Source organism: Methanorbis furvi (assembly GCF_032714615.1).
Taxonomy (GTDB): Archaea; Halobacteriota; Methanomicrobia; order Methanomicrobiales; family Methanocorpusculaceae; genus Methanocorpusculum; species Methanocorpusculum furvi.
In genome coordinates, this window is sequence record NZ_JAWDKA010000011.1 from 1 (window position 1) to 43152 (window position 43152).

Annotated in this window: 36 protein-coding genes, 1 tRNA gene and 1 rRNA gene; 11 read left to right on the top strand and 27 right to left on the bottom strand. The window is 49.7% G+C overall.

All coding sequences use genetic code 11. The features are described 5' to 3' along the window. Window positions 1-330 precede the first annotated feature (330 nt). Both McpAg1_RS08835 and uvrC read right to left on the bottom strand, forming a co-directional pair. Complete coding sequence (locus McpAg1_RS08835; RefSeq protein WP_338094949.1) at window positions 331-507, bottom strand: hypothetical protein; 177 nt, start codon at window positions 505-507, stop codon at window positions 331-333. 186 nt (window positions 508-693) lie between these two features. Continuing rightward, a complete protein-coding gene (gene uvrC / locus McpAg1_RS08840) occupies window positions 694-2268 on the bottom strand; it encodes an excinuclease ABC subunit UvrC (RefSeq protein ID WP_338094950.1) in 1575 nt (524 codons plus the stop codon). A gap of 381 nt (window positions 2269-2649) precedes the next feature. Here uvrC and McpAg1_RS08845 point away from each other — a divergent pair, with 381 nt between their 5' ends. Next, complete coding sequence (locus McpAg1_RS08845; RefSeq protein WP_338094951.1) at window positions 2650-4917, top strand: Orn/Lys/Arg family decarboxylase; 2268 nt, start codon at window positions 2650-2652, stop codon at window positions 4915-4917. A gap of 7 nt (window positions 4918-4924) precedes the next feature. Next, on the top strand, window positions 4925-6427 hold the full coding sequence (locus McpAg1_RS08850; RefSeq protein WP_338094952.1) for an amino acid permease: 1503 nt from the start codon (window positions 4925-4927) through the stop codon (window positions 6425-6427). 234 nt (window positions 6428-6661) lie between these two features. Here the strand turns inward: McpAg1_RS08850 and McpAg1_RS08855 are convergent, their stop codons facing one another. From McpAg1_RS08855 to McpAg1_RS08885, 7 genes are all read right to left on the bottom strand, one after another. Next, on the bottom strand, window positions 6662-7369 hold the full coding sequence (locus McpAg1_RS08855) for a hypothetical protein (protein ID WP_338094953.1): 708 nt from the start codon (window positions 7367-7369) through the stop codon (window positions 6662-6664). Between the two features lie 198 nt (window positions 7370-7567). After that, window positions 7568-8272 carry a UMP kinase gene (gene pyrH, locus McpAg1_RS08860; protein ID WP_338094954.1) on the bottom strand — a complete coding sequence of 235 codons (705 nt, stop codon included), beginning with the start codon at window positions 8270-8272 and terminating at the stop codon, window positions 7568-7570. Window positions 8273-8470: 198 nt separating this feature from the next. Further along, complete coding sequence (locus McpAg1_RS08865; protein WP_338094955.1) at window positions 8471-10012, bottom strand: sodium:solute symporter family protein; 1542 nt, start codon at window positions 10010-10012, stop codon at window positions 8471-8473. Window positions 10013-10703: 691 nt separating this feature from the next. After that, window positions 10704-11819, bottom strand: coding sequence for a hypothetical protein (locus McpAg1_RS08870; RefSeq protein WP_338094956.1), 1116 nt, complete (start codon window positions 11817-11819; stop codon window positions 10704-10706). A 120-nt stretch (window positions 11820-11939) separates the two neighbouring features. Beyond that, on the bottom strand, window positions 11940-12323 hold the full coding sequence (locus McpAg1_RS08875; protein WP_338094957.1) for a hypothetical protein: 384 nt from the start codon (window positions 12321-12323) through the stop codon (window positions 11940-11942). A 71-nt stretch (window positions 12324-12394) separates the two neighbouring features. Further along, entirely contained in the window at window positions 12395-13216 is an 822-nt protein-coding gene (locus McpAg1_RS08880) for a hypothetical protein (RefSeq protein ID WP_338094958.1), read from the bottom strand. 112 nt (window positions 13217-13328) lie between these two features. Further along, entirely contained in the window at window positions 13329-13964 is a 636-nt protein-coding gene (locus McpAg1_RS08885) for a hypothetical protein (RefSeq protein WP_338094959.1), read from the bottom strand. A 657-nt stretch (window positions 13965-14621) separates the two neighbouring features. Here McpAg1_RS08885 and McpAg1_RS08890 point away from each other — a divergent pair. The 4 genes from McpAg1_RS08890 to McpAg1_RS08905 all read left to right on the top strand — a co-directional run bounded on the left by McpAg1_RS08890 (window position 14622) and on the right by McpAg1_RS08905 (window position 18017). Then, a complete protein-coding gene (locus McpAg1_RS08890) occupies window positions 14622-15263 on the top strand; it encodes a winged helix-turn-helix transcriptional regulator (protein ID WP_338094960.1) in 642 nt (213 codons plus the stop codon). A gap of 443 nt (window positions 15264-15706) precedes the next feature. Then, window positions 15707-16246 carry a winged helix-turn-helix transcriptional regulator gene (locus McpAg1_RS08895; protein WP_338094961.1) on the top strand — a complete coding sequence of 180 codons (540 nt, stop codon included), beginning with the start codon at window positions 15707-15709 and terminating at the stop codon, window positions 16244-16246. A gap of 957 nt (window positions 16247-17203) precedes the next feature. Beyond that, window positions 17204-17611: a YybH family protein gene (locus McpAg1_RS08900; RefSeq protein WP_338094962.1), complete on the top strand. Its 408-nt coding sequence runs from the start codon at window positions 17204-17206 to the stop codon at window positions 17609-17611. A 76-nt stretch (window positions 17612-17687) separates the two neighbouring features. Continuing rightward, the gene (locus tag McpAg1_RS08905) at window positions 17688-18017 is read left to right on the top strand and encodes a nucleotidyltransferase family protein (protein ID WP_338094963.1); all 330 of its coding nucleotides are present in this window, start codon (window positions 17688-17690) and stop codon (window positions 18015-18017) included. A 200-nt stretch (window positions 18018-18217) separates the two neighbouring features. On the opposite strand, the gene brxD is transcribed toward McpAg1_RS08905, so the two are convergent. The 12 genes from brxD to McpAg1_RS08965 form a co-directional block, all read right to left on the bottom strand. Next, window positions 18218-19522, bottom strand: coding sequence for a BREX system ATP-binding protein BrxD (brxD, locus tag McpAg1_RS08910; protein ID WP_338094964.1), 1305 nt, complete (start codon window positions 19520-19522; stop codon window positions 18218-18220). Beyond that, window positions 19503-21347, bottom strand: coding sequence for a tetratricopeptide repeat protein (locus McpAg1_RS08915; RefSeq protein ID WP_338094965.1), 1845 nt, complete (start codon window positions 21345-21347; stop codon window positions 19503-19505). Before McpAg1_RS08915 ends, brxD begins: the two co-directional genes overlap by 20 nt. A gap of 6 nt (window positions 21348-21353) precedes the next feature. Continuing rightward, a complete protein-coding gene (locus McpAg1_RS08920) occupies window positions 21354-21863 on the bottom strand; it encodes a DJ-1/PfpI family protein (protein WP_338094966.1) in 510 nt (169 codons plus the stop codon). A 389-nt stretch (window positions 21864-22252) separates the two neighbouring features. Then, complete coding sequence (locus tag McpAg1_RS08925) at window positions 22253-22891, bottom strand: CDP-alcohol phosphatidyltransferase family protein (RefSeq protein WP_338094967.1); 639 nt, start codon at window positions 22889-22891, stop codon at window positions 22253-22255. Then, window positions 22888-23391: an adenylate kinase family protein gene (locus tag McpAg1_RS08930; RefSeq protein WP_338094968.1), complete on the bottom strand. Its 504-nt coding sequence runs from the start codon at window positions 23389-23391 to the stop codon at window positions 22888-22890. Before McpAg1_RS08930 ends, McpAg1_RS08925 begins: the two co-directional genes overlap by 4 nt. Further along, entirely contained in the window at window positions 23391-24470 is a 1080-nt protein-coding gene (locus McpAg1_RS08935; RefSeq protein WP_338094969.1) for a pyridoxal phosphate-dependent aminotransferase, read from the bottom strand. Before McpAg1_RS08935 ends, McpAg1_RS08930 begins: the two co-directional genes overlap by 1 nt. Further along, the gene (locus McpAg1_RS08940) at window positions 24448-25575 is read right to left on the bottom strand and encodes an aspartate aminotransferase family protein (protein ID WP_338094970.1); all 1128 of its coding nucleotides are present in this window, start codon (window positions 25573-25575) and stop codon (window positions 24448-24450) included. Before McpAg1_RS08940 ends, McpAg1_RS08935 begins: the two co-directional genes overlap by 23 nt. 12 nt (window positions 25576-25587) lie before the next feature. Further along, the gene (guaA, locus tag McpAg1_RS08945; RefSeq protein WP_338094971.1) at window positions 25588-27123 is read right to left on the bottom strand and encodes a glutamine-hydrolyzing GMP synthase; all 1536 of its coding nucleotides are present in this window, start codon (window positions 27121-27123) and stop codon (window positions 25588-25590) included. A 3-nt stretch (window positions 27124-27126) separates the two neighbouring features. After that, window positions 27127-28713, bottom strand: coding sequence for a glutamine hydrolyzing CTP synthase (gene pyrG, locus McpAg1_RS08950; RefSeq protein WP_338094972.1), 1587 nt, complete (start codon window positions 28711-28713; stop codon window positions 27127-27129). A gap of 130 nt (window positions 28714-28843) precedes the next feature. Beyond that, on the bottom strand, window positions 28844-29554 hold the full coding sequence (locus McpAg1_RS08955) for a hypothetical protein (protein WP_338094973.1): 711 nt from the start codon (window positions 29552-29554) through the stop codon (window positions 28844-28846). After that, complete coding sequence (locus McpAg1_RS08960; protein WP_338094974.1) at window positions 29551-32325, bottom strand: aminotransferase class V-fold PLP-dependent enzyme; 2775 nt, start codon at window positions 32323-32325, stop codon at window positions 29551-29553. The genes McpAg1_RS08955 and McpAg1_RS08960 overlap by 4 nt, the downstream gene beginning before the upstream one ends. A 344-nt stretch (window positions 32326-32669) precedes the next feature. Continuing rightward, window positions 32670-33575, bottom strand: coding sequence for a DUF4013 domain-containing protein (locus tag McpAg1_RS08965; RefSeq protein ID WP_338094975.1), 906 nt, complete (start codon window positions 33573-33575; stop codon window positions 32670-32672). Between the two features lie 82 nt (window positions 33576-33657). Between McpAg1_RS08965 and McpAg1_RS08970 the strand changes: the two genes are divergently transcribed. Both McpAg1_RS08970 and McpAg1_RS08975 read left to right on the top strand, forming a co-directional pair. Then, complete coding sequence (locus McpAg1_RS08970) at window positions 33658-34158, top strand: hypothetical protein (protein ID WP_338094976.1); 501 nt, start codon at window positions 33658-33660, stop codon at window positions 34156-34158. Then, entirely contained in the window at window positions 34159-35244 is a 1086-nt protein-coding gene (locus McpAg1_RS08975; protein ID WP_338094977.1) for an MFS transporter, read from the top strand. A gap of 176 nt (window positions 35245-35420) precedes the next feature. On the opposite strand, the gene McpAg1_RS08980 is transcribed toward McpAg1_RS08975, so the two are convergent. Further along, on the bottom strand, window positions 35421-36413 hold the full coding sequence (locus McpAg1_RS08980) for a hypothetical protein (protein WP_338094978.1): 993 nt from the start codon (window positions 36411-36413) through the stop codon (window positions 35421-35423). A 39-nt stretch (window positions 36414-36452) separates the two neighbouring features. Between McpAg1_RS08980 and McpAg1_RS08985 the strand changes: the two genes are divergently transcribed. Next, complete coding sequence (locus McpAg1_RS08985; RefSeq protein WP_338094979.1) at window positions 36453-37307, top strand: DNA adenine methylase; 855 nt, start codon at window positions 36453-36455, stop codon at window positions 37305-37307. Window positions 37308-37637: 330 nt separating this feature from the next. Here the strand turns inward: McpAg1_RS08985 and McpAg1_RS08990 are convergent, their stop codons facing one another. Continuing rightward, window positions 37638-39305: a formate--tetrahydrofolate ligase gene (locus McpAg1_RS08990; protein WP_338094980.1), complete on the bottom strand. Its 1668-nt coding sequence runs from the start codon at window positions 39303-39305 to the stop codon at window positions 37638-37640. Window positions 39306-39434: 129 nt separating this feature from the next. Beyond that, a complete protein-coding gene (locus McpAg1_RS08995; RefSeq protein WP_338094981.1) occupies window positions 39435-40649 on the bottom strand; it encodes a hypothetical protein in 1215 nt (404 codons plus the stop codon). A gap of 366 nt (window positions 40650-41015) precedes the next feature. Here McpAg1_RS08995 and McpAg1_RS09000 point away from each other — a divergent pair. Beyond that, window positions 41016-41089, top strand: a tRNA-Thr gene (locus McpAg1_RS09000). Between the two features lie 12 nt (window positions 41090-41101). Here McpAg1_RS09000 and McpAg1_RS09005 read toward each other — a convergent pair. After that, window positions 41102-41647 carry a hypothetical protein gene (locus McpAg1_RS09005; RefSeq protein ID WP_338094982.1) on the bottom strand — a complete coding sequence of 182 codons (546 nt, stop codon included), beginning with the start codon at window positions 41645-41647 and terminating at the stop codon, window positions 41102-41104. 226 nt (window positions 41648-41873) lie between these two features. On the opposite strand from McpAg1_RS09005, the gene McpAg1_RS09010 reads away from it, so the two are divergent. Continuing rightward, complete coding sequence (locus tag McpAg1_RS09010; protein ID WP_338094983.1) at window positions 41874-42107, top strand: hypothetical protein; 234 nt, start codon at window positions 41874-41876, stop codon at window positions 42105-42107. Window positions 42108-42114: 7 nt separating this feature from the next. On the opposite strand, the gene McpAg1_RS09015 is transcribed toward McpAg1_RS09010, so the two are convergent. Both McpAg1_RS09015 and rrf read right to left on the bottom strand, forming a co-directional pair. Continuing rightward, complete coding sequence (locus McpAg1_RS09015; protein ID WP_338094984.1) at window positions 42115-42426, bottom strand: ferritin family protein; 312 nt, start codon at window positions 42424-42426, stop codon at window positions 42115-42117. 614 nt (window positions 42427-43040) lie between these two features. After that, a 5S ribosomal RNA gene (gene rrf, locus McpAg1_RS09020) occupies window positions 43041-43152 on the bottom strand; the annotation flags it as partial.

Sequence of the window (43152 nt, forward strand, 5' to 3'; positions counted from 1 at the left end):
GTGATGGGGATTATGGAACTTGAAATATATTTAAATTAAATTTCCCTTCCGCAATCACTACATTTGAACTTTGAAACTTCGTAGTTGCCACCGCAAAATGGACATACAGCTTCAGGATTCTTCGAAGCATTATTACGTTTTGACACCGCAAACAAAGCACTACTAAAAAATATATATAATAAACAATACGGAGTCATATTGAGTGGAAGTAAATGTACAAACTCAGCGGTGATAATCCCGGATCCAACACAAATACCGCTCGCGTTCCATTTTTGCATTTTACTAGAGTGATTTTGAAAAAAACTCACAAATTGTATAAAATCCACAATATCACCACTTTAATTGAACACCGCAATGCGGACACGTCGGCGTTCCAGAATTAATTGTTTGTTTGCACACTGGACAAAGGGCTGTTTTTGATGACAAAAGGGCAGCAACTAAAAAACCAACGAATATTCCAGCTACAGCAACTAAAATTCCTTCTGCAATATCGTCAGATTCAGACATAATATAGTAATATTATTTAAATCTAGAAATAGATTCCCAATAAATCTAATTGAACTATCTCAACGCATCACATGATACCAACAAAATATCATTGATTAATTTTCAAAAAAAGAGAGAAAAAGGCATCATAACAATTATCTGACAGAAAATAAGACGTAATATATTTAATTCACACTACTTTACCCCTTACCCACACACCCGCTTTTTCCTCAACAACCGATTATACGTCACCGCAAACCGATGCGCCTCATCACGGATCTCCTGCAGATACATATTCGCCCGTGTCTTTTTTCCAAAGGGCAGCGGGAAAGGAACACCTGACACAAACACCTCCTCCTCACTCTTCGCCAGAGAAATTACCGGCACATCAACCTCCAGCTCATCTAAGACCCGCTTCGCAGACGACAACTGCCCCTTCCCTCCGTCGATTAAAATCAGATCAGGCAGCTCCTTCTCCTCTGAAACCAGCCGCGAGTACCGCCTTCGCACAACCTCAGCCATCGACGAAAAATCATCGATCCCGTCAACCGTCTTAATCCGAAACCTCCGGTAGTTCTTCTTATCAGGCCGACCGTTTCGAAACTGCACCATCGACGCAACCGTATCAGTCCCTGACAGATGCGAAATATCAAAACACTCAATCACCCGCGGAGCATCCGCAAGATGCAGAGCCTTTCGCAGCTCCTCCACCCGAATCTCATCACCGAAATGCACCGTCTCGATATTTTTCTTCGCAAGCTCCAGCAGCTTCGCCTTCTCCCCAATCTTTGGCACCGTCACAACCACCTTTCTTTTTGCAACCGATCCAAGATACAAAGCAAGCCCCTCATCCACAGCTTCTGGCACAATCACCTCCCTTGGAGCAGGATGGTCCGAGTAAAACTGTACCAGAAACTCCTCGAAAAATCCATCCGACTCCTCGAAAATAAACTCCTCGCGCCCCCCGAGCGTCCCCTTATACACATGGAACACCATCAGAAACACCGCCCCCTCAGAAACAATAAAGTGAATCACATCCTCATCATAATCCTTCTGCCTTGATACATACTGCCGGGACGCAAGATGCGTCACCGCAGTAATCACATCCCGGCACCGCATAGCAGCCTCAAACTCCATCGACTCGGCATACCGGTTCATTTCCGCAGTCAGCGAGCTGACCAGCTCCGCAGTCTTTCCCTTCAGCACCGCCTCGGCCTGTGAACACTGGAGAGCGTAGCCCTCGGCAGTCACATGTCCGGCGCAGGGGCCGGTACAGTTTCCGATATGAAACCGCAGACACGCACGATGATTCCTCGGCATACTCTTGCATGACCTGAGACGAAACGTCTTTTTGACCACGGTCAGCACATAATCCCGTTCCTTTCCCGAAACAAACGGTCCGAAAAACTGCCCCGCACCCTTCGCCTTTCTGGCAATCGTAATCCGCGGAAACGCCTCCTTCGTCAGCTCAATGTACGCGTAGCTCTTCGCATCCCGCAGATCGATATTGTACTTCGGATGATGGCGCTTGATCAGACTGTCCTCCAGAAGGTACGCCTCCTCATCAGTGCCGGTAACAATATACTCCATATCCGCAATCGTTTGTACCAGCTTCTGCGTCTTTGGATCATGATCCCGCTTCTGGAAGTATGACGATACCCGTTTTCGCAGATCCTTCGCCTTGCCCACGTAAATGATTCTCCCCGTACTGTCCTTGTAAAGATAACAGCCAGGGCTGTGCGGGACATCAGCAAGAGAGAACGGCGGAGGTACCAGAGTCATTCGCTGAATAATCATTCGGTTGATGAAATTAAATAGTAACTCCTTTCTGCATACAGGGGTGGCAATGCATCAAAGACCCTCGCAGACGAAAACCATTTTTCCTGCAAAAAAATCCTGAATCTGCGCGGAGGAGAATATCATCTCATAAAAAAACGAACTCCTCCATTCCCAAAAAAAATAATCCGCACAAACACCACTGACCCCTATATATGTCAATGCATCATGACAAAAAATAAAACACGAAAAACAAAATTTTCATATAAATATATCGAATGTAACAAAAAAATCATCATAATTTGTCACGATTGATATTGTTTTATTAACTCAAAGAGAATAGTTCAGCATACAACCAGAAACGTTGTAAAATCACAGGTGAAAACTATGGAACCAACAGATACTCTGTCTGTCCTGATAATCGGGGCAGACACCAAATCCGGCAGTGCCTTCGCACGTAACATGCAGGCGCTCATTGATCATCTGAAAAATGATGAAATGAACGTGATCTGTGTCGAAACCTTTGAAGGACTCAAAGACGGATTTATTGCAAATGGTGCAATGGCTGACTGCGTCATGATCGACTGGCAGGCACAGAATGCCAAAGACCTCATCAAAATCATTCGGGAACACAATAAATACGTCAGCATATTCCTGCTCACCGAACCCGGCGACCTCGCCTCGCTCCCGCTTGACGTCTTCTCCACCATCGACGAGTACGCATGGATTCTCGGAGACACTCCCGAGTTCATCGCAGGAAGAGTCAAATCCGCATCCCGCAAATACCGCAAAGCAATTCTTCCCCCGATGTTTGGCGCACTCATAGACTTCTCCGAAGACTACGAGTACTCCTGGCACACTCCGGGCCACACCGCAGGAACGGCGTTTCTCAAATCCCCGATCGGCAAACTTTTCTACGAATTCTACGGAGAACAGACCTTCCGTTCTGACCTCTCAATCTCGGTCGGGGAACTCGGCAGTCTGCTTGACCACTCAGGCCCGATCGGCGAAGCTGAACAGTACGCCGCAAAAGTATTTGGTTCCGACATGACCTTCTTTGTCACCAACGGTACCTCAACCTCAAACCGTGTCGTACAGGGAGCACTCGTAGCGCCAAAAGAAGTCGTGTTCGTCGACAGAAACTGTCACAAATCCCTCGAACAGGCATTTACCCTCGACCACGGCATTCCGGTCTACATGATTCCAACAAGAAACCGGTATGGAATCTTAGGTCCCATTCCACAACATGAAATGGAACCGGAAAATCTTGCAAAGAAACTCTCCGGCCACCCGCTCGGATCCAAAGCAGAAAACAAAACTCCGGTCGTCGCAGTTGTCACCAACTCCACCTATGACGGTGTCTGTTACGATGCAGTACATGCCGAAGAGCTGCTTGGCAAAACGGTCAACACCATCCACTTCGATGAAGCATGGTACGGCTACGCAAAGTTCAACAAAATGTACGCCGGAAGATTCGGCATGCATGACGACAGCCGTCCGGCAGCAGAACGCCCGACCGTCATCACCACGCAGTCCACCCACAAACTGCTTGCCGCACTCTCGCAGGCATCGATGATCCATATCAAAAACGGAAAACAGCCGCTCGAACACGCACTCTTCAACGAGTCGTTCATGATGCATGCATCCACCTCTCCGCAGTACAGCATCATCGCATCCCTTGACGTCTCCTCCAAGATGATGGACATGGGCGGCGACGCACTCATGCAGGAAGCAATCGACGAGGCAGTCAGGTTCCGCCAGATGATGGCACGTGCCTGCGGCGAACTCGATGTCAGCAAACCAGACAACTGGTGGTTCAAAGCATGGCAGCCTGACACGGTCACCATGCCGGACGGCAAGAAAGTCCCGTTCGAGTCGGCAGACCCGAAAGTTCTCGCCCGAACTCCGAGCTGCTGGACCCTCTCACCCGGAGATGTCTGGCACGGTTTCCCGGACATGTCCGAGAACTGGGCAATGCTTGACCCGATCAAGGTCACCATCCTGACACCGGGAATGAACGATGACGGAACCCATGCAGAGTTTGGTATTCCGGCAGCAGTTGTACTTGCCTACCTTGACACAAGGGGAATCATCAACGAAAAGTCCGGAGACTACAACATTCTGTTCCTGTTTTCGATGGGAGTCACCAAAGGAAAGTGGGGAACCCTTATGTCGGCACTGTTCGACTTCAAGCGCCTGTTCGACGCGGACACGCCGCTTGATGTTGTCCTGCCGGACCTGGTCAAATCCCATCCGGAACGCTACGGCGGTATGACGCTGAAGAGTCTGGCAAAAGAGATGCACGAACAGATCAAGTCCACCCGCCAGACCCAGCTTGCCAACGAAGCATGTGCGGTTATGCCGACTCCGGTCATGACGCCGGCAGATGCCCACCGCTACATTGTGAAGGGACAGGTCGAACAGCTGCCTGTCGATAAAATGGCAAACCGTGTTGTTGCAACCGGAGTTGTTCCGTACCCGCCGGGAATTCCCATGCTGATGCCCGGAGAAAATGCAGGAAAAGCTGACGGTCCGATTCTGATGTACCTGAAGACCCTGCAGGACTTCGATCGTAAGTTCCCCGGATTTGCCCATGACACTCATGGAGTAGAGGCAATTGATGGAACGTATTACATCTACTGTTTAAAGGAGTAAATGAATTATGGCTGATTCACCTTCCGCCGCAGGCACCCAATCCGGTGCCCCGGCGAAAAAAATAAGCACCAACAAGAAGCTTGGCGTCATCTCCCTTGCAATGATCAACGTCGCGGCAGTTCTGAGTCTGAGGAACTTCCCGACCATGGCAATGGAAGGATGGAGCATGATCTTCTGGTATGTGTTGTTTACCGTATGTTTCCTGATTCCAACAGCTCTCGTTGCTGCTGAACTTGCCTCTACCTGGCCGAAAGCCGGTGGTATTTACGCCTGGGTAAAGGAGGCATACCCGGGAGATGGTAGTTTTATTACTATCTGGTGTTCCTGGGTGAACAATCTGGTATGGTTCCCAACGGTCGTGTCCTTCTTTGCGGCGACACTCGCGTACGCAATTCTCGCACCTTACCTTGGCGACAACCATCTCTACATGGCAATTGTGATGCTCGCCTGTTTCTGGGGAGTTACTCTGTTTAACTTCGTCAGCACAGCGAGAAGCTCAACCACGCTTTCAACGGTTGGTACCTTCTTTGGTTCGCTGATTCCTATCGGCATCATTGTGGTGCTGATGATCGTCTGGCTTGCACTCGGCAATCCAAACGCTCTTGGTATGCCGACGGTAGAGAATATGCTGCCGTCGATGAATATGAGTACGGTGACCTTTGCGGCAAGTCTTGTTCTGATGTTTGCCGGTATGGAAATGGCCGGATATCATGCACGCGAAACTGAGAATCCGAAGCGTGATTATCCGATTGCAATGTTTATTGCAGCGGCAATCATCTGTATCATGTCGATTCTTGGTACACTCGCTGTCGGTGTTGTTATTCCGATGACCGATGTGAGCCTGAATGCAGGTATTGTACAGACATTCCTCGCGATGTTCACTGCCTTCAATATTGAGTGGCTGATTGTCCCTGTCTCGATTATGATTGCGGTTGGTGTTATCGCTCAGCTGTCTACCTGGGTTGTCGGTCCTGCAAAAGGTCTTCAACCAGCGGCAATGACGGGTGACCTTCCGCCAATTTTCCGCAAGGTGAACAAGCATGGTATGCCAACCGGTGTACTGGTTGTCCAGGCAATTATTTCCTCAATCTTTGCGATCGCAATGATTGCAATCCCGTCCATTAATCAGGGATACTGGGTCTTAACTGCTATGACTTCACTGATTAACGGAGTGATGTACATGTTCCTGTTCGCAGCGTTCATTAAGCTGCGGAGGACAAAGCCTGATGTTGAGCGTCCGTACAAACTGCCGGGAGGAAAGTTCGGTATGTGGCTTGTTGGCGGTGTTGCTCTTGTGACACTGGTCTTTGCCTTCGTGGTCGGACTTCTGCCGGAGACAAACGGTGCGGCATTCGGTCTGAGTGATACGATCATGTATGTGGTCGGTATGCTGGTTGCGGTGCTGGCAATTATTCTTCTGCCGCCAATGATTCTGCGGAAGCTGAAAAAGCCTTCGTGGAAGCCGAGCGACGAGGAGTACAAGGCCTGGCTCGCAGAAGATGGGGAGTGATTGACTCCTCTTCCACCTCTTTTTTTTCGTTTAGATCTGTTTGGAGTAATTTTTTCAATTGAATACGGTTTTGAGATTTTTTGAAACACGAAAATCACGAAATAGAAATTTAATTCGGATGTCTTTTAGAAGAGTAGTAATTATCGCCAACGGTGATGATCTTTTTTGCGATTCGGTAATTTTTTTCATACCTGAGTTCGGCTCTTGAAAAAAATTTTCCATCCCTCTCATTCTCTAAATCGAAGAGTCTTCCAAAGAAGGCAGATGCCTTGGAAAATCGGCTACAAATAGCGGATTATAAACCAGATACGGACGGACATCCCAGGGAATTGCCCGGCTGACGGGAGTCAGGGGAATGGGTTCTGCGACTGATGCTCCGGATACTTCTGTCTGGCATTGAGTGATATAGGTCATACCATAGGGAATCAGGAGATGGGCGGTGGTCTTTTTCACACTGGCAATGAGGAGAAGGTTGAGTGAAGCATTCTGATTCTCAGGGGTTATGGTAACTCCGGTAATCGTTACCGACTCAGGCGGCATTGAGAGCGGAGGAGTATAACCACGCAGATCAGGCAGGGACTCTGAAATGAGATATGATTGTCTGAACGTTGCATCAAGATTTTTCACCGGCAGTGATGTTGATCGGAATGCCAACACAGTACCATTCTCGGTAGTCCTGACTTCAGATATCCAGCCGTCAAACTGCTGAGAGTATATGCTGGCCGGAAACATTGACTCGTTGCACATCTGCGGAAGCGGGACAATAATTTCTACCGGTTCAGTGATATTGGCATCTTCAAGTCCGGTGATTGAAACCGTGTAGAGCTTTTCTCCATTGAAGTAACTGAGGACGGCATATGAACCAAAATACATCCATGCCGGAGCGGTGAGGATGAGAATCACGATAAAAATAATGAGAAGGAGTCGTTTGGGATTCTTCATTCATACTTCCTCTTGCATCGGAAACAGATTTTATTTGTCAGACCGATTTTTCGTACTGCTACTTATGCACGGTAACGAAGATAAATGTATTGAGCATGGAATCATAATGCGAGAGAAAAACGAAACATCATGCAAAGCAAAATACAAAAAATATTTTTCACATGATATTTTTCTACGGAAAAATATTTACAAAAAAAGTTAGAGCGGGAAGGTGACAACTTTGTCGCCGACGACTGTCCCGGAAAAACATCCGTCAAGCAGCGCCTGACAGATGAGTGACGGGTCGCGGCCGTCGATGACGACGAGCGGGATGCCGGAGCGTTCGGTTATTTTTGCGGCAACCAGATCGATCACCATATTGCTGCCGGCACAAAGTTTCTCCTTCATGATCAGATCGATCAGTCCCTGCGGGCTGAGCGTATCGTACTTGGCGGCGCACGGATCCTTCTTCGGGTCGGCAGAGTAGATGCCGTCAATGGCGGTCATATTGATCATCATCGACGATCCGGTTTCCTCCGCAAGACATGCGGCGACCGCGTCAGTAGTCTGGCCCGGTGTAACGCCGCCCATGACAACAATCTTGCCGGTCAGGGCAAACTCCTTTGCTTCCATATACGACTCAGCAACTCTCGGATATGCGTACTCGCCGAGAGCCGAGATGAGAAGCCTTGCATTAATGCGGGTGATTAAAATGCCGAACTCGTCAGCAGATGCCTCGTCAAGTCCGATGTCACGACACACGCTGATATATCTGCGGGCTTCCCCTCCCCCGCCCACAACAGCAAATACCTGATGACCGGCTATTACAAGTTTTTTGAGTGCGTCTGCCCACTCCATCAGCCGATGGGTGTCAAGTGTCGGTACCAGGACCGATCCTCCAACTGAGATTACAACCCGCGTCATGAAAATTCCTTATATATTTGTTCAGTCCTTGCATATATGTTCTATTGGAATGATGCCCGCCGGACAGGCGATGCCTATTAACTTTCGTTGCTCCGCCCACGACTCGCATGCCTTTGGCCTGCGAGTCGTGGGCGGAGCGGCAAAGCGATGGGCGGAGCCGCGAAAACACCCAAAACAAAAAAAAGAAAATATTGAAAATTATTTATTCAGTTTTCTCGGATGCAGGAACGGGCCGGTATAGGTATCGTTGAGAGCCGCATCCGAATTTTTCTTGGTCATAAGACTCACAACAACCATGGTAATAATCGAGAGCGCCAGTGCATAAATTGAGAAGTGCATCGGCAGCTTCTCGACAAACTGGTAGTAGTAGCCAAGACCGATTGCAGAGATAAGACCAACAGCCATACTCGCGATCGCTCCGGCAGCGGTTGCACGTCTCCAGTAAAGTCCTGCAAGGAGCGGAACTGCAAACGAGCAGAGCATCAGACCAATTCCAACCCAGATAAGGAAGGCAAGCATCTCCGGAGGATTGATTGCAAGAATAAGAGAGACAACTGCTGCGATCAGCACACATATCTGGCTGACGAGAACAACCTGCTTTTCACTTGCCTTTGGTTTGAGCATGGTCTTGAAGATGTTCCAGGAGAACTCAGTTCCAACCGTGAGCATCAGCCGGTCGGTTGTTGACATGACTGCGGAAAGAACGATGACCGCAAACAGTCCGGTGATGAAGATGCTCGGGGCTGCTGCCTGAATGCCGTACATGAGGGCGAAGTCCTGGGCATTGGATGATGTGATCATGTCAAGTTTTCCGTCCTCTGCCATGACACGAACGCCCATGCCGGAGAGTTTGACCAGGAACATGATGACAAGATAGATGCCGAACGCAACGAGCGGCGACCACTTGAAGTAGGAGATCTTTTTCGCGGCAAAGACGTTGGACATGATGTGGGGAGCACAGGCAAGTCCGACTATCAATAAAATTCCAAACGAGAACAAGAACTCAGGCGTGCAGTAGGCGTACGAGGCGTAAGCGCTCGGGAATGCGGGCATGACAAGGTTCGGGTCGATTGATGCGAGCACAGTATTAATGTGTTCGAGACCGCCTGCGTAGCTGAGGATGAACGGGGAGACGAGCAGAACGCCGAAGATGAGGATGAGTCCCTGCACGAGTCCGGTCCATGATACTGCGTAAAGTCCGCCGATCACGGTGTAGACGGTGATGATTATTCCTGAGATGAGGAGTGCCTGCCAGTGTTCGATGCCGAACACCCAGATAAGTACGATGCTGATTGCGGTGTACTGGCCAACGAGGTAGACGAGACTGACGGCGATGCTTGCAAGCGCAGAGAGTGCGCGAAGTTCTCGGTTGTTTTCATACCTGACGGCGAAGTAGTCTTCGAGGGTCATGCACCCTTTTTCTCTGCCGATTTTATTGAGTTTGGATCCAAAGAAGATGATACAGAAGACTGCTGCGAGGGGAACGAAGATCTGTTCCCAGATGCCGGGCCAGCCTGAGGTGTAGCCAAATCCGCTGCTGCCGACGAGTGTCATTCCGCTGCATATGGAGCAGACGATTAAGAGGGTGAAGAGCCAGAAGCCGAGGCTTCGTCCGGCAAGCATGTAGTCTTCAGAGTTTTTGATCTTTTTGGAGGCCCAGATGCCGATACCAAGCAGTACGACAAAGTAGACGACGATTAAGGCGAGGGTGATGAATGTGCTTTCCTGAGCAAGGGCCATGGGTTATTCCTCCTCTCCTTTGGGGAAGGTGAGGCCCCAGATGATGAGGAGGATGAAGACGACAACTATTGTACCGCCAACGGCGATGACGGTGATGTCAGGTAATCCAAGAATCATACTATAAGAGTGACACGTGTTGTCATATAACATATTCGGTTTGTGGTGAGGTGGGACGTATGGGGTGCACGCAGCTCCGCCCACGATTCGCATGCCTTTGGCCTGCTCACTGCTTCGCAGGAAAACACAGAAAACACGGAGCTTTCACGGAAAAAATCACGGAGCAGACGTGAACAACACGGAAGTGAATTATTTTAGGATGTTTGTGATGTTTTGTGTTTGAAAATATTCACCAACGAAATAATTTTGTGAAAGTGTTGTTTGTGATGAGGTGAAGTTTTTTTAGTTTTTTTCTTACTACTACTACTATGTACTGTACTTCAAAGTACAGTACAGTGTACTGAAAAGAGGAGTTTATTTTTTTAGAGGAGGGGGTGCCTATTAATTCTTGCCTCCTACGGAAATAAAAACATCACTGAGAGGCGTGAACAACACAGAACCCGAAAACAATTCATTTCCGTGCTGTTCACGTCTGCTCCGTGATGTTTTTCTGTGATATTTCCGTGTGTTCCGCTTTTCCGTGGGCGGAGCTACGAAAACGAATTTATGGGCAAAGCCATGAGGAGAGGAAAACTCAACGATGTTTTCTGCCTGCCAGCACTGCGACGACCCCAAGCCCTCCGAGGATTCCAAGAATCGGGACAGAGGATTTGGTCGGGATTGGAGTCGGGTCCTGCATGCTGCTGGTAAACTGTATGACGACGAATCTGAAGGGAATGGTTTTTTCAAATCCGTTTTGTTTTGCGGTCTGCTGAATGAAGTTCCAGAGATTTATCAGATCTGATCTCTGTGCCGGATCTTCGATGGCGATTTCGATGTACTCGTGCGTGTCAACGCTGGTGAGCCAGCCGTATACACTGAAGGTGGTGTTCATGCTGCCGAAGAGTTCGGCGGCGGTGATGTCACGGACGATGACGCTGCCGTCTGGCGTGGTGTAAGGGAAGTCTTTGAGGGTGAGGGGAGTCTGGTTTTTCCGATGGGAGATTGCGTCGAACACGATGTCTGCGGCAGGTGATCCAAAGAAGGCTTCGGCGGTTTTTCTGTCAGGAGATACGGAGTCGATTTCGTCGCTCACGGAGATGACGCCCGACGCGGGAAGGGTGAGGGTCGCATTCGGGATATCAGAATATTTTTCTTCAGGCACGTAGGGATTGGCGATGAACTGAGTGTTGGCAAATATGGCGGGAATGGTTTTGGTAAATCCGTTCAGTTTTGCGGTCTCCTGAATGAAGTTCCAGGCGTTTTTCAGATCTGCTCGTGATGCAGGATCACCGACTGAGATTTCGATGTACTCATGGGTCTCATAGGATCCACCCCAGCCATATCCGGTAAACGTGGTGTTCATTCTGCTGAACAGATCAGATACCGTAATGTCTCGGACGATAACTCTGTCGTCCGCGGTATGATAGGAGAAATTTTTCAGAGTGAGGGAGAGGATTTCGTTTGGTACTGCCTCAGGAGTGTTTTTCTGAATCAGGGCGTTGAGGATGGCAGTGCCTTCTTCAGAACTCATGAAAGCCTCAGCAGTTTTTTTGTCAGGTGTGGTTGCGTCGATTTCGTCGCTTGCGAAGATGAAGCCATATGCCGGAGGAGTGAACTGATCATTTTCTGCGGCAGAGTCGCTGAGGGCTGTGCAGGGTGAGATGAGAAGAAGGAGGATGAGAGGCAGGAGAAGATATTTTGTTATCATGATACTTCCTTAACCGAAGTGTTCGTGAGAGAACATTTCGTTTGATGGCATGATAGTTTCACGTGAGCCATATATAATAAGTGTGGCCAAACTCTCTTCTTGAAAAAATGATGAGTGAATTTACGTTATCCAGCCGGTGTATGCATAGATGGTGCCGTTCAACTCCAGATATTTTCCTGAGTATGCGGCATGAATCCGGGATGCTTCAGGCTCGGGAACAAACGGTTGCGGATTTCGGAAGTCATTTTTGTTTTCGACCATGTATGCGGCAAGGGCCGGGTTTTCTCCGCGAAGCAGCATGTCAAGTGACGGATATGCGACGAAATCATCTTCAGTGAGATGGATTATTCTTGAATCGTTCGCAGGAATACTGTCTATTTTGGCGAACCGGATGTATCCGAATGTATCCGCAGGGGTCGTGCAGTAGACTGCAATAACTGCGGCTGCGAGAATTACCACTACGATGAGGGCCGCGATGAGATGCTTTTTTTCTAATTTTTTCATAGTATATCACGTGTCGAATTTTTTTGGAGGTCTCTTGAATTTTCAGGGAGGAGAAAACATCGAAGATTTTTTCATGATGCAGAGAAAGTATCCAGTCGGATAATAGACGGCAATGACTGCGGCAGCACAGGAATCCAGCCGGAAACATTTCCGGGAATCTGTTCGATGATTTCTGTGGAATAATGTCCAATCATATTGTTTGGCTGAGTGAAGAGATATCCGTATTTTGAACTGGTCTGATATTCTATCAGGATACTTATGTTCGCAGTCTCATCAGAGAGGGCTTCTGGAATATAAACAAGAGTCGGGCCGATATCTTCCCTGCCAACGTATGTTGGCCTACTGTCATAAGCAGGCAATGATGGATCCAGGGTGGCCACGACTACGCCGGGAGGAAATTTTTCGACCTTGGTATCAGATGGCGATGGGGTGGCGGGACTTTTCATATGCAGGGAGTACGGAGTTGCTGTATCATTCGTCTCCGGAGAAAATTTTAGTCCGGAGAGTCTGGTAACTGGGACTTCACCAACAAACATGCCGGATCTGCCATAGCTTGCATGGATATTTTTGAGCTGGGAGGTTGTTGCGGTGAGAGAAAGCAGAGGACCATACTCGGTACTGACGACGGAACTGTTCCAGCCGTCAAGTTCACGAGTATAGAACGAGTCCGGGAGTGCGGACTGATTATTCATCAACGGTAACGGCAGGAGAATTGTTACGGGAAGACTGCCGGTGCTGATGTTGGCCAGACCGTCCACGTTGATGTGATAGATAATGCTGGCGCTGTTGAGATTAAAGCAGAAACTAAACAGTGTCGGAAGTAAAAAGATGAGCAGGATAATCCCGCACAGCACGCAACAGAAGAGAATTTGTTTTTTGGTGAATTTTATCATGATATTTCCTTTGCCAGAATGTTTGAAAACATCAGGTTTGATGATCTGATAATTTTCTGTGAGGGATTATAATAAATGTGGCCAAACACTCGTTTTGAAAAATAAATTCTGGTTAAATTACAGATCTGTCAACACGGTAGAGTGTACCGTTCCAGGAGACATAGGCTTTGCGGGAGTTGCCGGCATACCAGTAGGGGTCAAGCTGCCACTCTTCGGACGGGAGGACTTTGACGCTGTAGCCGGGAGTGTCGAGGAGGTATGCCCGAAGCACTGTGGATTTTTCCGCGTCTTCACGGGTAATGTTGATTACAGGCAAATTTGGGTCAGGATCAGACACCTGATCAAGGCTGAAGGAGATGTACTGATAATCATGGTTTAATGAATGCTGGTATCCGGCAATGTCATAACGTTCCAGAAATTCAATGAAGCTCATGTTGAGAGTGAGGTTGCGGTATTTGCTGTATCCGTAAGGATAGGCATAGACGAGATAGTCAAAGTAGGTGACGTTGTCTGTTTGGTTCATGAATTGTTTATAATCCATGTATTCTGGATCCTGTATTATTTCCAGAATTTCGATCTCAGTGAAATGGGCTGCCTGTGCCCCAGCTTCACGAACGGGATCGCGTTCAACTGCGGAGAGGTTGAATGCAGTTTCGTTTTCGGTGATGGTTTCGGCAGGCGGCAGGATGCAGCCGGCGGTGAACGCGGCGAGGACTGCGAGGAGGAGAAGCGGGAGCAGGAATTTCATTTGTGTATACCCTATGATTGGTTGAAAATTTGTTGCGGGAATATATAATGAGTGTGGCCAAACACTCACTACACAATATTTTTGAAGAGTGGTAGATTCACAGGCGAACATATTCTCAGTGCTCCTATAAGAAAAGATTGGCCAAGAACTCTCTTTTTGAATTTTTATGATCAGTGTAATTATTCATGAGTCACGATAAGATTGAAGAATAGAGGTCTTGGCCAATCTTTTCATATACTATCATGAAAAAATATAGCCTATTAGGTCTTGTATTGTTCCTGCATCAGCCCACACTGCCGCAGAACTAAACATGAACATTGAGGTGTTCGGACAAAAAGGATCATCGATGGCCAAAACATTTTCGATTGGATGGATAAAAACACAGCATGAAACCCGTATAATGAATGATTACGCATGACAAAACAAGAGAGATACACAGACATTGGCATCATCGTAATCTTACTCTTGATAGTTTTCGTTCCAACCACCATCCTCTTTTTTGCAGATGGTGGACAGATTCGTGGATTCAATGAAGATCAAAATAATCCGGGAAATCCACTGAATACAGATATTGGAGGATATATTTTTGTACCAGTTGAAGAGGATATTGTCCCGATATATGACGATCATGAGATAGTTCAAATTGAACTCTGGCAGATGCCAGTTCGTGACGCACTCCTGATGATAGTCGTTTCTTCGTTCGCCTATATCCCTCCCTCTGTATCAAAAATCATCTCCTTCATCTATCTCACATCCGGCCTCGCCTTCATCATTCTTTACTACAAAATCTCCGGAAAAAAACGCAGCCCCGACTCACGCCGCGAAAAGATCTATCAGTACATCTGTGAGAATCCAGGCAAATCACAACAGCAGATTGCTGACGCAATGCAGATTTCACGCGGCAGTCTCAAATATCATCTCAACAGACTTCAGGACAGTGACGAGATTCATCAAAAAATACATGGCGAGTATCCACGATACTTTCCAAGCCACAAAGGAATCTCTGACAAGGAAAAAGTTCTCCTCTCTCTCATATCCGAAGAAAAAGATCATCTGTTCTATCAGACACTTCTCAATCATCCAGGCATCACCAGAAAAGAACTCGCAACAACTCTCGAAATCTCCGAGGCAACGGTGTCATGGCACCTGAGCAGACTTGATAATTACGAACTTTTCACCACAGAAAAATCCGGCAGAGAGCTGCATTACACGCTCACGCCGGAAACAGTTGCAGCATATCACAAGATTGTGTTAGAGAAACTGCCGGATCAGGACGCAACGCAAAAAAATAAAGAGTAGAGATCTTGGCCAATCTTTTCATATACTATCATGAAAAAATATAGCCGTGAGGCTTTGCAGGCAGTTTTGTTTTTTTGACATTCAGCCGGTATTCAGTAACGATGAAAATGGATGAACGGGCATTAGATGCGGTCATAGTGATAATCCTCATTCTGGCTCTTTTCATTCCGGCAACAACACTTTTTTTCTTGGATGGAGGTGAGATAAAGGGATTTGAAACACCCAATAAATCATCAGAACTCAAGCTAAATCAACCGGTTACGATCGACGGACTGACAATAGAAATTATTTCAGAGAAAATAGAATCGATCGATGACGGAACAGAAATAATCCAGATTGAATTCTGGCAATTGACGCCGCGTCAAATGATAATTCAGATAATCACATATCCAATGGCCTATATTCCGTTGTCGACAGGGAAACTATTATCTTACATTTATCTCGTGTCCGGCCTCGCCTTCGTCATTCTTTACTACAAAATCTCCGGGAAAAAACGCAGCCCTGACTCACGCCGCGAACAAATTTATCAGTATATTTGTAAAAATCCCGGCAAATCACTACAACAGATTGCTGACGCAATGCAGCTTTCACGCAGCAGTCTCAAATATCATCTGAACAGACTTCAGGACAGTGACGAGATTCACCAGAAAATGCATGGCGAGTATCCGCGTTACTTCCCAAGCCACAAAGGAATCTCTGACAAAGAAAAAGTTCTCCTCTCTCTCATATCCGAAGAAAAAGATCATCTGTTCTTTCAGGCACTCCTCAACAATTCCGGCATCACCAGAAAAAAACTTGCAGCAACTCTCGAAATTTCTGAAGCAACGGTGTCATGGCACCTGAGCAGACTTGAAAATTACGAACTTTTCACCACAGAAAAAATCGGCAGAGAGTTGCATTACACGCTCACGCCGGAAACTGTTGCGGCATATCAAAAAATTATGTCGGAGGAGCTGACGGAACAGGATGCGGCGCAAACATGAGGGAGGGGCGGATGAAAAAAAATTCTGAAAAAAATTCTGATAGGATTTATGCGATGCGGTGTCAAAAAAATTTAGTCTGTTTTTTTTCTGAAAAATGTTGATCGGATTAGTGGTGAGTGGGTTTTACTTGAAAAAATCAACCACAGATTCACACAGATTCCAAATTTGCCAATCGCTGTTATCTTGCGTTCGGCCGGGACTCCGGCTAATCGCCTGCGTCCTTTTCGACCTCACTGGATAACAGCTGGCAAATTTTTTTCGGTTTTTTGTTGGAGTGGTGAGTGTAACTTTATCTCACCCAAGCTCTCACATTTTTTCCGAAAATGCAATCTGTGCGAATTTGTAATTGACTTTTCTCCAAACAAAGCCACATGTATCACTCAACAAAAAACCGAAAAAATTTGCCAGTCATTATCCAGTGAGGTCGAAAAGGACGCAGGCGATTGTCCACGTGCTACGCACGTGAGACGTCTCACGAGGTCATAGACCTCGTGGACATTAGCCGGAGTCCCGACCGAACGCAAGATAATGACGATTGGCAAATTTAGAATCTGTGTGAATCCGTGGCGGTTTTTTTCACGAGGCCACACTCACCACTTACCCGATCAACATTTTTCATAATACAAAATATTCGTCGCCGCGTAACTCCTATCTAAAAATATTTTCCTGAGAATTATTTTTCCTGAGAATTATTTTTCCTGAGAATTATTTTCCTGAGAATTATTTTTCCTGAGAATTATTTTTCCTGAGAATTATTTTTTCTGAGAATTATTTTTCTGAGAATTATTTTTCTGAGAATTATTTTTCTGAGAATTATTTTTCTGAGAATTATTTTTCTGAGAATTATTTTTCTGAGAATTATTTTTCTGAGAATTATTTTTCTGAGAATTATTTTTCACTCAGACCACCTGCCCGGCAAAAAAACCATCACCCATCCAGACCAACAGTATCTACATAATGCCACTCTCCACACAAACCAAAGATCAGATCATCTCCCTCCTCGAAAATTATCAGACCGCCTACAACCACCACGACCCAAAAGCCCTCGCAGAAACCCTCGCACAGGACATCATCATGTACGGCTGCCGGACTGAAGAGATAGTCGCAGGCAAAAACGCATTTCTTGCAATGATGGAGAAAAACTTCGCCAGATACAAAACCGGCGGCATCCGTTTTGAAAATCCCGAAGTCAAAGGCGAAGGCGTCATCGCCTGGGTCTCTGCTGGCTGCATCCTTCAGAGCATCACCGGCAGCGGGGCAGTCCACGAAACACCCTCGCGGTTCACCGCAGTACTTCGGGGAACCGGCCATGCATGGGAGATCGTGCAGATTCACATGTCGATAGGATTCCCTTACTGGGAATAACCATCCATTTTTAGAACCAAAACCAGCACCGCCAAAACACTCATTACCCACTCACACTAATTATAGCATAGAAGCAATGCCGGACTATGCAAGCATCAAAGAGAGCGTCCTCAAAAAACTGGAGGAACATCTGCCACAGCTTCGCGAACGTTTCGGCATTGAAACAATCGGAGTCTTCGGCTCGGTAGCACGGGGAGAAGACACGCCTGAGTCTGATATCGATATTCTCTACAAATTCTCCACCCAGACAGTACGCCTCGGGCAGCTCATGGGATTAAAAGACTACCTCGAAGAACTTCTTGGACGAAACGTCGACCTCATCGGCATCAACTGGATAGAACCAACCATCCGTCAAGGTATCGAAAACGAGATGATCCTCTATCAGGCAGAATCAACCGTGGTATGAAATACAAATACCTCTGAGAAATTTTATCTAAAAATACGTAACTTAGTAAATTCTTAAAAATCGCCATTGGCGATTTTTTATTCGCGCTATTCCGAGAAGCTGCGAAGCAGTGAGCACGACGGAACGGCGTGCGAAGCGGTGAGCAGGCCGCAGGCATGGGATTCGCGCTATTCGCGTTTCGAAACGTACCGAAGATCAGCCTACCAGCTGACCTCCATCACCGCTTTTTCCTCCTCCTTCAACGAAGTATCATTCTCCTTTGCCGCAAACGCATACTTCTCCATAGGATTATACGAATCATACAAAGCGCACTTATCCAGCACATCCACAAACTCCCGCAGATACAAACGCGGCACCACATCAACCCGTCCGCCGAACCGTCCCGTCACCCGTTCGATCATCGCACGAATAAACCTGATCGAAACACGGCTCTTATCAACCTCAGAGTACGCCTCGGAATAGATCTCAATAACCCGCGTCGAAACCTCCTCAAGCTTCTTCACATCAAACTTCGGCAGAACAATCTGCGTCTGCATCGGATTTGAGTACCCGTCATCTGCAATCATACCGATACGATCATACAACGGCGGAAGAGATCTGATCCCTTTCGCACTATCAAACAAAGCCGGAGTTCCCGCAAACAGGAAAAAACAGTTCGGCAGCTCATTCCGGTCGATCATATCAACAATCTGCCGGAGATTAATGTAGCCCTTCTCCCGCTGCGGACGGGCAAACGCCTGAGCAGTCTCCACCTCATCAAACGTCACGAGGAGCCCGGAGTATCCTGCCTGCACAATAACATGCACCAGCCCATTCAGAAACGCCAGAGCATCACCCTCCGTAACCGTTCCCTTCAGACCAGCCTGCGACTTAAACGTGCGGCCAACAGTCTGCTCTCCCGCAATCCAGCCGACCGCAGACTGAGCCGTTGCAAAATCTCCCGTATTGTTCGCCTGATAATACGTCCGAAGAGCAGCCGCAAGACCGGAATTAATTCCGCTCACCCGCAGAAGCACCGACTCAATCTCTTTTGCCGTCTGAGCCGCAAGAGCAGGATCATCCTCGCGAATGCCCGTGCTAATAAGCCGGTCCTCGATTCCGTAAATCCAGGTATCGATGATACTCTTCAGCGCATGATCCTCGGTCTGCGTTGTGAGACCTGAACAGATCTTCGCATACACTGCCTGCAGTTTGTGAAGAGGCGTGTCAGGAGAAATCACCACATGACTCGTCACAAACTTTGACGCAAGACCAATCTCCTGCGCCCGCGAGATCAAAAATGTCTTGCCTGACCCGTACTCGCCGCGGACAAACTTACAGTCAGCATGACCCGTCCCGACAAACGCCAGCTGCGAAGAGATAACCTTCTCCTCGGTCGAAAGCCCGACCGCGAGCCTGCCAAGACCAGACTCAGGCACTGTTCCGCGACGGAGAGCATTAATAATTCCAACACTTTCGAGCCTGTGTTCATCACGCCCGAACCCGTTACTCTCCGGTATAGCCATAAATCTCCCCGCGGTCACCGACGCCGCGTTTCTCAAGAATCTTCACACCCTTCTCTGACGCCTTCGTCAAAATTCCGTTCACAATACCGGTAACCCGTCGCGTCCCAAGCACTGAGCGGAGGTCCATCTCGGTCGCCTCGCGGTGCTCACGCAGGAATGCAATCACCTGTTGTTCACGCTCGTCAAGATCCAGAAGATTTGCCGCAGGTTCAGGTTCGGAAACATCAGCCGCATCAACAAGCCAGGAGTTCTTCTCCAAAAGAGCAGGCCGCTCGGCAAGCGCCCGGCCTTTCGCCTGAGAGAGCAGCTGCATAAAATCCTCGACCTTAATCACCGCAGGATAACAGGGCATCACATCAAGACCCAGGAGGCAGTGCCACTTGCACTCCTCGTAGTCCTGCCGCTCAAGAGCGTCGCCTGCTGCATAAAGAAGACCGACCGCCAGCATCTCGCGACCGTTCGAGGAAAGTTTCTCCAGAACCGAAGTCAGGCGGGTAAGTACCTGCTCCATGACTTTGGGGATCCGGTACATCGCCTCTTTGCCGTTCAGAACTTCACCTGCGACCAGTTCCACATCAGACGCACGGGTAACGTTCGTCAGAATGTAACGGATGACCGTCTCGCACTCGCGGTCCTCACCGAGACGTTTGAGAAAACCTGCGTAGGAAATACCGCCGTGAATATAATCCGCACGATACGCCCGGTAGTACCAGTCGCGGGCCTGCGTGCAGGCACGGGCATCCTCATACGCTGCGCCAATCTGCGTCAAGCAGACGGCGGTCGGGTATGAGGAGAGAAGCACGCTGATAATTCCTGCGACCTCTTCTTTGGTCCGCACCGCATCAAGGAACACCTTGAACCGGTTGATGACCAGCTCCTGCATCGCAGGATCCGCAACCTCGGAATCTTTTCCGCACTGTTCTGCAATCAGCTGCCGGTAAATCGTGTTCGCTTCATCAGCGTGATTGGTTCGTGCGGCAAGTTCTGCTTCAAGCAGCCGGTAGACAGGATCTGATCTGCTCTTGACCAGAATGCCCAGTTCATAGCGTGCTGCATCATAATGCCCGAGCAGTTTTTCAAGCAGCACAAATGAGAATCGAATCTGGGCAACGTCGTCGTCCTCCAGTTGTTCCTCTTCAAAGCTGTCAAGAGCAGACCGATAGGCACTCTCCGCAGCTTCGGGGTCAAGGGCCGACAATGCTTCAAGATCAAGACGGAGGTAGACGACTTCACGCACGGTGTTCCAGCCGCGAAGGGCAACACTCATCGCTTTCTGATACTCTTTTGCGGCAAGCAGCGCCTCGACATACTCAGGCGAAAACTCGTCTTCGCCAAAGTTCTGCACATGAAGGGCCGCCGCTTCTTCAGGCTCGCCGACTTCGGTGAGGGTTTTCATCAGCAGTCTGATGTCGGCAGGATCAGAGCCGAACCGGACCAGAGAGCGGAGCGACGGAATGGCACCGCGAAGATCGTTTCTTGCAAGAAGCAGGCGGGCATAGCTTCGGAGAGCCGGACGATTCTCAGGGTCAAGGATCAGTGCGGTCGCATACTCGGAGACCGCATGTTCATCACCGGTTTTTTCCATGACGTCAGCGAGATAGCTGTGCAGGTAGGAGGAGGCCGGCATTCCCTGTATGAGGTCGCGGAGCAGATACCCTGCGGTGTCGTACTGGCCGGTTTCCGTGTAACTGCGTGCGGCAAGAAGCAGAAGAGCGGGGTCGCTCGTGCCGGAGACCAGGGTGATGACGTCGGCAAATTTTCCGGCGTTGAAGAGTTTCATCGCATCGTCGAGTGCGGGTGTCGGGCTGGAGGGGTCAGGGGTCATGAGGGGTTATAGATTTGCAACTACTGCTTCTGCAAATGCTTTGGAGTCCTGCGGCATTCGTGCAGTGATTACTTTGCCGGAGATGACAACTGGTTCGTTGACGATGACTGCTTTGTCAAGTTCCATTACGCGGCGGGATGCAGGCGTGTCAAGGATGGTTGCGTTCTTTCCGGCAAGAAGTCCGGCTTCGGCGATGATGGCGGGTGCAAGGCAGATTCCTGCGGTGACTTTTCCGGCATTGCCGAGTTTATTGACGATATCGATCAGCTTTTCGCATCTCCAGAGATAGTCCTGACACCCGATGCCGCCGACGATGACGATTCCATCATAGTCAGCGATATTTACGTCGTCAAAGGACAGGTCGGTCTCGACGATTTCGCCGTGCATGCCGTAACAGGTTCCTTTTATGGTTGATGCGGTAACGCAGGCAATTCCTTTCTCCTCGAAGAGGGATTTCGGAACGGTGTATTCCTGATCCAGAAACCGGTCCGGAGCTATTGCGAAAAGAATTTTCATGTGTATTTAATATGGTTTTCCCGAGAGATTAAGGGTTTGGTACTTGCTCAGTTCAGAAACAAAATTCAGTCAGTAATCTGATAGAACGGGATGGTTTTCATCACCAGAATATGGCACTATGATTTTTTGAAACACGAACCACACGAAAAAAACGCGAAAAATTTAACTCACCAAATAGTACGAAAAACACGAAATACAAATTACAACACGGAAGTTACTGCTGATATGAAAACACTCGGGCACTCATTTTTCACAATGCATCCATAGATTTCGTGTTTTTCGTACTATTTGGTGAGTTAAATTTTTCGCGTTTTTTCGTGTGGTTCGTGTTCCAAAATACTCGCGTCGCGTAACTCCACTCTAAAAAATTCTCAATATTCAAAAAAAAATTATTCTTTACGGGCCGGAGCGTTCAGCTCCTTCCAGCCGGTTGCAAACCGCTGAATTGCCGTGATGTGGCCAAGCACACCAAAGATCAGCAGCAGCCAGCCGAGCGCCGGAAGCCCGAAGAGCAGCGGGGCAGGATACAAAACCTCAACCACGCCAAACACCAAGATCAGCACCAGCCGGTCAGCCCGTCCGAGAATGCCGCCGTAGTTACGTTTGAGGCCGACAGCCTGCGCCTGAGTTCCAAGATACGAAGACATCAGAACGCCGGTAAGCGCAAAGACTCCGATCGCCCAGGCGGGTACCGGGCTCGTCCAGGTAACCGTCCCCCAGGCAAAAATTCCGGTAATGATGAAAATATCTGCATACCGGTCGAACACATGATCCAGATAATCGCCCGCGGGACTCGCAATGCCGGTAAGCCGTGCAACAGCCCCGTCAATTGCGTCAAAGAACGCACTCACAAACACGAGAACTACGCCAAGAAGGGTCTCACCGATACCAAACGCAATGCCTGCGGCAGCTGCTGCGATAAGAGCAAGCACAGTACAGGCGTTTGGCGTCAGATGCAGAAACACCATTGCTTTTGCAAACGGCGTAATAATAAATGCAACCTTGGGGCGGAATGAATCAAGTGTCATGGCGTCAGATACTCCGACCAGTCGATCGTTCCAAATGATGACGGGATTTTCCCGTCCGCAAACGAAACAATCAGATCAGTCACGGACTTTACCTCTTTATATGTTGTATCTATCTCATAAACTTGTTCTGATGCAAACATATCCACAGTCTCTGAGAGGATAACATCAAGTGCCTCTGCCTCGCAGTTTTCGGCAATTTTTTCGGCGGTGTAACCGCGGGGAACAAGGCGGTCACGCAGCAGATCAGGCCTGCACCGCAGAACAATAATTTTGTCGCAGGAGAGAAAATGAGCAAGAGATCCTTCCAGATACCCTTCATGATAGGGAAACTCATCCGCCCATGCCTCAACATCCACCTCGTCCGCATCGCGGGAGGCGTCGCGCCCGACAACGTAAGGAGCGACGGTCGTCTTCAGATCCAGAACCGCGATGCCGCGGGACCGGAGTTCATCAGCAACCGCTGACTTTCCGGTGCCCGGCGTTCCGGTAATGCCAATCATCACAGCTGCTTCACCGCCGCAAGGAACCGCTCGTTCTCCCAGACGTCCCCGACACTCACGCGGACAAACGTATCCCCAAGACCCGGGAAGCTGGCACAGGACCTGACCAGAACGCCCTGTTTTGCGAACAATTCCATCGCATCGTTGCTGAGAAGAGGTGCAGTGTCGAAGAGAACAAAGTTTGCGCCGCTCGGAATAACAGGATACGGAATTTCTTTGACAAAGACCGACCGCCATTTCCTTACATGGGCAATGAAGTTGTCGCGGTAGGACTCGTCCGCAAGCGCTGCAACAGCCGCGGCTTCTGAGACACGGTTCAGTGTGAAAGGAGTTGCCGCAGCATGATACGGGCCTTCAAGCCACTGCGGAACAAATCCGTAGCCGACACGGAGACCCGCAAGCCCGTATACTTTGGACAGCGTTCTGCCGATGATCAGATTATCGTACTTCTTCAGCAGAGACAGATAATCTGCATCGCAGAACTCAACATAGGCATTGTCAAGGAACAGAACGCCTGTGATGCTGTCAAGAATTTTTTCAATATCACAAACCGGCGTGACCGTTCCGGTCGGATTATTTGGAGTGCAGAGAAACGACAGCTTCGCATCCTTTGCTTCACGAATGAACGCATCAACATCCACCGAAAAATCAGGCAGACGGGAAACGTTCACCACAACTGCAGACGCTGCCGCTGCTGCGATTCCGTACATCGAAAACGTCGGTGTTGAGACAACGACTTTGTCATTTGGTGCAATGAGTGCACGAATAACCGTCTCAATCACGCCGTCCATCCCAAGACCTGACGTCACCACAGGGCTGTCATAGATGTGGCGGCGGATGGCCCCCGTAAACGACTCGGCTTTTGGGTCCGGGTAGCGGTTTGCCGAAGCAAGTGCATCAGCTGCCGCTTTCAGTACCGCAGGTGACGGCGGGTAAGGATTTTCATTGCTGCCGAGCCGTGCAATTTCCGTGAAACCTGACATCTTTGCAATCTCATCAGGAGATTTTGCAAACACGTAGCCGGTCTTGGTGTACAGATCGCGGCAGAGGCTGGTTTCACACTGAGTCTGCTGCTTCATTGATGATTCCAACAGCCTGATCGATCTCGCGATTCTCAATGATGAGCGGAGGGACAAGCCTCACGTTGACGCCGCCGGCAACATTGATCAAAAGACCATGTTCGCGACAGTAGTCGGCAATCGCCGGAGCTTTTTCGCCTGCGGTAAACCCGACCATTAATCCTCGAGCTCGCGGATTCAGACCGGCAAGACCTTCTCTGAACCGCTCGCCTTTTGCTGCAACGCGGGGAAGGGCTGACTTGATCACATCAAACGTGGCAAGACCTGCTGCGCAGGCGATAGGACCTCCCGCAAAGGTGCTGCCGTGTTCGCCTGCCGTGAACTCAAGGCCGTCTCTTGCGATGATACCACCCATCGGAATACCGGACGCAACACCTTTTGCAAAGCTGATGATATCAGGTTTTACCGAAGAGTGCTGGAACGCGAACCATTTTCCGGTTCTGCCCATACCGGTCTGCACCTCATCGCAGACCATCAGAGCGCCGGCATCATCGCAGATGTCACGGATGCCGGGGATGAAATCCTCGGGCGGAATGATGACGCCGGTCTCTCCCTGAATCGGTTCAAAGATGACCGCAGCGGTTTTCTTGGTGACGACACTCTTCAGTGCTTCAAGGTCGCCGTACGGACTGAACTTACAGGGGACACCGAGAGGCTCGAACGGTTCACGGATTGCCGGCTTGTGCGTGCAGGCGAGTGAGCCGACCGTTCGCCCGTGGAAGTCGTGCTCAAAGGAGACGAACTCATGGCGGCCGGTGTGGCGGATTGCGAGTTTGATTGCTGCATCGTTTGCCTCAGCTCCGGAGTTGGAGAAGAAAACTTTGCCAAGTTCAGATACCTTGGAAAGTTTTGCGGCAAGCTCGGCCTGACCCGGGACATAGTACAGGTTTGAGCAGTGGATGAGCATCTGCGCCTGTTTGCAGATGGCAGCAGTCACTGCCGGATGGCAGTGGCCGGTACTGCATACCGCAATACCTGCGACGAGATCGAGATATTTGTTTCCGGTGCTGTCCCAGACATGACTGCCTTTGCCCCGGACGATTTCCATGTTCCGGCCGAATGCAGGCATGTAGTATTTTTGATCGAGATCTTTGGTTGATGGCATAATTTACCTCATTTATTCATATTCGATAGTTGCTGGAGGTTTGCTGGTGATATCATAGAGGACGCGGTTCACATGCCGGACCTCGTTGATGATGCGGCTGGAAATTTTTTCCAGAACAGGATACGGGATCTGTGCCCAGTCAGCTGTCATGAAGTCGGTGGTGGTGACCGCACGAAGGGCAATGGCGTAATCATACGTACGCTCGTCTCCCATAACGCCGACACTTCGCATGTTCGTGAGTGCGGCAAAGTACTGGTTGATCGATCTGCCAAGGCCTGCTGCTGCCACTTCCTCGCGGAAGATTGCATCAGCATCCCGAAGCAGGTCGAGCTTTTCCTTGGTGATCTCACCGATCACACGAATCGCGAGTCCCGGACCCGGGAACGGCTGACGCCACACAAGATTTTCCGGGATGCCGAGTTCGGTTCCTGCCGCACGAACCTCGTCCTTGAAGAGGATACGAAGCGGCTCGACAATCTGTTTGAAGTCCACGTTGTCAGGCAGACCGCCGACATTGTGATGACTTTTGATCACCGCAGCGTTCCCGGGCCCGGACTCGATCACGTCAGGGTAAATGGTGCCCTGCACAAGATAATCGACCGAACCGATCTTTTTTGCCTCTTCTTCAAAGACGCGGATGAACTCTTCGCCGATGATCTTTCGTTTCTGCTCAGGATCAGACACGCCGGCAAGTTTTGTGAGGAACCGTTCCTCTGCGTTCACACGGATGAGGTTGATGTCGAACTGTTTTTTGAAGATTGCTTCAACCTCATCGCCTTCGTTTTTGCGCAGAAGTCCGTGGTCAACAAAGATACAGGTCAGCTGTTTGCCGACCGCCTTGTGGACAAGAACTGCGGCAACCGATGAATCAACGCCGCCGGAAAGTGCGCAGAGAACACGTTTGTCACCGATGTTATCCCGCAGATGGGCAACCATGTTGTCAACGAACGATGACATTTTCCATGTTCCGCTGCAGTCGCAGACGCGGTAGAGGAAATTTCTGATCATGTCCATGCCCTGCGGCGTGTGAAGAACTTCGGGATGGAACTGGACCGCATAGATCTTTTTCCTGCTGTTTTCCATCGCAGCAAACGGACAGCCGTTCGTTGTTGCGGTCGCAACAAATCCTTTCGGCAGTTCGCTGATGTAGTCGCCGTGACTCATCCAGCAGGAGGTCTCGTTGATCATGCCGTCAAAGAGCACACTGTCGTGCAGCTTTAACGGAGTTTTTCCGTACTCGCGGGTAAGAGCGGTTGCGCCCGGAGAGACTTTGCCGCCGAGGGTGAAGGCGATGATCTGTGCTCCGTAGCAGATGCCAAGAATTGGAATACCGAGAGAAAAGATCTCAGGATCCACGCGGGGAGCGTTCTCTGCATACACACTTGCAGGCCCTCCGGTGAAGATGATTCCTTTGTAGCCGCCTGCTTTTATCTCGTCAAGAGAAACAGTACAGGGCTTTACTTCGCAGTAGACGTTTGCTTCACGGACGCGGCGGGCGATCAGCTGGTTGTACTGGCCGCCAAAGTCGAGAACGAGGATGGATTCCATGGATTATACTTTCCTGTTATGGTTGTCAAGGCAGCCCTGCACGAATCCGACAAACGGAGCTGACGGGCGGGTGGGGCGTGATCGAAATTCTGGATGGAACTGGGTTGCAACAAAGTACGGGTGGTCGGAAAGTTCGAGTGCTTCCATTCTGCGGCCGTTTCTTCCACAGAATCTGAGACCTTTGGACTCGATCTCATCGATGTACTCAGGGTTGACTTCGTATCTGTGGCGGTGACGCTCCACGATCTCGGTCGCACCGTAGAGTTCGGCAAGTTTTGAGTCTGCGGCAAGGTTAACCGGGTAGTCGCCGAGACGCATGGTTCCGCCAAGGTCGTCGACTCCTTCCTGTTCGGGAAGGATGGTGATGACCGGGGTTCCGTCTCCCATTTCAGAGCTTGTTGCGTCTTTGTAGCCGACGACGTTTCTTGCGAACTCGATGGTGCAGAGCTGGAAGCCGAGGCAGAGACCGAGAAGCGGCTTGCCGGTCTGGCGGGCATAGGTGATTGCGTTGATCATTCCTTCGATTCCGCGGTTGCCGAAGCCGCCCGGGATGAGGATGCCGTCAAGGTCAGCGAGGTCCTGCGTGGTGTACTGTTCTGCGTCAAGCCACTGGATGACGACCTCGGTCGAGAGTTTGCGGCCTGCGTGTTTGAGTGCTTCCTTGATGGAGATGTAAACATCCTCCACGCCGTATTTGGTGAGGATGCCGACGGTGATCCGGTTGGTGTACTCGCGGGAGACGAGGGAGTACCAGCTGTTGTCGGGTTTTCCGGGCGAAAGTTTGAGAAGCGGCAGAAGGACGTCTGCCATTCCTTCCTTCTCAAGCTCCATGGGAACGAGGTAAGTGTCAGGAGCAGTTGTTGCGCTGATGACTGCTGACACATCGACGTCACAGAAGGAGGAGATCTTTCTTTTGGTTGCAAGAGAGACAGGCAGTGTGCTTCTTCCGACGATGAGGTCTGCTTCAAGACCGAGTTCACGAAGGGCTTTGACCGAGTGCTGGGTTGGTTTGGTTTTGAGGTCGCCCATGGTGTCTGCCGGAAGGAGGGTGACGTGGACCAAGACGAAGTCGCCGTTACCGTACTCCCAGTGCATCTGGCGGACGGCTTCAAGGAAAGGCATGCTTTCGATGTCGCCGACGGTTCCTCCAACCTCGACGATACAGATCTCTGCATGGTTGCCGTCCTTGTCGATCCAGCTTTCTGCGGCAGTTTTGATTCTGTCTTTGATTTCGTCGGTGATGTGCGGAATAATCTGGACGGTTGCCCCGAGGTAGTCGCCGTGACGCTCTTTCTGAATGACGGAGGAGTAGATCTTTCCGGTGGTCAGGTTGTGGTCTTTGGTGAGTTCGATGTCAAGGAAGCGTTCATAGTTTCCAAGGTCCAGGTCAGCTTCGCCGCCGTCCTTTAAGACGAAGACCTCGCCGTGCTGGGCAGGGTTCATGAGTCCTGCGTCGATGTTGAGGTATGGGTCAATTTTTACGGAGGTTACATGGTAGCCTCTGTTGATGAGTATTCGTCCGATAGACGCGGCAGTGATGCCTTTTCCAAGGCCGCTCATAACACCGCCAGTTACAACTACATATTTCACTCTTGAGTCCCCGCTTTTTGAAGTTGAATAATGCTTCTTATATTGGCGGGCTGAGGTATTGAAAGTGAGGGGTTCTGCAGTTTTGTATTTTGAAGAGATGGGCGCCGAAAAAAGACATGAGTGAAAAATGTCAGAGCACGCGCCGCACGTACTCGGCAATTTTTTTCTGCAGAAGTTCATCGCCAGAGCCAAGCTCAAGAAGCGCGGTGCGCATCTCTTTTTTCATGAGAGAGAGATCAGTTCCCGCAACCGACAAAGAGACCGCATTGCCCTCACCAAGATCAATCGAACAGGTGAGGGTCAGAGATGATCCCGCAGCCGCTGAAGCGGCTGCGCCTGCAACCTCACCGATCAAGGAAAGAAAAGGTCGCGGGTCAGAAAAAATTCCTGAATCAAAGATATGATCTCCGGCAAAAATTTTGAGAGCAGAGACATCAGCCTCAGGCATCAGCGCAGCAGCAGCACGAATGATCTTTTCAGAAAATCTTTTGGAAAGTACGGTCTGCACAATCTCTTCAGGGTCGGACAGCGTCCCCTTTGAAACAAGAAGTGCGACCTCGCGGTTCTGCGATGCAGACAGTGTCGGGCCTGCAAGGTTTACCGCATGGGCAAGCGAGGAGAGATACCCGCCTGACGGCAGATCAATCCACTCAACCTCGCCTACAGGAACAGGTTCAGGCCCAAGATGCCACATCGCCGAGTCAGAGTAGCGGATAATCCGGACACGGAGATCCTTTGGAAGATTTGCGATGAACTTTTTTACTGACGAGTTCGCTGAAGCGACTCGGCCTCCCTCAAACGTGCCGGCGCAGTCAACAAGAAGCGTCAGAACAGTGCTCATCCCGCAATCTCCTGAATCGTTGCCGCAAGCGTGTCTATCTCGCTCTCGGTGTTGTAGAACGCAATGCTCGCACGAATGGTTCCTTCCGGGCACTCCAGATACCGCATCAGAGGTTCGGCGCAGTGCATGCCGGACCGCACCATGATGCCCGCCTCATCATCCAGATATGCCGCAGCTTCGTGCGGCGAGATGCCGGGAATCGTAAACGATACAACACCGATCCGCTGTTTGGGGTCGGCTGGAACGTAGAGTTTTACCCCGGGCACTGCCGAAAGTTTTTCGATCAGACGATTCGTAAGTTCCCGCTCGCGGGCTTCGATGTTCTGCATGCCGATATCTTTCAAAAACACTGCGGCAGCTCCAAGACCAATGCCTCCCGCGATGTTCGGCGTTCCTGCTTCATAGCGGTGGAAGCCTTCGGTGAGGGTAAATGAGTCCTCGCCTACCTGCTCCACCATGCCGCCGCCGACGAACAACGGTTCAAGAATCGGATTTTTCATCCAGAGAACGCCGGTTCCCGTAGGCCCGCACATCTTGTGGCCTGAGAAGGAGACAAAGTCTGCACCGAGCGCAACCACATCGACTGGCATATGCGGAACTGACTGGGCTGCATCGACCGCGAGAAGTGACCCGTGTTTTTTGCAGAGCTTTGCAATCTCTGCGACCGGAACAACTGTGCCGGTCACATTCGAAGCCTGCGTAACCGCAACAAGCCGGACCGAGTCATCCATCGCGTCCCTGAGAGCGTCCATGTCAAGCGTCAGATCAGGTTTGAGTCCGACGACGCGAACGGTGACCCCGTACTTCTCCAGAGCACGCCAGGGCAGAAGGTTTGAGTGGTGCTCGAGAATGGTTGTGACCACGCAGTCGCCTGTCTTCCAGTCAAGACCGCGGGCGATCGTTGTCACTGCTTCGGTGGTGTTCTTCACAAACACGGTCGTTCCTGCGGTTCCGTTGATGAAGTCAGCAACAATCTCATGCGCATGCCAGTACTTCTGGCTCGCAATTCTCGTCAGCCGATGGACGCCGCGGCCCACATTCGCCCGATAAGTTCTCTCGAACTGATCCATTGCCGCAAGAACCGGCTCCGGAGCAAACGAGGTGGCCGCGTTGTCAAGATACATCAGATCCCCGAGGATGGGGAACTGTGACCGGACTGCTTCCCAGTTTGTCAGAGGCAGCAAAGCCTCTGCCGGAGACTCTGCCGGCTCAACATCCACCACATCGACTGCCTTTCCTTCAGGCATCAGATGGGCAACCGATGACGGTGTGCTTCGCTTCACCGGTTTTTCCGAGAGATCAAGGTTCGCCTCGCGGACAAGCTCCTTCATCTTCGGCGGAAGATCCTTCCATCTCCACAGACCCCAGCTGACAAACTCGGGCGGAAGGCCGCGGTCCGCAGCCCAGCGGTTCAGGAACTCATCCCACCGTCCGGCCATTGCCGGATGCGTCTCGTGCATGGTGGCAAGCTCTGACTCAAGCATTGCGGGGCAGAGATAACAGCCGATGCGTTCGTATCCCCGTTCGTACAGAGAGTTGTAGGGAACCTCGCGAAGCCACAGGTACAAAAACACATCCAGCGCACGCCATGATCTGATCGGCGAGAGGTTGATCTGCATGGGATTGTTCGGATTCTGCGAGACCGCATCAAGCGAAGCCCGGCTCCATGACTCATACCAGCGGTTGCCCTGGACCGTGACGCAGGGACCGGTCTCGGCAAGATGCACCTTGAGGGGATTAAGCTTCAGGAGCTTGCAGCACCAGCGGTGATCCTTGCCCGGCGGTCCGGCTTTTTCAACTGCCTGCCAGAAGTCGCCGGCTTTTTGGATCATGCGCACGTTCTGACTTTTCACAAACTCGACGGTTTCCGGGAACTCAAGGCCGGTGTCGATGAAGAACGCGTCGGTTACTCCTGCTTTCTGCGCAATCTGCCAGACTGCTGTGCTGTCCTTGCCGCCGGAGAAGGAACAGTTTGCAACCGGTGCAAGCCCGAGGTTCTGTTTGATCTCGCGAACCGCGGTGCGTTCCATATTTTTCAGATGGAATGCATTGCGCTCCACAACCTCATCCCATGACGGGTTGGGCATGCCGGACTTTTGCTCAACCTGCACCAGCTCTTTGATGCGGACAAATCCGTCCTTCAAAATTCCGGTACCGTACTTTGATTTGTACTTCAGGATGACAACGCCGTCGGTTGCATCAGCGACTGCGGCAACTTTCTTGCCGCCAAGTCTTCCGGTTGGAAGATTTTCCGCTGCGGTCTCAAGGTTGATGATATTTTTCTCTGCTTTGCCGATGAGATAAGGCAGTGCCTCAGCTTCAATATCCAGACGGAAACTGCGGGATACGGGATCAAACCACAGCCATGCAAACCGCACGCCGTTTGCGATCACCAGCTCGTTTCGGTCAAGACCGCCTGCCTTGTTGAACACCATCACTTTGGGCAGCGTCACGCGGGGACCAAATCTGTCGGTGATGAGTTTTTGGAGCAGATCATAATCTGCCTTCAGCACCGGACGGATGTCGTACGGTTGCTGGAGAGGAATCTTAATTGTCTCGGCATCGCACGAGCAGGTTTTTGCAACAAGAGGGACGTTGCATCTTGGACACCAGTAGAGATGTTTGGTCAGGTAATCGTCGCTGTCCGCGGCGACGTAATAACCCGGCTTAACCTCCTTTCGCTGGGGTTTTTCCTTTGGCTGGCGCTGATGCTGCTTTTTTGCAGACTGATTTTTTCTCTGGTGCGGATATTTTTTGTATTCGTGCGGCACAGTGAAGATATATTTGTGCTGAAAAGGGATGAGGTTTGTTGCGTGGGTGTTTTCGCATTATTATTTCTGAGGAGACCATGAAAATCCATGAGCCGCCCACGGAAAAACGGAACACACGGAAATTTCACAGAAAAAAAAACATCACGGAGCAGACGTGAACAGCACGGAACCAGAAAATAATTAATATTAGTGATGTTTTTCGCATCTACTAAATTTTTCAAAAAAATCCAATCAACCGCCTCCACGCATGCCGCAGGCATGCGTGTGATGCCGAGCCGGTTTGATTCTGTGGGGGTTCGCCGCCTGCGGCGGCAAATCCCCACATTAGAATCAAAGCGGGGCGGTTAGAAGAAATCAAACTCCTCAGTATCGGCTTCCTCAGGCTGGAACGCCGTATCATAAACAATGGACAGATACTTGATAAAGAACACCGTAATCGGCACTAAGACAAAGATGTAGAGAACCGCCAGCACCCCGATAATGAAAACATTGTTCAAAAACAACTGTCCGAGCGACATCGTAACAAACGTAATCATCAGATACAGAATGCTCATGATCACAAGCGAAAGAATGTAATCATACCAGCCAATCTTGCCGATAATATCTGCAACCTTTCTCAGATTCACCGCCTCGCGAATCGAACCGGTTCTGCACAGATGCGTGATACCCACACAGGCAAACAGAATAATGATTAACGTTGTCACAAACTGAACTGCCGCATACGAGAACACTGTTCCCACATACATCATCCCCTCCAGCTCCAGAACATCAGCCGCAGAGTAGAGACCGGTATCAGGGAAAAGATACATGAAGACAAGCATGTAGATAAGCGAAATAACAAACAGCGGAATCGCATAGATGAAGAGCGTAATATTGATTCTCCATCCATTGAAGAACAGACCCCAGAGGTTGCCGGTGTCAGGCATCGTATCGCCCGTGCGGAACAAGCGGTAACAGTAGCCCTGCATCAGCGGAACAAAAAACACGCAGGCAAGACCGATCAGAACCGCAAAATATCCCAACAGGCCTGAGAGGACTTCAGGAGTAAAACCAAAATCCGGACCGACAAGAAGGCTCACCAGAATTGGCAGCACAATCAGCTGTAAAACGATCGTGGCCGCAATAAATCCGACAATGATAGGACCCACGATATAGAAGAACAGCACAATCCACCGTGGAAGATGGTTGATACTGAAGAACGCATTTTTCGTAAAGGTATAAGCGCTGGCGATGATCTCTGCGTGTTCCATTGTAGCCTGTCTCTCTTAGAATACTATTATGCCGTATTCTTATAAGATAATTGGCACGCTGACCACCCATTTTTTTATGAGGATGAAGGTTCAAGTGATAAGCATGGGCATTCTTGGCCAGCTTGAACGGGCACTCGGCGTCTGGTATCCTGACCCGGATGCAGACCCGGACGACACAAATCCAGTGGTAACCGTAGCGTTCCGGGAGTATGTCATGAGCAGGCTCGGGGATGCATACTCTGTTGCCGACCGCGAGGAGAGAAAACCTGGCGAACCTGATCTGGTCGCGGTCAGAAACAGTGATGAGAAACGCTTCGATCTGATCACCTGCTATCGAAGCAGAATGTTTGCAAACGAGGACGGGGACGCATACCTGCCGTGGACAACTCCGGAAACCTACGCAGCCTACTGCGAATACGCAGAGCAGGAGGAAAATCCCTGTTATGTCATCTTCGGGCTGCACGGATTTGCCGACGAGCCGAAGTTTGTGTTTTGTGTACCGCTCGCTGAAGCAGTTTTTGATCTGCCGAGATCAGTTCTGAAAAAGTACGAAGTCGCTGCAACAAAAGATCTTCTGCCATAGATGAACTTCAGCAGTCTGTTTCGCTTATCACTTTTTTTAGGAGTGTTTGCAGCAATGGCTCTGTCAAATGCAGTCGTTCCAGTCCTCACCGATATCACAGAGGACCCTGCACTCCAGGGCGCAGTCTACTCAGCCTACTTCTTCGGAGCATTTCTTATGGTGTTTCCCGCAGGATGGATGTCTGACAGATTCGGCAGAACACCATTAGTGCGGGCAGGACTTTTCGGAACATTTGCCGCAGCAGTACTGCTCTGGCTCTCGTACCCGGATCCGACAGCAGCAGTTCTGCTGAGATTTCTGGAAGGATTGTTTACCGGCATGTTCGTCTCCGCAGCCATGGCGTTTGTGAACTCAGGAAAGGATCACAAGCGGCTTGCCGGCGGTTTTGTTGCGCTGATGAATCTTGGAATGGTGGCAGGTCTTGTGGTGAGCGGCGGCATTGCATCGGTTCAGATATATGCAGGAGTTCTGCTCTTCGGAATTCTTACGGGAGAAGCAGGACTCCTCAGCCTCGGCCTCAAAGACGATGCAACATTTTCTCCTGCGGTATCATCTGCCGCAAAGATATGGAACATTGCCGTCTACCACAAATGGCTCTGGTTTGCGATGATGATCTTCTGCGGAACAACCGGTGTGGTAATCTCGATGTATCCTGAGCTATCAGGATTTACTGCTGAGATGAACGGCATCATAACAGCACTGATGAGTGTGGCAACAGCGATTTGTGTCTACACAGCGTCAAGAATGCGGTTTTCAGACTCGCTCTCGATCATACGAACTGCAGGCATTCTGCTTGCACTCTCAGTTCCTGTTGTGCTGCTGCACCCGGTCGGCATGATCCTTGTCGGTGCGGTGTTTGGCGTGATTACAGTTGCAGTGCTGAATTATATTGCAGAGACCAAGCAGCCGCAGGGAGTGATGAACGGGCTTTTCAATATGACCCAGTATGCAGGGATGGCGGCGCTGCCATTCGCGGCAGGCATACTGGTCCTTCCGATCGGATACTTGGGTGTGTTTGCGGCAACCGCCGTGCTGAACGTGCTTGCGGGTCTTCTGGTGGTCAAGTGTCCGTGTTACGTTAGGTAGGGAGTTACGCGGGGGCGAGGAGTTTCAAAACACAAATCACATGCCTGCGGCCTGTTCACCGCTTCGCGGAATACCACGAATAAAAAAAATCACCAATGGCAATTTTATTTATTCGCGCTATTCGCGCCATTCGCGTTTCCTTTTCTCATCATGCCCCTAAAAAAAAATAAAAAAAATTAGGATCTTCTCAGAATCAGAAGAGCCGCACCAAACATTCCTACAACCGCGAGAATCCCAAAGCCCGGAGTCTGGGTTGGAACCGGAGCCGCAGTGCTCGGAGTCAAGGTCGGGAGTGCTGTTGGAGCTGCAGTTGGAACAACCGGAGACTGGTCGGAGACGACGAACTCCTGCGTTGCCGAAGCTCCTGTCTTGATGCCGGTAACACTGACCTCATAATCCGAAGGATGCAGAGGAACAACACTGTAGCTCCAGACATTCTGGCCTGAAGTGGGTCCTGCAAGAACAATAGTCTGGCCTGACGTTCCCTGAGACCATGAAGAGGAGTCAACAGCATTCTGTACCTCCTTATCTGACGGCCAGAAGTTAAAGATGGTCACCTCAACCGAAAGCACATCACCGACAGCAAGGTTCGTCGTTCCGGAAATAATGAAAGGAGTTCCCATGTACTGGGTTCCAACCGGATTAATGGTGATCAGCGGATACGCTATCTGGAACGTAAACGTCTGGCAGAGATCAGGAATGTTCGGACTATTGATCATATTCACCAGAGCATATGCAGCCTGGGAACTCTGCAGAGCATTTGGTCCCACCACAACAAAACTGCTGCCGTCAGCAGGAACACCACTTCCCGGATTAACGGTAATGTAGGTGGTATCGCCCTCAGTTACCGGTCCGACACTGAACGTGCTGCCGGTTCCGGGGCTCTGCACAACACAGTAGTACTCGGAAGGCGACATATCGGCTGTGGTCTGAAGCTCATAACTGTAGAGACCGCCGTTCACCTGAACCTTGGTGTATTTGAAGTAATTTGGACCAAAGAAGTAGAGTGCAACCTGCTGGGCACCGGGAGCCTGACCGCTGACATAGAAAGGATCTCCCTGCGCAACAACAGTATCAGCTGATGCCGGGGCCGCGAGGGCGGCAAAAATCAGCAGAACGCATGCGCAAAAAACCATGCGTCTGGTAAATGATGAGCGTTTTTTTATCATAGACAAGATATATGTCCTTTTGCCTTCCCATTAATTATAATGGTTGTGACAAAATCCTCTCTTCCAAGGCCAGTGGTGAAGTGGGCAGGAGGAAAGAAGCAGTTGATTGGTGAACTTGCCAAGCGCTGCCCGCAGGATTTTGCCAGTTATCTTGAGCCGTTTTTCGGCGGGGGAATTCTGTATCTATCTCTCTGGAGTCTGGGAAGGATTCAAGGCAAAGCTGTGCTGAATGATGCAAATCCTGAACTGATAAACCTGTATAGGATGATCAGAGACAGGCCGGAAGAGCTTGTGAATGAAGCGGGTGGTCCGAAATTTGTGAACACAAAAGAGGCGTACCTTTCCTGCCGCGAACGGTTCAATGAGATTCGGGGAACAGATGCCTGTCTTGAGCGGGCGGTTCTGTTTTTGTATCTGAATCATCACGGCTACAACGGACTGTGGCGGGTGAACAGTAAAGGAGAGTATAATATTCCGTTTGGAAAATATGTGCGCTCCCCGCGGTTCTGTAATGCTGAAATGATTTTTTCGATGTCTGAAGCTCTCGCATCAGCTGTTCTGATGGATGAGGACTTCGAGCAGGTAATGCCAAAAATTCAGAAAGGAGACTTTGTGTATCTTGACCCTCCCTATCATCCGCTTTCAAGCACGGCGTACTTCACCTCGTACACGACAGGCCCGTTTGGTCTTGAAGAGCAGGAGCGGTTGTTCAAAATGTTTCGCGAGGCCGATCGGAAGGAGGCGTTTGTGATGCTTTCAAACTCGGTTGCTCCTGAGATTCTTGAGATGTATGAGGAGTTTTTTGTCGAGCGGGTGCCGGTTCTCAGGCTGATTAATGTTAATGGAGCAAGAAGAGCCGGGGGCGAGGAAATTATTGTAAGAAATTACGAGTAGCTCTGATTACAAAGAGTTGCCCACGGAAAAACGGAACACATGCCTATGGCCTGTTTACTGCTTCGCAGGATCACACGGAATTTCACAGAAAAACATCACGGAGCAGACGTGAACAGCACGGAAATATATTCAGGATGAATTATGGTAAACGTCTCGTGTTTCAAAATGTTCACCACCGTGCAATTCCTAAATTATTTAAAAATTCCGTGATGTTCACGTCTGCTCTGTGATATTTTTCCGTGAAGCTCCGTGTGATCCGTTTTTCCGTGGGCGGAGCTATGAGGCGGTAAACAGACCGCAGGCAACTCAAAAATAAAAATGTAACTCCGGTCAGAAGAGACCGGAGATGTTGCCGTTTGCATCGATGTCGATCATGCATGCAGAGGGTTTTGCCGGAAGGCCGGGCATGGTCATGATCTCGCCTGTCTCAACAACAATAAATCCTGCGCCGTTTAAGAGCCTGACATTTGCAGCATTCACCGTGAAACCGGTCGGGCGGCCGAGTTTGTTCGGATCATCCGAAAGTGAGTACTGGGTTTTTGCGATGCAGATGGGAAGTTTGCCGGAACCCATTGCTTCGATCTCTTTGATGGTGGTGTCTGCTGATGCTGAGTAAGCAACTTTGGCAGCACCGTAGATACCGGTAGCAACTGCTTCGATTTTTTCTTTGACCGGCTTGTCAAGATCATAGAAGAACCGGAAGCTGTTGGGTTTCTCACAGGCCGCAACAACTTTGGCAGCAAGATCAACTCCGCCAGCTCCGCCGAGGGCGAAGACTTCTGAGAGGGCGAAGTCAACGCCTTTTTTGGTGCAGAACTCATTGAGGGCGGCAATCTCCTCATCGCTGTCAGCGGCAAAACGGTTGATCGCAACAACAACAGGAACGCCGAACTTTTTGAGGTTATCCACATGGGCTTCGAGGTTGACCATTCCTGCCTTCATGGCAGCAACGTTTGGCTCGCCACATTTTTCCTTCGGGATTCCGCCATTGTATTTGAGGGCACGAATCGTTGCCACGAGAACGATGGCATTTGGAGTGAGGCCGGCGTACCGGCATTTGATGTCCATGAACTTTTCTGCGCCAAGGTCAGAGCCGAAGCCTGCTTCCGTGATGACGTAGTCAGCCATCTTGAGGGCAAGGCGTGTGGCACGGACCGAGTTGCAGCCGTGAGCAATGTTTGCGAACGGTCCGCCGTGGATGAAACAGGGGGTGTTTTCCAGTGTCTGAACAAGGTTTGGTTTGAGCGCGTCTTTGAGGAGGGCGGCCATTGCTCCCTGGGCTTCGAGGTCGCTTGCGTAGAGAATTTTTCCGCTGCGGCTGTAACCGATGATGATTCTGCCGAGCCGTGTCTTGAGGTCGATGATATCAGTTGCAAGGCAGAGAATTGCCATGACCTCGGACGCGACGGTTATCATGAAGTGATCTTCTCTTGGGACGCCGTTGGTCGGCCCGCCCATGCCGACGACGAGGTTGCGAAGCGCTCTGTCGTTCATGTCAAGGCAGCGTTTGAAGATGATTTTGCGAGTGTCGATGTCGAGAACGTTTCCCTGCTGGATGTGGTTGTCGATCATTGCGCAGAGCAGATTGTTTGCGGCGGTGATTGCATGAATGTCGCCGGTGAAGTGGAGGTTGATATCCTCCATGGGGATTACCTGCGAGTAGCCTCCGCCCGCAGCGCCGCCTTTGACGCCGAAGACCGGTCCGAGAGAGGGTTCACGAAGGGCGATGGCTGCATTTTTGCCGATCTTTGCCATGGCCTGGCCGAGGCCGACAGTTGTGGTGGTTTTTCCTTCGCCTGCCGGGGTCGGGTTGATGGCGGTTACGAGAATGAGTTTGCCGTTTGGTTTGCCGGCAAGGCGTTTTTCAACGGTGTCGGAGATTTTGGCTTTGTACTGGCCGTAGGGTTCCAGTTCGTCGGGCTGGATGCCAAGTTTTGCGGCAATTTCCGTAATTTTGTGCATGTCGGCTTTTTGTGCAATTTCGATGTCAGACAGCATGAGTGGTTTCACCCTTTCAAGGTATGATGACGGTGATGCGGGAGGACCGTCGTTATAGTATAGATGGTTGGAAGGTGTGATAAATACATGGGGAATGGAGTGAGGCGGGGAAAAAAAGGTTAGGGAGTATTAGAGGAACTTGCTGACCGGTTCGGAGGCGACCTTGTACCAGACCTGGGTAACGTCAATTTTAACAAGGACAAAGACATCAAGATTTTCTCCGTTATGGGATGCCAAGTCATTTGGCAGAGAGAACGTAGCCGACGATGGATAATTAGAAATCTGATTCTTGTATACCGGCGCCGTAGTGTTACCACTATAGAACACAATGAAGTTAGGATTTTCATCTTTCAGAGTAGTAGTTGGCTTAAACGTAACCGTGATCTGGTTACCATTTTTATTGAGTGTTCCGGCAACTTTGCTTTTGTTTTCAAAGATATTTTTTCGAGGAGGAATGGTAATCGGCCCTACGGTAACTTTTTCACTCGTAGTATCGAATATAACATTTACAGTTACGTTTCCGGTAAGTTCGCCCAATACCCATGAGTCAGGATAGGGGGTTTTCGTCCAATTAGAAACCTTAGTTGGTGAAAGATCGTAGGTATAGTAGTTCTTATCCTCCACCATCTTCACCTCCGTAACCTCGACTTCTTGATTTTTGTTCTCACCCTCAGTAACTTTGAAGCTTGGATGACCCAGACCCTTTACGGAATCATTCAGAATGATTATCATAAATCCATGTGCAGGATAGACATCACTGATGTAATAGGGGACAACCGATATCCACCCATTTGGATCCGACATGCCCCCGTCAGCTCCAGGGATGACCGGAATTATCACCTTCTGCATCAGCAGCACCTGCTCGGATCCGTCGCGGAATTTTCCGGTGACAGTTGCGTAACACTCCATTTCTACTACAGAATCCTTTCCGGTCGTGATAAGAGTTACAAGGTCCGTATAGTTCCCTCTTTGAACCTGTTCCAGAATTTTCGGATCAACGTATGCCGCCATACGGTACTCCTGCCCGACCTGCGGACCTTCGACAGAGTTGTTTTGCGTTTTCGCATAGATCAGTTTCGGTCCAGTAATAACGGCGGAGAGCGAGACAAGATCAGCCGCATCTGCTCCTCCGTGAACAATGATGCCAATACCATGTTCGGGATTGTTCCCACCAACCGCATAGGGTTTGAGCGTCAGGCCTACCTGCTTCATGTCAAACATTCCGTCGGCGAGTCCCATCGCTATCACTGTCACGATGACGACGAAAACAACTGTAAATGCGACGAGAAGAATCGTTCCGATGGCAGGAGAGACGGCTGCATCCTGAGATGGTGAAGACCCCATGGTATTTCCAATGTAATATTACCTCTCAACCTACAATAAGTTAGTTGTTGACTGGATATGTGAATTGAAAAAAAAATATCTGAAAACGATACGGACAGGAAATGAATACGATATTTGAGAGAGGGGATGGGTTACAGGAAAAATTTTGCTTGAAAAGATTCTTTCGCTTTGGTTTTTCTTGGAGTAACCACGGAAATATAGTTGCTCTATACGAGACCAAAACGCAAGCATACTGAAAAGAAAAATCATTTTTTTCACGCGAAAAAATTCTTGCCCACAAATCCGGGACCTTCCAAATTTTTGGAGCAATCCCGGGTAAAACGTAAACTATTATTAGAGAGAGGGAGAACTATTATAGTCACTCTTGCTTCAGTGGCCTAGCCCGGCATAGCGGCTGATTTGTAATCAGCAGGTCGGGGGTTCAAATCCCCCCTGAAGCTTTTTGTTTTTGTTCAGATCCGTACCTCTTCTGCATCGAATTCCGGCATGGTGAGGGTTGCGTTTCCTTTGGGGACATTGGTGTAGAGTACCCAGCCGGTGACGGATTCTCCTTCTTTGAGAATGATGTCATCATAGAGCATTTTTTTATGATATTTTTCCGGTACCGGCAGGAGGTGGGTTGCGGGGTGGGTAGTTTTGCTTGTGCCGTTTTCAACGGAGAGTAAAAGATCATGATCGGAGATGGTGACGGATCCTATGTAGCCTTCCCGGCGGGAGTTTTTGCCGAGTGTTTCGCAGGTGACGGTCACTTCGATGAGGTAGGCGGTGCTGCCATCTTTGAGCTGGATGGTGGGGAGTTCCCGCATGACGTCTGCGCCGCGGTAGATGGTGAGGACGTCAAGCCCGATAATATCGTTGTCGGGGATGATCGCTGCTGTAGGTATGGTTCCTGTTGCGGAGAGGGTCGGTGTTTTGTCTGCCGGGGATTCGGATGCGATGCAGCCGGCAGTCAGAAGTACGGCGGTAATGAGGAGAAAGAGGAGAAGGAGGTGTTTCATGATGGATGATTGAATGTTTGTGGTATTTATGATGTTCTGTGGTGGGCGGTTTCGGCTTTTTAGAATATTTTTATGAGAGTTACGTGGCGTCTTCGATGCAGTGAAAATATTTTGTGCCGTACTCTCTGAAAAATTTCTTCTATGGCTTCTGATGTGCTGAGTTTCACCCACCAGAAGTACTCGAACACCGAATTTATCCCGACAACCGGCAAACAATCCTTAGACAATGATTGACTTTGCCAACCTCACTCCCAAACAAAAACACTTCTATGATACCACACGGAAGGTTGTGACCGGCTGCAAATTTTTCAAAAAAGACTCAACACTTCCGGATGCAGAGTTTTTTGCAAAGAGAGGGTTTGTCTGCACCATGACGTCTGATATCTGCGCCTACTACACTGATTCAACCCTTGGGTATGACACCGGAACCCTGTGCGGCAAATACCGGAAAAAAGAGTGAAAAAGTATTATTTGCGCTTCTTCATTTTTCCAATCTCTTCTTCGACCTCGTCAGCTCCTTCTTTGTAGAACTTTGCCTCATCAGGGGCAAGTTCGTGAAGGAGGCGGAGGAACTCGCCTGCATGTACGCGTTCCTCGTCGGCGATGTCTTCGAGAACTTCGATTGCGAGTTTGTTATCGGTTGATTCGGCAAGCTGCTGATACAGCTGGATTGCTTCGTATTCTGCTGCGACCATGAAGCGGATGGCGCGGACAAGTTCTGCATCAGTGAGTTTGCGATCAAATTTCTGGCCTGCGAATGGATTTCCAAATTCTGGCATAGATAGTATGTTTGTTTGCGCTGTGATAAAAGTAGGGATTGGGGATAATTCAGAACAGCTTCATTTCGGAAAAAAAGCGATACATGGAGACAGAAACTGATAAAACAGTCATTTCAATATGAATGACTGCTGGATAACTTTTGTCCTTTGTCCTTTGTCCCCCACAAAAAAATGAGATGAGCCGCAGGCATCATCGGTGATCACAGATGATTCAACTGCTCCCGCTGTCATGTTGTTTATGTATGTAACTTATCAGATAAATACTACTCAAAGCGGGCGAAAAACGACAGAAGAAGATCTGAATTTTTTGGGGTACTCCTCTTTCGGATACAGGGGGACAAGGGACAAAGGACAATAAATTCGATAGGTGGTTTTGCTTGGAATGAAACGCGAATAGCGCGAATAAAAAATCGCCAATGGCGATTTTTCAAAGGATAAAGAAATACCCAGTACTTCTCTGAACGAATATATGTCCAAAAAAATAACATAACCAAATCCCTGAAAATCGCCATTGGCGATTTTTTATTAGCGTTATTCGCGTTTTACTCAAAGACAGAAAAAGCTCTCCGCTCTTCACAAAAAAACATTACAAAACAATCTCAATCAAAAGGAAGGGGGTGCAGCGTTGAATAGTTCCCGAGAACTCGCGTATCTCAGTACAGTATCCGACGTAAGAGAGCTTAACTGCCGGGTTCGGAATGGGTCCGGGTGGAACCTCTCTGCTAT

What these genes read in the sequence shown, in the direction of transcription:
- McpAg1_RS08835 (WP_338094949.1), bottom strand. Translation starts at nt 507, where the DNA reads ATGTCTGAATCTGACGATATTGCAGAAGGAATTTTAGTTGCTGTAGCT.
- uvrC (WP_338094950.1), bottom strand. Translation starts at nt 2,268, where the DNA reads ATGACTCTGGTACCTCCGCCGTTCTCTCTTGCTGATGTCCCGCACAGC.
- McpAg1_RS08845 (WP_338094951.1), top strand. Translation starts at nt 2,650, where the DNA reads ATGGAACCAACAGATACTCTGTCTGTCCTGATAATCGGGGCAGACACC.
- McpAg1_RS08850 (WP_338094952.1), top strand. Translation starts at nt 4,925, where the DNA reads ATGGCTGATTCACCTTCCGCCGCAGGCACCCAATCCGGTGCCCCGGCG.
- McpAg1_RS08855 (WP_338094953.1), bottom strand. Translation starts at nt 7,369, where the DNA reads ATGAAGAATCCCAAACGACTCCTTCTCATTATTTTTATCGTGATTCTC.
- pyrH (WP_338094954.1), bottom strand. Translation starts at nt 8,272, where the DNA reads ATGACGCGGGTTGTAATCTCAGTTGGAGGATCGGTCCTGGTACCGACA.
- McpAg1_RS08865 (WP_338094955.1), bottom strand. Translation starts at nt 10,012, where the DNA reads ATGGCCCTTGCTCAGGAAAGCACATTCATCACCCTCGCCTTAATCGTC.
- McpAg1_RS08870 (WP_338094956.1), bottom strand. Translation starts at nt 11,819, where the DNA reads ATGATAACAAAATATCTTCTCCTGCCTCTCATCCTCCTTCTTCTCATC.
- McpAg1_RS08875 (WP_338094957.1), bottom strand. Translation starts at nt 12,323, where the DNA reads ATGAAAAAATTAGAAAAAAAGCATCTCATCGCGGCCCTCATCGTAGTG.
- McpAg1_RS08880 (WP_338094958.1), bottom strand. Translation starts at nt 13,216, where the DNA reads ATGATAAAATTCACCAAAAAACAAATTCTCTTCTGTTGCGTGCTGTGC.
- McpAg1_RS08885 (WP_338094959.1), bottom strand. Translation starts at nt 13,964, where the DNA reads ATGAAATTCCTGCTCCCGCTTCTCCTCCTCGCAGTCCTCGCCGCGTTC.
- McpAg1_RS08890 (WP_338094960.1), top strand. Translation starts at nt 14,622, where the DNA reads ATGCCAGTTCGTGACGCACTCCTGATGATAGTCGTTTCTTCGTTCGCC.
- McpAg1_RS08900 (WP_338094962.1), top strand. Translation starts at nt 17,204, where the DNA reads ATGCCACTCTCCACACAAACCAAAGATCAGATCATCTCCCTCCTCGAA.
- McpAg1_RS08905 (WP_338094963.1), top strand. Translation starts at nt 17,688, where the DNA reads ATGCCGGACTATGCAAGCATCAAAGAGAGCGTCCTCAAAAAACTGGAG.
- brxD (WP_338094964.1), bottom strand. Translation starts at nt 19,522, where the DNA reads ATGGCTATACCGGAGAGTAACGGGTTCGGGCGTGATGAACACAGGCTC.
- McpAg1_RS08915 (WP_338094965.1), bottom strand. Translation starts at nt 21,347, where the DNA reads ATGACCCCTGACCCCTCCAGCCCGACACCCGCACTCGACGATGCGATG.
- McpAg1_RS08920 (WP_338094966.1), bottom strand. Translation starts at nt 21,863, where the DNA reads ATGAAAATTCTTTTCGCAATAGCTCCGGACCGGTTTCTGGATCAGGAA.
- McpAg1_RS08925 (WP_338094967.1), bottom strand. Translation starts at nt 22,891, where the DNA reads ATGACACTTGATTCATTCCGCCCCAAGGTTGCATTTATTATTACGCCG.
- McpAg1_RS08930 (WP_338094968.1), bottom strand. Translation starts at nt 23,391, where the DNA reads ATGATTGGCATTACCGGAACGCCGGGCACCGGAAAGTCAGCGGTTGCT.
- McpAg1_RS08935 (WP_338094969.1), bottom strand. Translation starts at nt 24,470, where the DNA reads ATGAAGCAGCAGACTCAGTGTGAAACCAGCCTCTGCCGCGATCTGTAC.
- McpAg1_RS08940 (WP_338094970.1), bottom strand. Translation starts at nt 25,575, where the DNA reads ATGCCATCAACCAAAGATCTCGATCAAAAATACTACATGCCTGCATTC.
- guaA (WP_338094971.1), bottom strand. Translation starts at nt 27,123, where the DNA reads ATGGAATCCATCCTCGTTCTCGACTTTGGCGGCCAGTACAACCAGCTG.
- McpAg1_RS08955 (WP_338094973.1), bottom strand. Translation starts at nt 29,554, where the DNA reads ATGAGCACTGTTCTGACGCTTCTTGTTGACTGCGCCGGCACGTTTGAG.
- McpAg1_RS08965 (WP_338094975.1), bottom strand. Translation starts at nt 33,575, where the DNA reads ATGGAACACGCAGAGATCATCGCCAGCGCTTATACCTTTACGAAAAAT.
- McpAg1_RS08970 (WP_338094976.1), top strand. Translation starts at nt 33,658, where the DNA reads ATGAAGGTTCAAGTGATAAGCATGGGCATTCTTGGCCAGCTTGAACGG.
- McpAg1_RS08975 (WP_338094977.1), top strand. Translation starts at nt 34,159, where the DNA reads ATGAACTTCAGCAGTCTGTTTCGCTTATCACTTTTTTTAGGAGTGTTT.
- McpAg1_RS08980 (WP_338094978.1), bottom strand. Translation starts at nt 36,413, where the DNA reads ATGATAAAAAAACGCTCATCATTTACCAGACGCATGGTTTTTTGCGCA.
- McpAg1_RS08985 (WP_338094979.1), top strand. Translation starts at nt 36,453, where the DNA reads ATGGTTGTGACAAAATCCTCTCTTCCAAGGCCAGTGGTGAAGTGGGCA.
- McpAg1_RS08990 (WP_338094980.1), bottom strand. Translation starts at nt 39,305, where the DNA reads ATGCTGTCTGACATCGAAATTGCACAAAAAGCCGACATGCACAAAATT.
- McpAg1_RS08995 (WP_338094981.1), bottom strand. Translation starts at nt 40,649, where the DNA reads ATGGGGTCTTCACCATCTCAGGATGCAGCCGTCTCTCCTGCCATCGGA.
- McpAg1_RS09005 (WP_338094982.1), bottom strand. Translation starts at nt 41,647, where the DNA reads ATGAAACACCTCCTTCTCCTCTTTCTCCTCATTACCGCCGTACTTCTG.
- McpAg1_RS09010 (WP_338094983.1), top strand. Translation starts at nt 41,874, where the DNA reads ATGATTGACTTTGCCAACCTCACTCCCAAACAAAAACACTTCTATGAT.
- McpAg1_RS09015 (WP_338094984.1), bottom strand. Translation starts at nt 42,426, where the DNA reads ATGCCAGAATTTGGAAATCCATTCGCAGGCCAGAAATTTGATCGCAAA.